General features: G+C 71.5%; 50 protein-coding genes, 2 tRNA genes and 1 pseudogene (2 of these 53 running past the window's edge). 29 read left to right on the top strand and 24 right to left on the bottom strand.

From position 1 onward, the window contains the following. The 4 genes in view from AB0J40_RS26495 to AB0J40_RS26480 are tightly spaced (each overlapping or abutting the next) and all read left to right on the top strand, a layout consistent with a single transcriptional unit that may run on beyond the window. Positions 1 to 769: the 3' portion of a Gfo/Idh/MocA family oxidoreductase gene (locus tag AB0J40_RS26495; RefSeq protein ID WP_364457501.1), read on the top strand. It extends 287 nt beyond the left edge of the window; only the last 769 of its 1056 coding nucleotides appear in the window; its start codon lies off the left edge, out of view; its stop codon occupies positions 767 to 769. Then, positions 766 to 1686, top strand: coding sequence for a PmoA family protein (locus AB0J40_RS26490; RefSeq protein ID WP_364457499.1), 921 nt, complete (start codon positions 766 to 768; stop codon positions 1684 to 1686). Before AB0J40_RS26495 ends, AB0J40_RS26490 begins: the two co-directional genes overlap by 4 nt. Next, on the top strand, positions 1683 to 2399 hold the full coding sequence (locus AB0J40_RS26485; RefSeq protein ID WP_364457497.1) for a cupin: 717 nt from the start codon (positions 1683 to 1685) through the stop codon (positions 2397 to 2399). Before AB0J40_RS26490 ends, AB0J40_RS26485 begins: the two co-directional genes overlap by 4 nt. After that, positions 2396 to 3538 (top strand): Gfo/Idh/MocA family oxidoreductase, encoded by a 1143-nt coding sequence (locus AB0J40_RS26480; RefSeq protein WP_364457495.1) that lies wholly within the window; start codon positions 2396 to 2398, stop codon positions 3536 to 3538. The genes AB0J40_RS26485 and AB0J40_RS26480 overlap by 4 nt, the downstream gene beginning before the upstream one ends. Position 3539: 1 nt before the next feature. Here AB0J40_RS26480 and AB0J40_RS26475 read toward each other — a convergent pair whose 3' ends face one another. After that, a complete protein-coding gene (locus AB0J40_RS26475) occupies positions 3540 to 4745 on the bottom strand; it encodes a PQQ-dependent sugar dehydrogenase (RefSeq protein WP_364457493.1) in 1206 nt (401 codons plus the stop codon). 65 nt (positions 4746 to 4810) lie between these two features. Here AB0J40_RS26475 and AB0J40_RS26470 point away from each other — a divergent pair, with 65 nt between their 5' ends. Then, positions 4811 to 5719, top strand: a complete 909-nt coding sequence (locus AB0J40_RS26470) for an NAD(P)-dependent oxidoreductase (protein WP_364457491.1) — start codon at positions 4811 to 4813, stop codon at positions 5717 to 5719. Between the two features lie 37 nt (positions 5720 to 5756). Continuing rightward, positions 5757 to 6332 carry a DoxX family membrane protein gene (locus tag AB0J40_RS26465; protein ID WP_364457489.1) on the top strand — a complete coding sequence of 192 codons (576 nt, stop codon included), beginning with the start codon at positions 5757 to 5759 and terminating at the stop codon, positions 6330 to 6332. Positions 6333 to 6638: 306 nt separating this feature from the next. On the opposite strand, the gene ilvD is transcribed toward AB0J40_RS26465, so the two are convergent. Both ilvD and AB0J40_RS26455 read right to left on the bottom strand, forming a co-directional pair. Then, a complete protein-coding gene (ilvD, locus tag AB0J40_RS26460; RefSeq protein ID WP_364457487.1) occupies positions 6639 to 8483 on the bottom strand; it encodes a dihydroxy-acid dehydratase in 1845 nt (614 codons plus the stop codon). Positions 8484 to 8530: 47 nt separating this feature from the next. Continuing rightward, entirely contained in the window at positions 8531 to 8980 is a 450-nt protein-coding gene (locus tag AB0J40_RS26455; RefSeq protein ID WP_364457485.1) for a PH domain-containing protein, read from the bottom strand. Positions 8981 to 9315: 335 nt separating this feature from the next. On the opposite strand from AB0J40_RS26455, the gene AB0J40_RS26450 reads away from it, so the two are divergent. From AB0J40_RS26450 to AB0J40_RS26435, 4 genes are all read left to right on the top strand, one after another. Then, a complete protein-coding gene (locus AB0J40_RS26450; RefSeq protein ID WP_364457483.1) occupies positions 9316 to 11208 on the top strand; it encodes an acetolactate synthase large subunit in 1893 nt (630 codons plus the stop codon). Between the two features lies 1 nt (position 11209). Next, complete coding sequence (gene ilvN / locus AB0J40_RS26445; RefSeq protein WP_003080760.1) at positions 11210 to 11716, top strand: acetolactate synthase small subunit; 507 nt, start codon at positions 11210 to 11212, stop codon at positions 11714 to 11716. Between the two features lie 35 nt (positions 11717 to 11751). After that, positions 11752 to 12765 carry a ketol-acid reductoisomerase gene (gene ilvC, locus AB0J40_RS26440; protein WP_191309919.1) on the top strand — a complete coding sequence of 338 codons (1014 nt, stop codon included), beginning with the start codon at positions 11752 to 11754 and terminating at the stop codon, positions 12763 to 12765. Positions 12766 to 12849: 84 nt separating this feature from the next. Then, positions 12850 to 13128, top strand: coding sequence for a DUF397 domain-containing protein (locus AB0J40_RS26435; RefSeq protein ID WP_086670329.1), 279 nt, complete (start codon positions 12850 to 12852; stop codon positions 13126 to 13128). Here AB0J40_RS26435 and AB0J40_RS26430 read toward each other — a convergent pair. The 4 genes from AB0J40_RS26430 to AB0J40_RS26415 form a co-directional block, all read right to left on the bottom strand. Further along, positions 13125 to 14006 carry a nuclear transport factor 2 family protein gene (locus tag AB0J40_RS26430; RefSeq protein WP_364457481.1) on the bottom strand — a complete coding sequence of 294 codons (882 nt, stop codon included), beginning with the start codon at positions 14004 to 14006 and terminating at the stop codon, positions 13125 to 13127. The genes AB0J40_RS26435 and AB0J40_RS26430 overlap by 4 nt on opposite strands. 70 nt (positions 14007 to 14076) lie before the next feature. After that, positions 14077 to 15384, bottom strand: coding sequence for an ankyrin repeat domain-containing protein (locus AB0J40_RS26425; RefSeq protein WP_364457479.1), 1308 nt, complete (start codon positions 15382 to 15384; stop codon positions 14077 to 14079). A 149-nt stretch (positions 15385 to 15533) separates the two neighbouring features. Next, a complete protein-coding gene (locus AB0J40_RS26420; protein WP_364457477.1) occupies positions 15534 to 16346 on the bottom strand; it encodes a TIGR03620 family F420-dependent LLM class oxidoreductase in 813 nt (270 codons plus the stop codon). Next, positions 16343 to 17242, bottom strand: coding sequence for a TIGR03620 family F420-dependent LLM class oxidoreductase (locus AB0J40_RS26415; RefSeq protein WP_364457475.1), 900 nt, complete (start codon positions 17240 to 17242; stop codon positions 16343 to 16345). Before AB0J40_RS26415 ends, AB0J40_RS26420 begins: the two co-directional genes overlap by 4 nt. 87 nt (positions 17243 to 17329) lie before the next feature. Between AB0J40_RS26415 and AB0J40_RS26410 the strand changes: the two genes are divergently transcribed. The 6 genes from AB0J40_RS26410 to AB0J40_RS26385 all read left to right on the top strand — a co-directional run bounded on the left by AB0J40_RS26410 (position 17330) and on the right by AB0J40_RS26385 (position 27140). After that, positions 17330 to 17893, top strand: coding sequence for a helix-turn-helix domain-containing protein (locus AB0J40_RS26410; protein WP_364457473.1), 564 nt, complete (start codon positions 17330 to 17332; stop codon positions 17891 to 17893). A gap of 125 nt (positions 17894 to 18018) precedes the next feature. After that, positions 18019 to 19617, top strand: coding sequence for a phosphoglycerate dehydrogenase (serA, locus tag AB0J40_RS26405; protein WP_364457471.1), 1599 nt, complete (start codon positions 18019 to 18021; stop codon positions 19615 to 19617). A 229-nt stretch (positions 19618 to 19846) separates the two neighbouring features. Further along, positions 19847 to 23209, top strand: a complete 3363-nt coding sequence (locus tag AB0J40_RS26400) for a S8 family serine peptidase (RefSeq protein ID WP_364457469.1) — start codon at positions 19847 to 19849, stop codon at positions 23207 to 23209. Positions 23210 to 23438: 229 nt separating this feature from the next. Then, positions 23439 to 24479, top strand: coding sequence for a 3-isopropylmalate dehydrogenase (locus tag AB0J40_RS26395; RefSeq protein ID WP_364457467.1), 1041 nt, complete (start codon positions 23439 to 23441; stop codon positions 24477 to 24479). 254 nt (positions 24480 to 24733) lie between these two features. After that, complete coding sequence (gene cimA / locus AB0J40_RS26390; RefSeq protein WP_364457465.1) at positions 24734 to 26365, top strand: citramalate synthase; 1632 nt, start codon at positions 24734 to 24736, stop codon at positions 26363 to 26365. A gap of 4 nt (positions 26366 to 26369) precedes the next feature. Next, positions 26370 to 27140 (top strand): fumarylacetoacetate hydrolase family protein, encoded by a 771-nt coding sequence (locus AB0J40_RS26385; RefSeq protein WP_364457463.1) that lies wholly within the window; start codon positions 26370 to 26372, stop codon positions 27138 to 27140. Here the strand turns inward: AB0J40_RS26385 and AB0J40_RS26380 are convergent. Beyond that, the gene (locus AB0J40_RS26380) at positions 27137 to 28387 is read right to left on the bottom strand and encodes an FAD-dependent oxidoreductase (RefSeq protein WP_364457462.1); all 1251 of its coding nucleotides are present in this window, start codon (positions 28385 to 28387) and stop codon (positions 27137 to 27139) included. The genes AB0J40_RS26385 and AB0J40_RS26380 overlap by 4 nt on opposite strands. A gap of 95 nt (positions 28388 to 28482) precedes the next feature. Here AB0J40_RS26380 and gltX point away from each other — a divergent pair, with 95 nt between their 5' ends. The 6 genes from gltX to AB0J40_RS26350 all read left to right on the top strand — a co-directional run bounded on the left by gltX (position 28483) and on the right by AB0J40_RS26350 (position 32421). Continuing rightward, complete coding sequence (gene gltX / locus AB0J40_RS26375) at positions 28483 to 29961, top strand: glutamate--tRNA ligase (protein WP_364457460.1); 1479 nt, start codon at positions 28483 to 28485, stop codon at positions 29959 to 29961. A 202-nt stretch (positions 29962 to 30163) separates the two neighbouring features. Beyond that, entirely contained in the window at positions 30164 to 30898 is a 735-nt protein-coding gene (locus AB0J40_RS26370) for an HAD family hydrolase (protein WP_364457810.1), read from the top strand. A 50-nt stretch (positions 30899 to 30948) separates the two neighbouring features. Then, positions 30949 to 31020: transfer RNA gene (locus AB0J40_RS26365), tRNA-Gln, on the top strand. Between the two features lie 102 nt (positions 31021 to 31122). Further along, positions 31123 to 31198, top strand: a tRNA-Glu gene (locus AB0J40_RS26360). Positions 31199 to 31470: 272 nt separating this feature from the next. After that, complete coding sequence (locus AB0J40_RS26355; RefSeq protein ID WP_364457458.1) at positions 31471 to 31962, top strand: MarR family transcriptional regulator; 492 nt, start codon at positions 31471 to 31473, stop codon at positions 31960 to 31962. Between the two features lie 87 nt (positions 31963 to 32049). Further along, positions 32050 to 32421, top strand: a complete 372-nt coding sequence (locus AB0J40_RS26350; RefSeq protein ID WP_364457456.1) for an STAS domain-containing protein — start codon at positions 32050 to 32052, stop codon at positions 32419 to 32421. Positions 32422 to 32448: 27 nt separating this feature from the next. On the opposite strand, the gene AB0J40_RS26345 is transcribed toward AB0J40_RS26350, so the two are convergent. The 7 genes from AB0J40_RS26345 to AB0J40_RS26315 form a co-directional block, all read right to left on the bottom strand. After that, a complete protein-coding gene (locus AB0J40_RS26345; protein ID WP_364457455.1) occupies positions 32449 to 33294 on the bottom strand; it encodes a hypothetical protein in 846 nt (281 codons plus the stop codon). Between the two features lie 162 nt (positions 33295 to 33456). Continuing rightward, the gene (locus tag AB0J40_RS26340; protein WP_364457453.1) at positions 33457 to 35040 is read right to left on the bottom strand and encodes an ABC transporter substrate-binding protein; all 1584 of its coding nucleotides are present in this window, start codon (positions 35038 to 35040) and stop codon (positions 33457 to 33459) included. Positions 35041 to 35064: 24 nt separating this feature from the next. Continuing rightward, positions 35065 to 36966, bottom strand: a complete 1902-nt coding sequence (locus AB0J40_RS26335; protein ID WP_364457451.1) for a hypothetical protein — start codon at positions 36964 to 36966, stop codon at positions 35065 to 35067. A gap of 252 nt (positions 36967 to 37218) precedes the next feature. Further along, positions 37219 to 38022: a tryptophan synthase subunit alpha gene (trpA, locus tag AB0J40_RS26330; RefSeq protein WP_364457450.1), complete on the bottom strand. Its 804-nt coding sequence runs from the start codon at positions 38020 to 38022 to the stop codon at positions 37219 to 37221. After that, entirely contained in the window at positions 38019 to 39242 is a 1224-nt protein-coding gene (gene trpB / locus AB0J40_RS26325; RefSeq protein ID WP_364457448.1) for a tryptophan synthase subunit beta, read from the bottom strand. Before trpB ends, trpA begins: the two co-directional genes overlap by 4 nt. 90 nt (positions 39243 to 39332) lie before the next feature. Further along, positions 39333 to 39497 (bottom strand): hypothetical protein, encoded by a 165-nt coding sequence (locus AB0J40_RS26320; protein WP_364457446.1) that lies wholly within the window; start codon positions 39495 to 39497, stop codon positions 39333 to 39335. A 49-nt stretch (positions 39498 to 39546) separates the two neighbouring features. Then, positions 39547 to 40146, bottom strand: coding sequence for a TetR/AcrR family transcriptional regulator (locus tag AB0J40_RS26315; RefSeq protein WP_364457444.1), 600 nt, complete (start codon positions 40144 to 40146; stop codon positions 39547 to 39549). Positions 40147 to 40212: 66 nt separating this feature from the next. Between AB0J40_RS26315 and AB0J40_RS26310 the strand changes: the two genes are divergently transcribed. Continuing rightward, on the top strand, positions 40213 to 41232 hold the full coding sequence (locus tag AB0J40_RS26310) for an alcohol dehydrogenase catalytic domain-containing protein (protein WP_364457442.1): 1020 nt from the start codon (positions 40213 to 40215) through the stop codon (positions 41230 to 41232). On the opposite strand, the gene AB0J40_RS26305 is transcribed toward AB0J40_RS26310, so the two are convergent. The 3 genes from AB0J40_RS26305 to AB0J40_RS26295 form a co-directional block, all read right to left on the bottom strand. After that, complete coding sequence (locus AB0J40_RS26305; protein ID WP_364457440.1) at positions 41166 to 41840, bottom strand: hypothetical protein; 675 nt, start codon at positions 41838 to 41840, stop codon at positions 41166 to 41168. The two genes, AB0J40_RS26310 and AB0J40_RS26305, sit on opposite strands and share 67 nt — an antisense overlap. A 298-nt stretch (positions 41841 to 42138) precedes the next feature. Then, a complete protein-coding gene (locus AB0J40_RS26300; protein WP_364457439.1) occupies positions 42139 to 42489 on the bottom strand; it encodes a hypothetical protein in 351 nt (116 codons plus the stop codon). A gap of 1 nt (position 42490) precedes the next feature. Continuing rightward, positions 42491 to 42994, bottom strand: a complete 504-nt coding sequence (locus tag AB0J40_RS26295; protein ID WP_364457437.1) for a helix-turn-helix domain-containing protein — start codon at positions 42992 to 42994, stop codon at positions 42491 to 42493. Positions 42995 to 43343: 349 nt separating this feature from the next. Between AB0J40_RS26295 and AB0J40_RS26290 the strand changes: the two genes are divergently transcribed. Next, complete coding sequence (locus tag AB0J40_RS26290; RefSeq protein ID WP_364457435.1) at positions 43344 to 44000, top strand: HU family DNA-binding protein; 657 nt, start codon at positions 43344 to 43346, stop codon at positions 43998 to 44000. Between the two features lie 423 nt (positions 44001 to 44423). Next, entirely contained in the window at positions 44424 to 45020 is a 597-nt protein-coding gene (locus tag AB0J40_RS26285) for a hypothetical protein (protein WP_364457433.1), read from the top strand. Positions 45021 to 45145: 125 nt separating this feature from the next. On the opposite strand, the gene AB0J40_RS26280 is transcribed toward AB0J40_RS26285, so the two are convergent. From AB0J40_RS26280 to AB0J40_RS26260, 5 genes and pseudogenes are all read right to left on the bottom strand, one after another. Continuing rightward, positions 45146 to 45556, bottom strand: a complete 411-nt coding sequence (locus tag AB0J40_RS26280; protein WP_364457431.1) for an Lsr2 family protein — start codon at positions 45554 to 45556, stop codon at positions 45146 to 45148. Between the two features lie 175 nt (positions 45557 to 45731). Continuing rightward, the gene (locus tag AB0J40_RS26275; protein WP_364457429.1) at positions 45732 to 45920 is read right to left on the bottom strand and encodes a hypothetical protein; all 189 of its coding nucleotides are present in this window, start codon (positions 45918 to 45920) and stop codon (positions 45732 to 45734) included. A 348-nt stretch (positions 45921 to 46268) separates the two neighbouring features. Next, entirely contained in the window at positions 46269 to 46928 is a 660-nt protein-coding gene (locus AB0J40_RS26270) for an HU family DNA-binding protein (RefSeq protein WP_364457427.1), read from the bottom strand. 368 nt (positions 46929 to 47296) lie between these two features. Further along, positions 47297 to 47911, bottom strand: a complete 615-nt coding sequence (locus AB0J40_RS26265) for a hypothetical protein (RefSeq protein WP_364457425.1) — start codon at positions 47909 to 47911, stop codon at positions 47297 to 47299. Further along, positions 47912 to 48381: pseudogene (locus AB0J40_RS26260) on the bottom strand (sigma-70 family RNA polymerase sigma factor). A gap of 861 nt (positions 48382 to 49242) precedes the next feature. On the opposite strand from AB0J40_RS26260, the gene AB0J40_RS26255 reads away from it, so the two are divergent. The 4 genes from AB0J40_RS26255 to AB0J40_RS26240 are packed head-to-tail and all read left to right on the top strand — an operon-like array spanning position 49243 to position 56558. Further along, entirely contained in the window at positions 49243 to 50985 is a 1743-nt protein-coding gene (locus tag AB0J40_RS26255; RefSeq protein ID WP_364457423.1) for an ATP-binding protein, read from the top strand. Between the two features lie 35 nt (positions 50986 to 51020). Then, positions 51021 to 52181 carry an exonuclease SbcCD subunit D gene (locus AB0J40_RS26250; protein WP_364457421.1) on the top strand — a complete coding sequence of 387 codons (1161 nt, stop codon included), beginning with the start codon at positions 51021 to 51023 and terminating at the stop codon, positions 52179 to 52181. Position 52182: 1 nt separating this feature from the next. Next, a complete protein-coding gene (locus tag AB0J40_RS26245) occupies positions 52183 to 55584 on the top strand; it encodes an SMC family ATPase (RefSeq protein WP_364457419.1) in 3402 nt (1133 codons plus the stop codon). Continuing rightward, on the top strand, positions 55581 to 56558 hold the full coding sequence (locus tag AB0J40_RS26240) for a hypothetical protein (protein WP_364457417.1): 978 nt from the start codon (positions 55581 to 55583) through the stop codon (positions 56556 to 56558). Before AB0J40_RS26245 ends, AB0J40_RS26240 begins: the two co-directional genes overlap by 4 nt. A 118-nt stretch (positions 56559 to 56676) precedes the next feature. Here the strand turns inward: AB0J40_RS26240 and AB0J40_RS26235 are convergent, their stop codons facing one another. After that, positions 56677 to 56766, bottom strand: the 3' portion of a protein-coding gene (locus AB0J40_RS26235; RefSeq protein ID WP_364457415.1) for a hypothetical protein. It continues 387 nt past the right edge of the window; the window shows 90 of its 477 coding nt (coding positions 388-477); its start codon lies off the right edge, out of view; its stop codon occupies positions 56677 to 56679.

Raw genomic sequence — 56766 nt, 5'->3', positions numbered from 1 at the left:
GTGCCGTTCGCTCGCCGAATACGACGACCTGACCGCCGCCGAACGGGACGGGGGTCCGTACGTCTCCTTCGTCTACCAGCAGCGGTCCGGCTCTGCCGTCGCTCACTTCCGGGATCTGCTCGGCAAGGGGCAACTCGGCCGTCCTCTTGTCGCGCATTGCCAAACCACCTGGTACCGCGACCACGCCTACTACGCGGTCCCCTGGCGGGGGCGGTGGGCGACCGAAGGCGGCGGGCCCGCCATGGGCCACGGCATCCACCAGATGGACCTGCTGCTCCACCTCCTGGCGGGCGACGCGGACGAGTGGGCCGAAGTCCAGGCCATGACCGCGCGGCTCGTGCACGACGTCGAGACCGAGGACGTCTCCACCGCGCTCGTCCGGTTCGGGTCCGGAGCGCTGGCGACCGTCGTCAACAGCGTCCTCTCGCCCGACGAAGTGAGCCGGATCCGGATCGACTGCGAACACGCCACCGTCGAGCTCACGCACCTCTACGGCCACGTTGCCGAAGACTGGCGATACACCCTCGCACCGCAGGCCGGGCCGATCGAGACCGAACCACCAGAGGACATCGGCAGCTCGCACGCCGCCGCGCTGGCGCCCGTCCTCGACGCCTGCCGGGCCGGGCAGCGGCCTCCCTGCAGCGGCGCCGACGGGCGGCGGGTGCTCGAGTTCGTCGCCGCTCTCTACAAGGCCGCCGCCACCGGGCGGACCGTTCGGCGGGGCGAAATCGGCCCCGGCGATCCCTTCTACGCGGGGATGGCCGGATGAGCGCGGACATCACCGTCACGCACCGGCACGGCGACCGCGTGGTCGTCGAGGCCGGCGGGGTGCCGCTCATGTCCTATGTGTACAAGCCCGACCCCGTCGCCTACGAGTCGCGCAAGCCCTACACCCACCCGCTGCGAACCTTGCGCGGCCGGCGGGTGAGCGGGTACCGGCCCGCCGACCACCGGTGGCACAAGGGGCTGCAGATGACGTCGAGCCACCTCTCCGGCCAGAACTTCTGGGGTGGCCACACCTACGTTCCCGGCCGCTGGTACCAGGAGCTGCCGGACCGCATCGGCTCGATGCGGCACGACGGGTTCGCCGGCTTCACCGTCGGCGGCGACCGGCTCACCCTCGCCGAACGGCTCACCTGGGTGACCCACCGCGGCGACGAATGGGCGCGCGAGCGGCGTGACATCGCCGTCCACTCCGTCGAACCCGGCGAGGGCGCCTGGGCCATCGACTGGGGCATCGAACTGACCAACGTCCGCGACGCGCCGCTCGTGTTCGGCAGCCCGACCACCGCCGGCCGGGAGCGGGCCGGGTACACCGGGCTGCACTGGCGGGGCCCGCGCGACTTCAGCGGCGGCCGGGTCCTCGGGCCCGGCGGCCTCGGCGGCGACGACATGATGGGCGCGCAGGCACCGTGGCTCGCCTTCGTCGGCGAGCACGACGACGTCGACGCCCACTCGACGCTCGTCTTCGCGCATTCGCCGGAAAACGACCACGCCATTCACGAGTCGCACTGGTTCGTCCGGTCCCGGGACACGCCCATGGTGGCCTTCTCGTGGGCCTTCTTCGAAGAGTTCTCCTTGCCGCCGGGGGAGAGCTTCACGTACCGCTACCGGGTCGTCGTCGCCGATGGAGCGTGGGACCGCGACCGGGTGACCGACTACCTCGACAGGCACGGATGGTCATGAACGAATTCGCGCTTCCAGGCGGAATCGGTGTTTCGCACTTACGCGCCTACGAGTGGGAAGCCGAAGATGGCGTCCTCGGTGGGAGCCCACACGTCCACCTCGCTTGCACCGAGGCCTATGTCGTCACGGCCGGGCGTGGCGCCGTCCAGACGTTGAGCACCGGCGGCTACGCGGAGACGCCGCTGGAAGCCGGCGTCATCGCGTGGTTCGCGCCCGGGGCCGTCCACCGGATGGTTCAGGGTGGTGGCCTGCGCGTCACCGTTCTCATGCAGAACAGCGGCCTGCCCGAGGCCGGCGACGCCGTCTTCACGTTCCCGCCCGACGTGCTCGCCGACCCGGCTGCCTACGCCGAGGCCGCCGCGTTGCCGGAAACCGACGCCGCCGCCAGAAGGCGCCGCGACCTGGCGGTGCGCGGCTACCTGCCGCTGCGCGAGGCGCTGCTGGCCGGCGATCCGGAGCCGCTGCGGGCGTTCCACCGGGCGGCCGTCGCGCTCGTGTCGCCGAAAATCGGAGACTGGGTACCGCGCTGGCAGGCCGGGGCCCTGAAGGCCGCCGAACTGACCGGCGCGCACCTCAAGGCCCTCGCCGACGGCGACGGGAGCCACCTCGAGCAGTCGGGTGTCCGGGTCGCGACGCCGTCGAACCCGGACGGTTTCGGCATGTGCGGGCGTCGCGCGGAATACGACATCGACCAGGAAGGCCGTCAGCGATGAACCAGAAGAGCATCGGCGTGCTGCTCAACGGGGTCACCGGCCGGATGGGCTACCGGCAGCACCTGCTCCGGTCCGTGCTGGCCATCCGTGAGCAGGGCGGCGTCGAGCTGCCGGACGGCACCCGCGTCCAGCTCGAGCCGATCCTCGCCGGCCGGAACGCGGCGAAACTCCGGGAACTCGCCGAACGGCACGGCTTGACCGCGTGGACTACCGACGTCGAATCGGCACTGGGGGACGTCGGGATCTACTTCGACGCGCAGCTGACGTCGGCGCGCGAGCCGTCGGTGCGGGCGGCGATCGCCGCGGGCAAGCACGTCTACGCCGAGAAGCCCCTGGCCGAGACGCTGCCGGCGGCGCTGGAGCTGGCCGGCCTCGCGCGCGACGCCGGGATCTGTCACGGAGTCGTCCACGACAAGCTGTTCCTGCCCGGCCTGCGGAAGCTGCGGCGGCTGGTCGACGGCGGGTTCTTCGGCCGCGTCCTGTCGGTGCGCGGCGAGTTCGGCTACTGGGTCTTCGAGGGCGACTGGCAGGAGGCGCAGCGCCCGAGCTGGAACTACCGCGCCGAGGACGGCGGCGGGATCGTGCTCGACATGTTCTGCCACTGGAACTACGTCCTCGAGAACCTCTTCGGCCGCGTCGAGGCCGTGACGGCGAAGGCGGTCACGCACATCCCGCGCCGGTGGGACGAAAAGGGCGACGCGTACGCGGCGACGGCCGACGACGCCGCGTACGGCATCTTCGAACTCGAGTCGGGGGCCATCGCGCAGATCAACTCGTCGTGGTCGACGCGGGTGTTCCGCGACGAACTGGTCGAGTTCCAGGTCGACGGCACCGAGGGCAGCGCCGTGGCCGGGTTGCGGCGATGCCGCGTCCAGCACCGCTCGGCGACGCCGAAGCCCGTCTGGAACCCGGACCTGCCGGCCACCGAACCCTTCCGCGACCAGTGGCAGGAGGTGCCGGACAACGGCGAGTTCGACAACGGCTTCAAGGCCCAGTGGGAGGAGTTCGTCCGGGACGTGGTCGCCGGACGGCAACACCGCTACGACTTCTTCTCGGCCGCGCGTGGGCTGCAGCTCGCCGAGGCCGGGCTGACGTCGTCGGCGGAAGGGCGCCGCGTGGAGCTCAAGCCGCTGACGTAGCTCAGTCCTTGCTGTTGCCGCCGCCGGACATCGCCGGGGTGATCAGCACGACGCGGTCGTCGCTCGACACCGGCGTGCCGCCGTCCTTGTTGACCGTGCCGGCCACCGCGAGCTGCGGGTTGATCATGCTCATCCCGGCGAGCCGCCCGAACGTCTGGGGCGGCTTGCCGGACTTGCCGTCCAGGACGACCAGGGGCCGCCCGGTGACGGCGCCGTCCTTCGACACCGGCAGGTCCTGCAGGTTGCCGGCCGTGGCGGCGGCGACCGCGACGTACCCGGTCGCGTCGACGAAATCCGCGCAACCCGCGGCCCCCGGCTTTTCCGGCCACGTCCACGCCGGCGTCGTCAGCGGCTGCCCGGCCTGCACGCGGTAGAGGACGTCCTTGTCGGCGAGCCGGTCGGTGGCCCAGACGCGGCCGCCGTCGGCGGACGCGCACAGCCCGCCCGGCGCGTGCAGCCCGGCCGCCACGACCAGGGAGCCGTTCGGGTTGCCCGCCGCCGCCTTGCCGGACGTGTCGATCCGCAGCACCTTCCCGGCGAGCGAGTTCGGGTCCGCGGCCGCGTTCGGGTTGCCGCCGTCGCCGGTCGCGACGAGCAGCGCGCCGCGGTTGTCGGCGCTGATCGTGCCGCGGTTGCCGGTCGCGCCCTTCGGGATGCCGATGAGCACCGGCTTCGCCGCCTGCCCCTTGGCGAAGCGCACCACGCGGTTGTCGGTGGCCGTGGTCACATAAGCGAACACGAGCTGGTCCTCGACGTACGACGGCGACAGCGCGAGGCCGGTCAGGCCGCCGTCGCCGGTCGCCTGGACGTCGAGCTTCGCGAAGTCCGTGGCGTCCTTGCCCGCGGTCGCGAGCAGTACGCGGCCGCTCTTGCGCTCGCCGGCCAGCGCGCTCGGGGTGGAGCCGTCGCCCGGCAGGCCGGCGACCGCCGCGACGGTGTCCAGGCAGGTCGCGATGACCGCCGGGTCGAAGTCCTTGCAGCCCTGCGGCGGCGGGACGGGCGTGGCCGACTGGCCGGGACGCGCCTGCTTGCCGTCGCCGGAGTCCGCGCCCGGGCCCTGGACCTCGGGCGGCGACTCGGGGCTGGGCACGGGCGCCGGGCTGAACGTCTGGCCCGCCGCGGTGTCGTCGAACCGCGCGCACCCGGCGGGCAGCAGGACGCCGCAGGCCAGGATCGCCAGCAGGGCCGACCGGTACCGAGTGCGCATGATCCCCCAGCCTAGGGGCCGCCGCGTGAACCATGGGTGAGTACTCCTGGATTACGTTGGGGATCATGACGCTGACCGTGCTGGTCCCCGACGACGAGGGCATGTCCGTGCTCGCCGAGGTGCCGCGGGTCCTGCCCGTGCGCCACCAGTGGGGCGAACCGGTGCCCCCGGAAGCCGCGAAGGCCGAGGTGCTGATCCCGGGCAAGCACCCGCCGGGCGAGGAACTGTGGCGCACGCTGCCGAACCTGAAGCTGATCCAGCTGCTGTCCGCCGGCGCCGAAGACTGGGTCGGCAAGGTGCCCGACGGCGTCCTGCTCTCGACGTGCCGGGGCGCGCACGGCGGGAGCACCGCCGAGTGGGTCGTCGCGGCGCTGCTGTCGATCTACCGGAAGCTGGACGTCTTCGCCGCGGCGCACCGCGAGGGCCGGTGGGACCGGCAGAGCACCGACACCCTGCAGGGCAAGCGCGTGCTCGTCATCGGCGCCGGCGACCTCGGGCAGCACCTGCGGCGCCGGCTCGAGCCGTTCGACGCGCGGTGCACGATGGTCGCGATGACCGCGCGGGAAGGCGTGCACGGCGTGAAGGAGCTGCCGTCACTGCTCGGGCTGCACGACGTCGTCGTACTGATGGTGCCGCTGACCTCGCGGACGCGGGGGATGGTCGACGCGGCGTTCCTCGCCGAAATGCGTGATGGCGCGGTTCTGGTCAACGTGGCCCGCGGCGCCGTCGTCGTCACCGACGCCCTGGTCGCCGAACTGACCACGGGACGGTTGCGCGCCGCGCTCGACGTCACCGACCCGGAGCCGCCGCCTCCCGGGCACCCGCTGTGGACCGCGCCGGGACTGCTGCTGACGCCGCACGTCGGCGGGGCGGTGCGTGGGGTGCGGGGGCGGTCGTACGCCGTCGCGGCGGCCGAGATCGCGCGGTACGCCGGGGGAGAGCTGCCGGACAACCTGGTCCACGGCGAGTACTGAGCTCGCCAGGCCGCCGCCGATCCCCTACCCTTCGCGCGTGAGCAGTGGAGACGACTATTCGCAGCAGCCCACCAGCCTCCTGTCGGGCGTCGAGGACGACGGCGCCGACGACACCCCACGCCAGGGCGGACTGGGCCTCGGCCTGCTGATCCTGCGCGTGGCGCTCGGCGCGACCATGGGCGCGCACGGCCTGCAGCACCTGTTCGGCCTGTTCGGCGGGCCGGGCATCGGCGGGTTCGCGCGGATGCTGGAGACGTTCGGGTACCACAAGCAGACGACGCTGCTGTCGTGGATCACCGGGATCGTCGAGCTGGGCGGCGGGGTGCTGGTGGTCGTCGGGCTGTTCACCCCGCTGGCCGCGGCGGGGCTGCTCGGCGTCGCGGCGAACGCGGTGTACGCGAAGGTCCACGGCGGGTTCTTCGAGGGGCAGGGGCAGGGCTTCGAGCTCGAGCTGCTGCTGGGGCTGACGGCGCTGAGCCTGCTGTTCACCGGGGCCGGGCCGATTTCGCTGGAGCGGAACACGCCGTGGCGGAAGCGGCCGTTGCCGCTGGGATTGGTTTCGCTGCTGCTGGCCGCCGCGGCGGCCGTGGTGGTCATCGTTTTGACCCGGTAGGGCTGGGGACAACCCGGGCGTCGCGGCCGGGGTTGTGGATGACTCCGATGCGGGGGCCGGGAATTGTCGGTGGTCGCCCGTAGCTTTGAAACCGGGGGTCCCCCTCGCGGGTTGGGGACAACTCGGCCGTGGGGACCGGGGTTGTGGACAACTCCGCTGCGGGCGCCCGGAACTGTCGGTGGCTGTCGGTAGCGTTGAAGTCGGGGGTCCCCCTCGCGGCTGGGGCGGAAGGCCGGGGACCGACCGGGGTGGTGGAACGCCGAAGGCCGCCCCGGGAGCGGGGCGGCCTTCGCGGGAGAATGAGACCTACTTGTTCACGTCGCGGACCGCGCCCGTGTCCGCCGACGTCGCCATCCGGGCGTACGCGCGCAGCGCCGCCGTCACCGGGCGCTGGCGCTCCTTCGGCTGCCACGGCCGCTCCGACGCCTCCATCTTCGACCGGCGCTCCGCCAGCACCTCCGCGTCCACCAGCAGCTCGAGCCGGCGCTCGTGGACGTCCAGCAGGATCCGGTCGCCGTTCTCCACCAGGCCGATCAAGCCGCCCGCCGCTGCCTCCGGGGAGATGTGGCCCACCGAAATGCCCGAGGAGCCGCCCGAAAAGCGGCCGTCGGTGATCAGGGCGCACTTCTTGCCGAGGCCCGAGCCCTTGAGGAACGCCGTCGGGTGCAGCATTTCCTGCATGCCCGGGCCGCCCGCGGGACCCTCGTAGCGGATCACCAGCACCTCGCCCGGCTGGATCTCCTTCTTGAGGATCGCCGACACCGCCTCCTCCTGGCTCTCCAGCACCCGCGCCGGGCCCTCGAAGTGCCACAGGTCCTCGTCGATGCCCGCGGCCTTGATCACCGCGCCGTTCTCCGCCAGGTTGCCGCGGAGGATCGCCAGGCCGCCGTCCTTCGTGTACGCGTGCTCGACGTCGCGGATGCAGCCGCCCGCCGCGTCCGTGTCCAGCGAGGACCAGCGGTTCGACGTCGAGAACGCCTGCGTCGTGCGGACCCCGCCCGGCGCCGCGTGGAACAGCTCCAAAGCCTCGGGAGAAGGCGAAGCAGCGCGGATGTCCCAGGTCGAAAGCCAGGAATCGAGGTCGCGCGAGTGCACCGACCAGACGTCGGTGTTCAGCAGGCCGCCGCGGTACAGCTCGCCCAGGATCGCCGGGATTCCGCCCGCCCGGTGGACGTCCTCCATGTGGTAGTCCGAGTTCGGCGCCACCTTCGACAGGCACGGCACGCGGCGGCCGATCGCGTCGATGTCGGCGATCGTGAAGTCGACCTCGCCCTCCTGCGCGGCGGCGAGGATGTGCAGCACCGTGTTCGTCGAGCCGCCCATCGCCATGTCGAGGGCCATCGCGTTCTCGAACGCCGCCTTCGACGCGATCGAGCGCGGCAGGACCGAGTCGTCGTCGTTTTCGTACCAGCGGCGGCACAGCTCGACGACCGTGCGGCCGGCCTCCTCGAACAGCGCGCGACGCGCCGAGTGCGTCGCCAGCGTCGAGCCGTTGCCCGGCAGCGAAAGACCCAGCGCCTCGGTCAGGCAGTTCATCGAGTTCGCGGTGAACATGCCGGAGCACGACCCGCACGTCGGGCACGCGGAACGCTCGACGACCGCCAGCCCGTCCTCGTCGACCTCGGTGCTCGCCGAGGCCGCGATCGCGGTGATCAGGTCGGTCGGGGCCTGCGCGACGCCGCCGACGACGACCGCCTTGCCGGCCTCCATCGGGCCGCCCGACACGAACACCACCGGGATGTTGAGCCGCATCGCCGCGTTGAGCATGCCCGGGGTGATCTTGTCGCAGTTGGAGATGCACACCAGCGCGTCGGCCTGGTGCGCGTTGACCATGTACTCGACCGAGTCGGCGATGATCTCGCGCGAGGGCAGCGAGTAGAGCATGCCGGAGTGGCCCATGGCGATGCCGTCGTCGACGGCGATGGTGTGGAACTCGCGCGCGACGCCGCCCGCTTCCTTGACCGCGTCCGCGACGATCTCGCCGAGGTCCTTCAGGTGCACGTGGCCGGGCACGAACTGCGTGTAGGAGTTGGCGATCGCGACGATCGGCTTGCCGAAGTCGCTGTCGGTCATGCCCGTGGCGCGCCAGAGCGAGCGCGCGCCCGCCGCGTTGCGGCCGTGGGTGGTGGTCCGGGAACGGAGAGGCGGCACAGGAACTCCCAGGTCAAAGGGTCGCCGGCGAAACTGGTAGAACCAATTTACTCCGCGGGCGAGGCCTTCGGTTCGCCGGGCTTGATGTCCTCGGCGTCCAAAAGGCCGCTCGGGTCGGCGACGAGACCTTCGCTGACCAGCGAAAGCACCGGCAGGTGCCGGGTCCGCACGGTGGGCAGCGGCACCTTCGTGTCGTCCTGCAGCACCGCCTGCACCCGCGACTTCTTGGTGATCGCCAGGCCCTTCAGCGCCGACCACGGGACGTCGCGGTGGCCGAACATCGTGCGGGTCGCCAGCCCTTCGCGGGTCGCGATCGTGCGCGTCCGGATCACGAACACCGCCAGCGCGATCGGGAAGATGTAGAGCCACTGCAAGTACGGGATGTCCCCGAGCGCGACCGGCGTCACGCAGATCGTCAGGAGGGCGATCGCCATGAACGACGTGCGGGGGATGCGGAAGACGGCCTTCCGGCCTTCGTCCTGCTCTTTTTCGGCCACCCCGAAATGGTGCACCGCGGCGCGGACCGGCCCGGACCCGGGTCGCGCGGGTGTGACCCACGTCCACGATGCGGACACGTCATCCCGCAGAGTTGACACCCGAGAGACCTTCGGACTAGCGTCAGCGTCGTGACACCGCTGACCGGCCTCGTACTTCCCAAGCGCGTCGACGCTTAGGGAAGACTTTCCGCTGCGTCGACGCGCGAACCCTCGTGCGACCTTACGGTCGGCGAGGGTTTTTTGTTGCCCTAGGGAAGAGATTCCCCGCCCCACCGCACCGATAGAGCTCAAAAAAGACCCGAACGAGTGACACCGAGACCCACGAGGCAGAACCGATGACCAGTGCCACGTCGCGCAGCGACGCGAAACCCGGGCCGACGCCCGGAACGCCCGGAGCACGTCCGAAGCCGGCGCCACCGGCGGGAACCCCGGTGCGCGTCACCGGCGCGCAGTCCCTCGTGCGCTCGCTCGAGGCGGTCGGCGCCGAGGTGGTCTTCGGCATTCCGGGCGGCACCATCCTGCCCGCCTACGACCCGCTGCTGGACTCGACGAAGGTCCGCCACGTCCTGGTCCGCCACGAGCAGGGCGCGGGCCACGCCGCCACCGGTTACGCGCAGGCGACCGGCAAGGTCGGCGTCTGCATGGCGACGTCCGGCCCGGGCGCGACCAACCTGGTCACGCCGCTGGCCGACGCGAACATGGACTCCGTCCCGGTCGTCGCCATCACCGGGCAGCAGTCCCGCTCGCTGATCGGCACCGACGCGTTCCAGGAAGCCGACATCTGCGGCATCACCATGCCGATCACCAAGCACAACTTCCTCGTCACCGACCCCGCGGACATCCCGCGGACGATCGCCGAGGCGTTCCACCTGGCGGCCACGGGCCGGCCGGGCCCGGTCCTGGTGGACATCCCCAAGGACGTGCTGCAGGAGATGACCTCGTTCTCCTGGCCGACGGAGCTGCGGCTGCCGGGCTACCGCCCCACGCTGCGCCCGCACGGCAAGCAGGTCCGCGAAGCCGCGAAGCTCATCGCGAAGTCGCGCCGCCCGGTGCTGTACGTCGGCGGCGGCGTCATCAAGGCGGAAGCGCACGAGCAGCTGAAGCAGCTCGCCGAGCTGACCGGCATCCCGGTCGTCACGACGCTGATGGCGCGCGGCGCGTTCCCCGACTCGCACCCGCAGCACCTCGGCATGCCGGGCATGCATGGCTCGGTCGCCGCGGTCGCGTCGATGCAGCGCGCCGACCTGCTGGTCGCGCTCGGCGCCCGGTTCGACGACCGGGTCACCGGCCAGCTGTCGTCGTTCGCGCCGGACGCCGCGATCGTGCACGCCGACATCGACCCGGCCGAGATCTCCAAGAACCGCAAGGCCGACGTGCCGATCGTGGGCGACTGCAAGGAGATCATCGGCGAGCTGATCGCCGCCGTCACCACGGAGTTCGAGCACGGCGGCAAGCCCGACCTCGCCGACTGGTGGACGCTGCTGGACGACTGGCGCAAGACCTACCCGGCCGGCTACGAGTGGCCCGACGACGGATCGCTGTCGCCGCAGTACGTCATCGAGCGGATCGGCGAGCTCGTCGGCCCGGACGCCGTCTACGCCGCCGGTGTCGGCCAGCACCAGATGTGGGCCGCGCAGTTCGTCAAGTACGAGAACCCGCGCACCTGGATCAACTCCGGTGGTCTCGGCACCATGGGCTTCGCCGTGCCGGCTGCGATGGGCGCGCAGTTCGGCGTCCCGGACAAGCAGGTCTGGGCGATCGACGGCGACGGCTGCTTCCAGATGACCAACCAGGAGCTGGCCACCTGCGCCATCGAGGGCGCGCCGATCAAGGTCGCCGTCATCAACAACGGCAACCTGGGCATGGTCCGGCAGTGGCAGAACCTCTTCTACTCGGAGCGGTACTCCAACACCGACCTCGGCACGCACAAGCACCGCATCCCGGACTTCGTCCTGCTGGCCGAGGCGCTGGGCTGCGCCGGCCTGCGGTGCGAGACGAAGGAAGACGTCGACGCCACCATCCGCCGCGCGATGGAGATCAACGACCGCCCCGTCGTGATCGACTTCGTCGTGGGGAAGGATGCCCAGGTGTGGCCGATGGTCGCCGCGGGCACCGGCAACGACGAGATCATGGCGGTCCGGGGCATCCGGCCGCTGTTCGACGACGACGAGGTTTCGGTCGAGACGACCGAGGCCGCCGCGGAAGCCGCCGGGGAAGGTGAGCGCTGAGATGAGCGTCCACACGCTGAGTGTGCTGGTCGAGAACAAGCCGGGTGTGCTCGCGCGCGTCTCGGGCCTGTTCTCCCGCCGCGGGTTCAACATCGAGTCCCTCGCCGTCGGGCCCACGGAAAACCCCGAGGTGTCCCGCATGACGATCGTGGTCGCCGTGGAAGAGCTACCGCTCGAACAGGTGACGAAGCAGCTCAACAAGCTGGTCAACGTGATCAAGATCGTCGAGCTGGAGCAGTCGACCGCCGTGCAGCGTGAACTGCTGCTGGTGAAGGTTCGCGCCGACAACACCGTGCGCAGCCAGGTCCTCGAAACCGTCCAGCTCTTCCGTGCGAAGGTGGTGGACGTGTCCCCGGAGGCGCTCACCGTCGAGGCGACCGGGACGTCGGACAAGATCGGTGCCCTGCTGCGGATGCTGGAGCCCTATGGCATCCGCGAGCTGGTCCAGTCCGGCATGGTCGCGGTCGGGCGCGGCGCCCGTTCGATCACCGCAACCTCGCCCCGCTAGAAACTTTGTAAGTCAGGAAAGGAAGCAGTACCCCCATGGCAGTGGAAATCTTCTACGACGACGACGCCGACCTCTCGATCATCCAGGGGCGCAAGGTCGCTGTCATCGGCTACGGCAGCCAGGGCCACGCCCACTCGCTGAGCCTGCGCGACTCCGGCGTCGACGTCCGCATCGGCCTGCCCGAGGGGTCCAAGTCGCGGGCGAAGGCCGAGGAGCAGGGCCTGCGCGTGCTCACCCCGGCCGAGGCGTCGGCCGAGGCCGACCTGATCATGATCCTGGCGCCGGACACCAAGCAGCGCTTCATCTACGAGCAGGACATCGCCCCCAACCTCAAGGACGGCGACGCCCTCTTCTTCGGGCACGGCTTCAACATCCGCTACGACCTGATCAAGCCGCCGGCCAACGTCGACGTCGCCATGGTCGCCCCGAAGGGCCCGGGCCACCTGGTCCGCCGCCAGTTCGTCGACGGCAAGGGCGTCCCGGCGCTCATCGCCGTGGAGCAGGACGCCTCCGGCAACGCCCAGGCGCTCGCCCTCTCCTACGCGGCCGCCATCGGTGGCGCCCGCGCCGGCGTCATCAAGACGACGTTCACCGAGGAGACCGAGACCGACCTCTTCGGCGAGCAGGCCGTGCTCTGCGGTGGCGCGTCCGCGCTGGTGCAGACCGGTTTCGAGGTGCTCACCGAGGCCGGCTACGCCCCGGAGATCGCCTACTTCGAGGTGCTGCACGAGCTGAAGCTGATCGTCGACCTCATGTACGAGGGCGGCATCGCGCGCCAGCGCTACTCGATCTCCGACACCGCCGAGTACGGCGACCTGACCCGCGGCCCGCGCGTCATCTCGCCGGCGGTCAAGGAAGAGATGAAGAAGATCCTCGGCGAGATCCAGGACGGCACGTTCGCCCGCGAGTGGGTCGCCGAGGACGAGGCCGGCCGGCCGAACTTCACCAAGCTCGAGGAGCAGGGCAACCAGCACCCGATCGAGGCGACCGGCAAGAAGCTGCGCGACCTGATGTCGTGGGTGGACCGGCCGATCACCGAGACCGCCTGACGCTTTTCCGGTAAATCCGAAGGGGACGCCCGCACCGGGCGTCCCCTTCGGTGCGTTCGGTGGTCGTTTCGCTACGCTTGCGACATGAGTGAGCAGCCGGTCGACGACAAGGCGCACATCCGGCACCACCTCGACTTCACGAAGGCGGAGTGGATCCGGGCCGAGCCGGAGGGCGTCACCCTCGACGACTGCGTCGAGTACGCCTTCATCGAGCACACCGACGGCGTCACCTACACCGCCATGCGGCAGTCGGCGAAGCCGGACGGCGTCATCCTCGTCTTCACGCCGTCGGAGTGGGACGCGTTCGTCAAGGGCGTCCGCGACGGCGAGTTCGACCTGCCCGAGGACCTCGCGGAGGCCTAGAGCTTTGCGGCCAGCTCGGGGATCCGGCCGAGATCGCCGGCGATGCCGAGGTGGTCGCCGTAGTCGCGGGACTCGACGACCAGGCCGTCGCGGATCCGCATGGCGAAGATGTTGGCGATCCGGACCGGGCGGCCGCCGTACTCGCCCTGGTAGGCGAACTCGGCGATCAGCACCTCGGGGTCGACGCCCTCGTAGGTGACCAGGTCGGTCGCTTCGAGGTCGACGCCCATCGCAGCGGCCTGCTTGAAGTGCGCCCGCAGCTCCTCGCGCGTTCGCACCACGGCCGAGCCCGGCTGGAACGGGTGCGTCACATGCGTTTCCTCGGCATACAGCTCCGCCAGCTCCTCGCCGCGCTTGTCCGAGACGCCGTAGACGAGCCGCTCGAACACCCCGCGCCGGCTCTCCGGGTCGCTCGACGTCCGTGGACCGATCGGCGGCAACTCGCGCGGCGGTGCCTGCTCGTACGCCTTCGCCAGCTGGCCGACGCCGTCACGGATCGCGGCGAGGCGCAGGTAGTCGTGGTAGTCGCGCGAGTGGACGATCAAGCCGTCGCGGACGCGCAGCACCTGGATGTTGGCCGTCTGCGTGGTCTTGCCGGTCTCGACCGACTCGGCGTCGTAGTCGTATTCGGCGACGATGACCTCGGGGTCGGTCGTCTCGTGGACGACGACGTTCCTGCGCGTGAGCCGCAGCGCGCCGGCGAGCACGCCGGTGAACCGCTCGTGGACGGCGGCCCGGCCGGTGAGGCGCGTCGGCCGCGGCACGGCCTGCGGGTGCTCGACGACGGTGTCTTCGGCGTAGAGCGCGGAGAGGTCGGCGAAGCGTCCTTCGCTGATGCCGTCGGACAACGCGGTGAAGACGTCGCGAGGTGTGGTCATGGGTCCTCCCAGTGGGCAAAACGGAGTCTGTAGTCCGTCTCGAACGATACGGACTACAGACTCCGGTTGTCTACCGGAGCAGCTCTCGTGCCGCCGGCTGCCCGCACACCTCCGCCCACGTCTCGGGCGTGCCGTGGAAGATCGCGTCCCGGGCACCGACGTCCGCGCCGGTTTCGACGAGGACGCGGATGACGTCGAGGTGCCCGGACTGCGCGGCGAGGTGCAGGGCGGTGACGCCCTCGCCGTGGCGCGGGCCGCCGAACGTGCCCGCGTGGTTCACGTCGGCGCCGAGATCCAGGAGCGCCCGGACGGCGGCGAGCCGGCCCTGCGCCGCCGCCCACGCCAGCGCCGTGCCGCGGTAGACGTCGGCGTTCACGTCGGCGCCCCGCGCGACCAGGAGCCGCAGTGCTTCGACGCGGTCGTTGCGGGCGGCCCAGGAAAGGGCTTCGTTCGTGACTTCGGCGGGGTCGTCCGTCGGCTGCCAGGCCGGAAAACCGCTGTGGGGACGGTAAAAACCGCGGTGTGCGCCGGGGTCGCCGGACTTCAGGAGTTCGTCGATGAAGGCCGTGTCGCCGAGCCCGGCCGCGACACGCAGGTTGCCCGGCGCCCGGCTGTGCTTCGCGAGCGTCTCGGCGGCCTCGCGGTGTCCCCAGAACAGGGCGACGACCAGGGGAGTGCCGCCGTCCCCGCGCGCCGGGACGTCGACCGGGGCGCCGCGCTCGAGCAAAAGGTCGAGCAGGTGCGGCAGGTTGCTGTAGGCGGCCTGGTGCAGGGGCGTCCAGCCGTGGACGTTGCCGCGCGCCGGGTCGGCGCCGTGGTCGAGCAGGAGCTGGCTGAGCCGTTCGTCGCCCGTCGCGCCGGCCATGCCGAGCAGGTCGTTGCCGTTGGTGCCGCGGGTGGTGACGAGCCAGGGGAACTCCACTAGGAGTTTCCCGAGGCCGTCGAGGTCCCTCGCTTCGACCGCCCGGTACGCGCGGGCGAACGGCTCGCCACTGTCCACAAGGGACTTGACGTGCGCGCGGAGTGCTTTCCAGGAACCGAATCCGTGTTCGCGCGCCACGACCGCGCGGGCGCCGTCGCGGGTGAGGGGCTGCTGCCAACGGTCGAACGGTTCGCGCGCGCCGGGCGTTTCGTCCTCGGCCGAAGCGAGCAGGCCGAGCGCGCGCTCGGCGTAGTACCCGACGTCCTGGTGGTACGGGTGCTGCGGGGCTTCGCCGGGCCCGGTGACGCGCCGGACGTACGCCTGCAGTTTCGGCCAGCTCGGGAAACCGTGGGCCCGGGCGATCCGGAACTGCGCTTCGGAGAGCTTGACGCCTTCGGCGCGCGCGAGTTCTTTCGCGCGCTTGCGGAGTTGTTCGAGGTTGAGTCCACCGGGCACGGTCGTGCCTCCTTTCCTCGTCGCCCGTGGTCCGCCGGCACCGGGCAGGAAAGAAGGTGCGTAGCTGGTGGTGCGGTGCTGCGGGGGTGGGCTCGGCCCTTTCCGCGGACGGGACGCGGCCCCTGCCGCGCCCCGCCAGCCTACCCCGGTCAGGGGAGGAGATCGGCCAGTCTGCGGTAGGACTTCTCCGTGCGGGCCAGGACCTGGACGCAGACGTGGTCGGCGCCCGCGTCGAGGTGGGCCCGGATCCGGTCGGCCGCCTGCTCGCCGGTGGCGACGACGGCGTCGACCAGGCGGTCGCTGCCGCCGTCGGCGAGGTCGTCGTCGGTGAAGCCGAGCCGGCGCAGGTTCGCCTGGTGGTGCGGGGCCTGCCGGACGTAGAGGTCCACGTGCTCCCGGGCCGCGTCCCGGGCGGCCGGGTCGAGCACCACCGCCTGCTCGACGGCGAGGTACTTGCCCGGGCCGAGCCGCTCGCGCGCCAGCGCCGTGTGCTCCGGCGGGACGAAGTACGGGTGGGCACCGTCGGCGCGTTCGGCCGCGAGGCCCAGCATTTTCGGTCCCAGCGCCGCGAGCACCCGCCGTGGGCGGGGTGACGGCTGCGGCAGGCCCGGCAGCTCGGCCGCGTCCATGCCGTCGAGGTACTCGCGCAACGCCGTCAGCGGCCGCGCGCCCGGCCGATGCCCGCCCAGCCCGGCGATGAACCGGCCAGGGTAAGCCTCGCCCAGTGCCCGGATGGCGCCTTCGGCCGCGAGCGGCGACCGCTGGTCGAACCGCGCGACCCCGGTGGCGACGGTCAGCTTCGACGTCGCCGCGAGCAGCAGCGCCGCCTGGGTGAACGCCTCCCGGCCGCCGAACTCGCCGAACCAGATGGCGGCGAAGCCGAGTTCCTCCACCTCGGCGGCCGTTTCGCGCAGCTCGGTGACCGGGGCGCCGTCGAAGAACCGCCAGATTCCCACGCTCATCGGAGCACCGCCGGCGCCAGCTCGAGCAGGGCGTCCACAGTGGACTCGAACGTCGCCGCCGACGGCGTCAGCAGCACGTGGTCGGCTCCCGCGTCGAGGAGTTCGCCGAGGCGTTTCGCGATCGTCGCCGCGTCGCCCCACACGACGAGGTCGTCGACGAACCGGTCGCTCGGCCCGGCGATGTCGGCTTCGGTGTAGCCGAGCCGTTTCCAGCCCGCGAGGTAGACGGTGACGGAGTACTCGCGCGACTGCGCCACCCGGCGCCGCACGCTCTCGCGGGCGTCCTCGCGGCTGCCGAGCAGCACGGTCTGCTGGGGGATCAGCAGCTTGTCCGGCCCGAGGATTTCCCGCGCGTACGGCGTGTGCGAGACGGGCTGGGCGAACGGGTGCGCGCCGTCCGCGCTCTCGCGCGACAGTTCCAGCATCTTCGGCCCGACCGCGGCCAGCACGCGCGGAAACACCACCGGCGAGGGGCTTTCGGCCGCCGCAGTGTCCATTTCGGACAGGTAGTCCCGCATCCGGTCGAGCGGCCGGTAGTCCTCGCCGAGCTTCGCCGCCTGGACGGCGTGCCCGACGCCGACGCCGAGCACGAACCGGCCGGGGTGGGTCTGGGCGAGCGTCGCCCCGCCCTTGTACGCCGTCGTTCCGCGCCGCAGCCAGGTGTTCGCGATGCCGGTGCCGAGCACGACGTCCGGCACCGTGGCCAGGAGGTCGCCGAAGTGGGCGAACACTTCGCGGGTGCCGGGTCCCTCGCCGCTCCACACCGAGCCGTAGCCGGCTTCGGCGAGCCGCCGGGTCGCCGCGCGTTCGACGTCCGGCGGTGGTTGCAGGGGCGCGCTCGGCAGCCAGGCACCGATCGCGCCGAGCCGGGCCCGCGTGTCTTCGACCAGGGTCATCCTCGTTCCCTCCAGTAATGTGAGGCTGCCTCCGCTTAATATACGGAGGCTGCCTCCGATTGGCTACCCGGTAGGGTCGGAAGGGCGATGACCGAAGTCAAGCCGATGCGCGCGGACGCCCGCCGCAACTACGAGCGCCTCCTCGAAGAGGCGCAGCGCGCCTTCGCCGAGCACGGCGTCGAGGCGTCGCTGGAAGACATCGCGCGCCGCGCCGGGGTCGGCATCGGCACGCTCTACCGGCACTTCCCGACGCGCGACGCCCTGCTCGAGACGCTGCTGCGCGCCCGGTTCGACGCCCGTGCCGAGCGGGCGCGCGAGCTGCTCACCGACCCGGAGCCGCTGACCGCGCTGCAGACCTGGCTCGCCGAGCTGGGTGACGCCACCGGCACGTTCCGGGGCCTGGTGGAGCTGACCGCCGACGCGCTCAACGACGAATCGTCCCGGTTGTACGCGTCGTGCCACGCGATGCGCGAGGCCGGTTCCCACCTGGTGGAACGCGCGAAGCGGGCCGGCGAACTGCGCCGGGACGTCACGACGGACGAGCTCCTTCTGTTGCTGCACGCGGCATCCTGGGCGGGCGGGCACCTGCCCGGCCCGGGGGGCATGCAGCGCCTCCTGGCTCTTGTTTTCGAGGGATTACGAGTGAGTTAACACCGTGGGAAGCCAGGGGGCCGTCCTGCGGGTTAAACTCCCGCTCGACCGGGGCACAACGGCGTGCTGAGACCGTCTGTCGACACAGAGCGTCCTGGAAATGACCAGATAGTGGGAGCCGCATCGTGAGCAAGCCCAATAAGCCCGTCGTCCTCATCGCGGAGAAGCTCGCCCCCTCCGTGCTGAGCGTCTTCGGTGACGAGGTGGAGGTCCGGCACGTCGACGGCACGGACCGGTCCGCGCTGCTCGAGGCGGTGAAGAGCGCCGACGCGCTGCTGGTGCGCTCCGCCACCAAGGTCGACGCCGAGGTGCTCGGTGCCACGACGCAGCTGAAGGTCGTCGCCCGCGCCGGCGTCGGCCTGGACAACGTCGAGGTGCCCGCCGCCACCGAGCGCGGGGTCCTGGTCGTCAACGCGCCGACGTCGAACATCGTCTCCGCCGCCGAGCACGCCGTCGCGCTGCTGCTGGCGGTCGCGCGCCGCGTCCCGGCCGCCGACCAGAGCCTGCGCGGCGGCGAGTGGAAGCGCAGCTCGTTCTCCGGCGTGGAACTGCAGGGCAAGACGATCGGCGTCGTCGGGCTCGGCAAGATCGGCCAGCTGTTCGCCCAGCGCCTGGCCGCGTTCGACACCAAGATCATCGCCTACGACCCCTACGTCTCGGCCGCGCGCGCCGGCCAGCTCGGCATCGAGCTCGTCACCCTCGACGAGCTGCTGTCGCGGGCCGACGCGATTTCCATCCACCTGCCGAAGACCCCGGAGACCAAGGGGCTCATCGACGCCGAGGCGCTGAAGAAGACCAAGCCGGGCGTCATCATCGTCAACGCCGCCCGCGGCGGCCTGATCGTCGAGCAGGACCTGGCCGACGCGCTGCGCTCGGGCCACGTCGGCGGCGCCGGCATCGACGTCTTCGTGACCGAGCCGACCACGTCCAGCCCGCTGTTCGAGCTGGACAACGTCGTCGTGACCCCGCACCTGGGCGCGTCCACGGCCGAGGCGCAGGACCGCGCGGGCACGGACGTCGCCCGCTCGGTGCTGCTGGCCCTGCGCGGCGACTTCGTGCCGGACGCGGTGAACGTCACCGGCGGCGGCGCGGTCGGCGAGCACGTCCGCCCGTACCTGTCGCTGACCCAGAAGCTCGGCCAGCTGCTCACCGCGCTGAACCCGAAGGCGCCGACGTCGGTGACCGTGCAGGTCAAGGGCGAGATCTCGAACGAGGACACCGGCGTACTGCAGCTGGCGGCGCTGCGCGGGGTGTTCACCGGCGTGGTCGAGGACCAGGTCACGTTCGTCAACGCGCCGCAGCTGGCGGAGAAGCTGGGCGTGCAGGTCGAGCTGGAAACCGAGTCGGAGAGCCCGAAGTTCCGCAGCCTGGTCACGGTGCGCGCGGTGCACGCGGACGGCCAGGTGCTGACGGTGTCCGGTTCGGTCAGCGGCAAGGACGAGGTCGAGAAGCTGGTCGAGGTCAACGGCCGCGGCTTCGACCTGCGTGCCGAGGGCACCGTCCTGCTGGTCGAGTACGGCGACCGCCCGGGCGTGATGGGCCGCGTCGGCACGCTGCTCGGCGAGGCGGGCATCAACATCGAGGCCGCGCAGATCAGCCAGACCACCGACGGCTCCGACGCGGTGATGCTGCTGCGCGTCGACCGCCACATCGACGCGCACCTGCTGGAGCCGATCGGCGCCTCGGTCGGGGCGCACACGATCCGTGCGGTCGACTTCAACTGACGTAACACTTCGAAGGCCCCTCGTCACCCGACGGGGGGCCTTCGTGTGCAATCACATTCACGTAACGGAGTCCTTTGCCTACGTAAGTAGGTGATTTGGGGCATTAAGTTCTCCCCGCGAGGTTGAACCACGCGTCGTCGAGGGCACGGCGCTGCGCCGCGCTTCACCGTCGGGGGTGTCAGGAGCGGCAGGCAGGTTCGGGTCCAGACCTCGAGTAAGGGGCCGACTCATGAGCAGATCCCGCTTACCCGCGCGCGCCACCACGGCGTTCTTCGCCGTGGTCCTGGCCGCCGCGCTGGGGGCGCCCGCCGCGTCCGCACAGGACGCACCGCTGGCCGACGGTGTCGCGCCGGCGAAGGTCGACGCCGGGAAGCTGCAGGGCAAGGTTTCGCCGCGGCTGGGCGCCGCGCAGGGACGCGTCACCGCGTTTGTCGAGCTGGCCAAGAAGCCGGCCGTCGACGCGTTCACGTCCGCGCAGCCCCAGGGCAAGGAGGCCGCCAAGCGCGCCGCCCGGGTCGCGAAGGACGACACTGCGGCCGCGGTGAACTCGGTGCTGGGCCAGCTGCGCTCGGCCGACGCCAAGCCGCAGGTCGTCACCCAGACCGCCAACGCCGTCCCCGGCGTGGTCGTCACGGCCGACGCCGCGAAGCTGCGGGACGTCGCCAAGCGCGCGGACGTCGTTTCGGTGCGCACGGTCGTGCCGAAGACGCGCACCAACGCCAGTGCCGAGCAGCTGACCAACACGCTCGCCGCGTGGCAGCAGACCGGGAAGTTCGGCGACGGCGTCCGCGTCGGCGTCATCGACGACGGCATCGACTACACCCACGCCGACTTCGGCGGCCCGGGCACCAAGGCCGCGTACAACGGCGTCGACCGCACCAAGCCGACCCCGCTCTTCCCGAGCGCCAAGGTCGTCGGCGGCACCGACCTCGTCGGCGACGACTACGACGCCGCGACGCCCGGCAAGACCACCCCGGCGCCGGACCCGAACCCGCTCGCCTGCGGTGAGCACGGCACGCACGTCGCCGGCACCATCGGCGGCTTCGGCGTCACCGCGGACGGCAAGACCTTCAAGGGCGACTACAAGAAGCTGGACGCCAAGAAGGTCGACGCGATGCAGATCGGCCCGGGCACCGCGCCGAAGTCGCTCCTCTACGCCATCAAGGTGTTCGGCTGCACGGGCTCGACGAACGTCACCTCGCAGGCGCTCGACTGGGCCCTCGACCCGGACGGCGACGGCGACTTCACCGACCACCTCGACATCGTCAACCTCTCGCTCGGCTCGGACTTCGGCGCGCCGGACGACCCGGACTCGCTGTTCGTGCGCAAGCTCGCCGCCAACAACGTGCTCCCGGTGATCTCCGCGGGCAACGGCGGCGACATCAACGACATCGCCGGCTCCCCGGGCAACACCCCCGAGGCGCTCACCGTCGCCAGCACCCGCGACGCGGGCATCCTGCGCGACGCCGCCGAGGTCAAGGCGCCGACGACCGCGGCGGGTCAGAAGACCGGGCAGTACAGCCAGAACTACACCGGTTACGACACGCTCGACCTGACCGCGCCGGTCGTCGCGCTGTCCGCGTCGAACGCCGCGGGCTGCGCGCCGTACTCCGCCGCGGACAAGGCGAAGGCCGCCGGCAAGTTGGTCTTCCTGGAGTGGGACGACAACGACTCGACCCGCGCCTGCGGTTCGGCCGCGCGCGCCAACAACGCACAGGCCGCCGGGGCGAAGGGCGCACTGCTTTCGTCCACTTTGGAGCACTTCAGCGCGGGCATCGCGGGCAACGCGGCGATCCCGATGTTCCAGTTCACCGGTTCGGCGACCAAGACGCTGCGCGCGGCGCTGACCGCGGGCACGCTGCAGGTCCGGCTCTACGGCGCCGGGCGCGCCTCGATCCAGACCTACGACAAGACGATCGTGGACACCCCGAGCTCGTTCACCTCGCGCGGCACCCGCGGCCCGGCCGTCAAGCCGGACGTCGCCGCCCCCGGCGACACGATCACCTCGGCGTTCCGCGGCAGCGGCAACGGCCGGACCGTGCTGAGCGGCACGTCCATGGCGGCGCCGCACACCGCGGGCATCACGGCGCTGGTCCGCCAGTCCCACCCGGACTGGTCGGTCGAGGAGGTCAAGGCGTCGGTCATCGACACCGCCGGCCACGACGTCACCGACGGCGCGGGCCACACCTACGCGCCGCAGCGCGTCGGCAGCGGCCGGATCGACGCCAAGGCGGCGCTGGACAACCAGGTGCTCGCCTACGTCGTCGACGACCCGGGTGCGGTGAGCGTCAGCTTCGGCACGGTCGAGGCTCCCGGGCCGGTGACGCTGTCGAAGACGATCAAGCTCGTCAACAAGGGTGTCACGCCGGCCGAGTACTCGGTGGCCTACCAGGCGGTCAACGCGCTGCCGGGCGTCGAGTACACAGTGGACAAGCAGACGGTGAAGCTGACCCCGCGCGGCACCGCCAAGGTCAAGGTGACGCTGAAGATCACCGACCCCAAGGCGCTGCGCAAGGTCATGGACCCGACCATGCAGGCCACCCAGGCCGGCCTCGCGCGGCAGTTCGTCGCCGACGCCTCCGGCCGGGTCGCCTTCACGCCGGTGAGCGGCGCGAAGGTGCCGCTGCGGGTTTCGGTCTACGCCGCGCCGAAGCCGGTGTCGACGATTTCGACGCCGCAGTCGGTGAAGTTCGCCCCCGACGCCACGCAGGCCGTGCTCAACCTGACCGGCAAGGGCGTCGACCAGGGGACCGGCGCGCAGCGGTACCGCTCGCTGATCAGCGTGCTCGAGCTGCAGGCGGAGTCCCCGCAGCTGCCCGAGTGCGACGCGGACGTGGTCACCGACTGCACGGTGAACAAGACGGCCAAGGGCGGCGACCTCCGCTACATCGGCGCGGCCTCCACCGCGCCGCTGGCGAAGGAGCAGGGCGAGCCGGAGAACGCGATCGTCGCGTTCGGTCTCTCCACCTGGGGCGACTGGGCGAACATCGGCAGCAACACCTCGCCGTTCGTCGACATCGACACCACCGGGGACGGGACGCCGGACTTCGAGACCTACGTGACCAAGGCGACGTCCACGGACGTGCTGCTGGCCGTCACGGTCGCGCTGACCCCGGGCTTCCCGCAGGTGGACGTCCAGGCCGTCAACGGGCAGCTCGGCGACGTGGACACGAACGTGTTCGACACGAACGTGGTCACGCTGCCGGTTTCCCTGGCCGCGCTGGGCATCGACGCGACCGCCGACAGCCACCGCATCTCCTACACGGTGGGCGTGAGCGGTTTCTACGTCGCGCCGGGCACGACGAACGGGCTGATCGACTACGTCGGCACGCCGCTTTCGTTCGACGCGCTCGCGCCGGGCTATTCGGTGCAGGGTGGCGGCGACGCCGCGCTGGGCTACGTCGCGAAGCCGGGGACGGCGCTGGTCGTCAACCGCAACGCGGCTTCGGTCGCGGCCGACAAGGCGCTCGGGCTGCTCGCCATCGAGCACCACAACGCCGCGGGCAACCGGGCGAACGTGGTCAAGGTGGATTCCGCCCAGGGCGCCCGGCCGGGGAACGACCGTCAGCCGATCGGGGCCGGCCATCGCTAGGTCGTGACAAGATCGATCCATGCAGCATCAGGGGCGTCTCCGGTGGGTATCCACCGGGGGCGCCCCTGCCCGTATTCACCCGATTGGGTGTCTCACCCTGCGGGAGGATGCGGCATAAGGGTGGTGCGGCTACGGCCGTTTGTCTACGGCCGGTAACCTTCCGGCTGCTGGCGTTTTGTTGCGGTGGGCCATCGGTGCGGCCGGTGGTCCGGTCGACGGAGGTGTGTGGATGCGGCTCGCGGTGATCCCAGGAGACGGGATCGGGCCCGAGGTGGTCTCCGAGGCGCTGAAGGTGCTCGGCGAGGTAGTACCGACGGCGGAGATCACGAACTACGACCTCGGCGCCGCGCGGTGGCACGCGACCGGTGAGCTGCTCCCGGAGTCGGTGCTCGGCGAGTTGCGCCAGCACGACGCGATCCTGCTGGGCGCGGTCGGCGACCCGACGGTGCCGAGCGGCATCCTCGAGCGCGGTCTGCTGCTGCGCCTGCGGTTCGAGATGGACCACCACGTCAACCTGCGCCCGGCGCGGCTGTACCCGGGGGTCCGGGGCCCGCTCGCCGACGCCGGCGACGTCGACATGGTCGTCGTGCGCGAAGGGACCGAAGGCCCGTACGCGGGCACTGGTGGTCTGCTGCGCAAGGACACCGAGCACGAGATCGCGACGGAGGTCAGCGTCAACACGGCGTTCGGCATCCGCCGCGTGGTCGCGGACGCGTTCAACCGCGCCGAGGCCCGGCCCCGCAAGCACCTGACGCTGGTGCACAAGACCAACGTGCTCGAGTACGCGGGTTCGCTGTGGTCGCGGATCGTCGAAGAGGTCTCGCTGGAACACCCCGAGGTGACGGTCGCGTACTCCCACGTGGACGCGGCGACGATCCACCTGGTGACGGACCCGTCCCGGTTCGACGTGATCGTCACGGACAACCTGTTCGGCGACATCATCACGGACCTGGCGGCCGCGGTGACCGGCGGGATCGGGCTCGCGGCGAGCGGGAACCTGGACATCACGCGCCGGAACCCGAGCATGTTCGAGCCGGTGCACGGTTCGGCGCCGGACATCGCCGGGCAGGGGCTGGCCGACCCGACGGCCGCGGTGTTGTCGGTTTCGCTGCTGCTGGACCACCTGGGGCAGAAGGAGGCCGCTCGGCGGATCGAGGCTTCGGTGGCGTTCGATCTGGCGACGCGGGACCAGGCTTCGCCGGGGGCCACGCAGGCTATCGGGGACCGGCTGGCCGCGCTGGTTTCGTCGAACGTGCGGACGGCGGGCTGAGGTTTTTGTTCGAAAGAGCCCTGCGTCTTCGTGACGCGGGGCTCTTTCGTGCGCCGGGTGTTCCCGGATGGTGGGAGCTTGACCCAGGTTGTGGACTTCTCCCGAACCCCTGTGGCATGATGCGACCATGACCAGCTTCGCCATCATTATCGACGAGCGCGCCGGACGATAGCTCCACAAGAGCCCCCGGCGCGCAACCTCTCGCACCCATGCGGGAGGTTTTTTTGTTGCCACGAAACGATTGGGAGAACACCGTGACCCGCCAGGAGCCCGCCGATACCCCGCTCGGCGATGCCTTCCACCTCTACGACACCACCCTGCGCGACGGTGCGCAGCGAGAGGGCATCTCCTACTCCGTCCAGGACAAGCTCGCCGTCGCGCGGCTGCTGGACGAACTCGGCGTCGGGTTCATCGAAGGCGGCTGGCCCGGTGCGCTCCCCAAGGACACGGAATTCTTCGCCCGCGCCGCGAAAGGCGAACTCAAGCTCAACCACGCGGCCCTCGTCGCCTTCGGGGCCACGCGCAAGGCCGGCACCACCGCCGACGCCGATCCGCAGGTGCGGGCCCTGCTCGACAGCGAAGCCCCCGTCGTCACCCTCGTCGCGAAGTCCGATCTGCGGCACATCGAACGCGCCCTGCGCGTCGACGTCGACGAGGCCTGCGCCATGGTCGAGGACACCGTCGCATTCCTCGTCAAGGAAGGCCGGCGCGTTTTCCTCGACGCCGAGCACTTCTTCGACGGCTACGCCTTCTCGCCCGAGACATCGCTCAGGGTGCTCGACGCCGCCGCCCACGCGGGTGCCGACGTCCTCGTGCTCTGCGACACCAACGGCGGCCAGCTTCCGCTCGGCCTCGCCGAGACAGTGAAGACCATCAAGGAAAAAACCGGGTTCCGCCTCGGAATCCACTGTCAGGACGACACTTCCTGCGCCGTGGCGAACTCCGTCGCCGCGGTGCAGGCCGGCGCGACGCACGTCCAGTGCACCGCCAACGGTTACGGCGAACGGGCCGGCAACGCCGACCTCTTCGCCGTGACAGGGAACCTCGTGACCAAGCTCGGCATGGACGTCCTCCCGACCGGAGGCGCGGCCGAGCTCACCCGGGTCTCCCATGCCCTTGCCGAAATCGCCAACCTCGCCCCCTACACCCACCAGGCTTACGTAGGGGCGTCGGCCTTCGCCCACAAGGCGGGACTGCACGCGAGCGCGATCAAGGTGGATCCGTTGCTGTACAACCACATCGATCCGTCTTCTGTCGGCAACGACATGCGGGTACTGGTCACGGAGATGGCCGGCAGGGCCAGCCTCGAGCTCAAGGGACGTGAGCTCGGGGTCGACCTTGCCGGCCGGCCCGAGGCGCTGACGAGCGCCATCACCAAGGTCAAGCGCCTCGAATCCGAAGGCTGGTCCTTCGAGGCGGCCGACGCCTCCCTAGAGCTGCTGCTGCGCGCCGAGGCGGACGAGCCCGCCGAGGCGCCGTTCGAGCTCGAGTCCTACCGCGTGGTCCTCGACCACCGGGCCGACGCCGAGGTCGTGGCCGAAGCCACGGTCAAGGTGCATGTCGGCGGCCAGCGCGTCATCGCCACCGCCGAAGGCATCGGCCCGGTGCACGCCCTCGACGCCGCCCTGCGGAAGGCGCTCTCCCCGCACCTGTCCTGGTTGGACAGTGTGGAGCTCGCCGACTACAAGGTCCGCATCCTCCAGGGCCACCCGGGCACCGACGCCGTGACGCGCGTGCTGGTCGAGAGCACCGACGGCGAACGCGAGTGGACCACCGTCGGCGTGCACGGCAACATCGTCGAGGCCAGCTGGCTGGCCCTCTGCGACGCGCTCGTCCACAAGAGCACCACCGTGGCCCCGGTCACGGAAACAGCGGACGTAGACTGACCCCGTGCGCCTAGCCCGTATTGCTCATCCCGGTGGTGTCGCGTTCGCTTCGGTCGAAGGGGACGGTGACGACGCCCAGGTCCTGGAAATCGCCGAGCACCCGTTCGGCCAGCCCAACTTCACCGGCAAGCGGTGGCCACTGGCCGATGTCCGGCTGCTCGCGCCGATCCTGCCGTCCAAGGTGATCGCCGTCGGCCGCAACTACGCCAAGCACGCGGCCGAGTTCGGCAACGAGGTGCCCGCCGCCCCGATGCTGTTCCTCAAGCCGTCCACCACGGTCGTCGGCCCGAACGCGCCGATCCGCCGTCCCTCGAACGTGGGCCGCGTCGACTTCGAGGGCGAGCTGGCCATCGTCATCGGCCAGCCGGTGAAGAACGTGCCGGCCGCCCGCGCCGCGAGCGCGATCCTCGGCTACACGATCGCCAACGACGTCAGCGCCCGCGACCTGCAGAAGTCCGACGGCCAGTGGGGCCGCGCCAAGGGCTTCGACACGTTCTGCCCGCTCGGCCCGTGGATCGAGACGTCGCTCGACGCGTCCGATCTCTCGCTCAAGGCCGAGGTCGACGGCGAGCTGAAGCAGGACGGGCGCACGTCCGACCTCGTCCACAAGATCCCCGAGCTGGTCGAGTTCGTCTCCGGCGTGATGACGCTGCTGCCCGGCGACGTCATCCTGACCGGCACCCCCGAGGGCGTCGGCCCGATCGAGGGTGGCCAGAGCGTCTCGATCACCATCGAAGGCATCGGCACCCTGACCAACCCGGTCGAGAACGTCTAACCCCTGGCGACCGGCTCCATCGGCCGCCGGGCGAACGCCGGAGCGTGCTCCGGCCGCAGCCCCAGGCCGAGGAGCCGGGCCGGGAGGTACGACAGCCGCGGGAACCGCGCGAACGCCTTGATCATCGGCAGCGGCGGGCCGTTGCGCCTGCCCGCCATCACGGCGCGCACGACGCCGCGGTGCAGCAGCCGCTGCAACCCCTGCACCAGCAGCGTCGGCGCCAGCCGCCGCGCGCGCACCTTCGCCAGCTCGGCCTGCGTGGGACGGCCCCGGCGCAGCGGCTCGGCCAGCAGCGTCGCCGCCGCGACCGCGTCCTGCACCGCCAGGTTGATGCCGACGCCGCCGATCGGCGACATCGCGTGCGCCGCGTCGCCGATGCACAGCAACCCCTCGACGTGCCACTTGCGCAGCAGGTTCAGCCGCACGTCGAGGAACTTGACGTCGTCCATCGTCTCGAGTTCGTGCACGCGGTCGGCGAACTCGGGGCAGATCTGCGTCACGTTCTCGCGGAACGCCTCGATGCCCTGCTCGCGGAGGTCCTCGCCCTTCGGCGCGAGGTAGGCGACCTGGTAGAAGTCCGGCCGGGGGAGCGGCACCGCGAACCGGCGGTCCCGCATCTTCGGCAGCAGCATGCCGCCCTGCTCGCCTTCGCCGCGCGAGAGCCGGAACCACCAGACGTCGAACGGGCAGTCGTACTCGCGCGGCACCAGGCCGGCTTCACGACGGGCCAGCGACCACCGGCCGTCGGCGGCGATCACCAGGTCCGCCCGGATTTCGCCGGTCTCGCCCGCCGTCGTGCGGTAGGTGACGCCCGCGACCCGGCCGTGCTCGCGGACCAGGCCGGTGCACTCGGTCTCCATCCGCTGGACGAACGTCGGCTCCTTGCGGGCGCTTTCGGCCAGCAGGTCGAGGAAGTCCCACTGCGGCACCATCGCGATGTACGGGTGGGGGACCTTCAGCCGGGTGAAGTCGGCCAGCTTCATCAGCTCGCCGTCCTCCTTCGGGAAGCCGGCCGCGGTCAGCTCGCTGTGCGGCAGCGCGTCGAACTTCTCACCGAGGCCCAGCTCGTCGAGCAGCGTCAGCGTCGACGGGTGGACCGTGTCCCCGCGGAAGTCGCGCAGGAAGTCGGCGTGCTTCTCCAGCACCGTCACCTCGACGCCGGCCCGCGCCAGCAGGAGCCCCGCGACCATCCCGGCCGGCCCGCCACCGATGACGACGCAGCCCGTGCGCTCGGTCATCTCGACCATCTCCCCATCTATTCATCGCCTGTTGAATAAATCGAGGATGCCCCCGACCGGTCCCCGGCGTCAAGCGTTGTGGCGACGGATACGCTGATCGGGCTATGAGTGAGACATCGGTGGTTCGCGCGCGCTTCTGTCCTTCGCCGACCGGCACCCCGCACGTCGGGCTGATCCGCACGGCGCTGTTCAACTGGGCCTTCGCCCGGCACAACCAGGGCCAGCTGGTGTTCCGGATCGAAGACACCGACGCCGCGCGCGACTCGCAGGAGTCCTACGAGCAGCTCCTCGACGGGCTGCGCTGGCTCGGTATCGACTGGGACGAGGGTCCCGAGGTCGGCGGCCCGTACGGGCCCTACCGCCAGAGCGAGCGGCGCGCGGTCTACGCCGACGTCGCCGCGAAGCTCCTCGAAGCGGGGGAGCTGTACGAGGCGTTCTCGACCAACGAGGAGGTCGAGGCCCGGCGCAAGGCGGCCGGCCTGGACCCGAAGCTGGGCTACGACAACTTCGACCGCGACCTCACCGCCGAGCGGATCGCCGCCTACCGCGCCGAGGGCCGCGCGCCGGTGCTGCGCCTGCGCATGCCCGACACCGACCTCGGCTGGACCGACCTGGTGCGCGGCGACATCACGTTCCCGGCGGGCACGATCCCGGACCCGGTGCTCGTGCGCGCCAACGGCGAGCCGCTGTACACGCTGACCAACCCGGTCGACGACGCGCTGATGAAGATCACGCACGTCCTGCGCGGCGAGGACCTGCTGCCCTCGACGCCCCGCCAGCTGGCGCTCTACGCGGCGCTGGAGCGCATCGGCGTCGCGGAGTTCACGCCGCGGTTCGGCCACCTGCCCTACGTCATGGGCGAGGGCAACAAGAAACTGTCCAAACGCGACCCTTCGTCGAACCTCTTCAACTACCGCGACCGCGGCTTCATCCGCGAGGGCCTGCTCAACTACCTGGCCCTGCTCGGCTGGTCGATCGCCGACGACCGCGACGTCTTCAGCGTCGAGGAGATGATCGCCGCCTTCGACGTCACCAAGGTCAGCGCCAACCCGGCGCGCTTCGACCTCAAGAAGGCCGAAGCGATCAACGGCACCCACGTGCGGGCGCTGCCCGCGGCCGAGTTCGTTTCCCGTGTCACGCCGTACCTCGTCACCGCGGGTGTCCTTCCGGAACCGCCGAGCGAGCAGCAGCTGGCCCGGCTGAACGCAATCGCGCCGCTGGTGCAGGAACGCGTCACGGTGCTTTCGGACGCGGCGCCCATGGTGCGTTTCCTGTTCACCGAGGAGGACGCTTTCGCGCCGGAAGAAGACGCGGCGGCGAAGAACCTCGGCGAAGCCGCGCAGCCGGTGCTCGCCGCGGCGGTCAAGGCCCTCGAAGCGCTGCCGTCGTGGGAGGCCGCGGCCATCGAGGAGGCGCTCAAAGACGCCCTTGTGGACGGTCTGGGTCTCAAGCCCCGCAAGGCTTTCGCGCCGGTTCGCGTCGCCGTGACCGGACGGACGGTTTCTCCCCCGCTGTACGAATCGATGGAACTGCTCGGCCGCGACGTCTCGCTGGGACGTCTTCGTCGCGCATTGGTCGGATAACCAATAGAAGACGGCTCGCCAACTGGGAGTAGAGCCGGTGCGCCGGAACAGGGCATCGGCAATCACCTCTTTGGCAGCGTCGCGAACGCGGCGGTTGCCCTAGCCTCACTGGGTGGATTTCGCCCTGGCACCCCGGACCCCGTCGCGAACCGCCCCCACCGAGGCGGCGCCCGAGCCCTGGGCGCCGCCTCGGCTGCGTCTGGTGTGCCTCGACATCGACGACACCCTGATCGACTGCACGGCCGCGATCCGCCGCAGCCTCCACATCCTGACCGGCCGGGGCGACCTGTGGCCGTTGTGGGACCTGATCACCGAAGAGCACGTCGCCCTCGTCGTCGCCGGCGAACTCGACTACGCGACGATGCACCAGCGGCGCACCGACTGCTTCCTCGCCGAGATCGGCATCCTCGCCGACGCCGAGCAGGTGAGCTCGTTCGAGCGGCGCCGAAGAGAGCTGCTCGACCATTCGTGGCAGCTCTTCGGCGACGTCCTCGACTGCCTGGAGTGGCTGCGCGCGGCCGGCCTGATGCTGGCGGCCGTGACGAACGCCTCAGGGGGCCACCAGCGCAAGAAGATCGCCGACCTGGGGCTGGCGCCGTTCTTCGACCACGTGGCCATCGCCGGCGAGCTGGGCGTGGCCAAACCCGATCCGGTGATGTTCCACACGGTCTGCCTCGGCCTGGACTGCGCGCCCGCGCAGGCGGTCCACGTCGGGGACAAACTGGACACGGACGCGATCGGCGCCCGCGACGCGGGTCTCGGGGCGGTCTGGCTCGACCGCGACGGCGTCGGCGAGCGCGCCCCCGAGGGCGTCCACCGCGTCAGGGGGCTGGGCGAGCTGCCTGAGCTGCTGGTTTCGGAGTACGCGACGATCGGCGTCCCCGCCCAGCGGGTGAGTGGGACCCCCGCTTTCACGGTGCCGAACGGCGTGCTCTAGTATTTCTCCTCGTGCGGTGCTGAACCGGCCAGGCCGGAACGGTACCTCACTGGGGTATGGTGTAATTGGCAGCACGACTGGTTCTGGTCCAGTTAGTCTAGGTTCGAGTCCTGGTACCCCAGCTGCGGAGAGTGACCCCCCTGCGGAGCGAGAAAACGGCTCTGGTAAGTTCTCTCCAGCAAGAAAAACTGAAAAGCCCTTGGGAAACCAAGGAAAGATCCTAAGCCCCCGTCGTCTAGCGGCCTAGGACGCCGGCCTCTCACGCCGGTAGCGTGGGTTCGAATCCCATCGGGGGTACCAGCAGCTGCCACTCAAGTCCGTCTGACCCAGGTCAGGCGGACTTTTTGGTGTGCCGGGCGACCTGACGTCGGAGATCCTTTTCGCGGCTTCGCGCCGTGACGGGTTCGAGCTGCCCGGCATGAGGGGCCCATCCCTGGCCGCGCGGCTACCGTACGACCACTGTTGACGTGGACAACTGTCCTAAAAGGATCGCGTGGTCGGTCCCGATGATCGTTCGATGCGGCGACCCCGCACGGTAGGCTGCGGTGACGGCTCGACCGAGGGATGCCACCGTGAACGCCGTGAACAGATCGCGCGGGACGCGTGCTGCCGACCAGGTGGCCGCGGCTGTGGCCGACACCGCCGAACTGCTCGAGATCCTGTTCGAGCGCGCCCGTGATGCCTCCCCGCGGCCGCTCTCGGTGTCCCAGGTGCGTGCGGTCGTCGCGCTCGATCGCCATGAAGGACTGAACCTGCGGACCCTGGCGGAACTGCTGGGATCCACCCCGCCGCTGGCCAGCCGGCTGTGCGACCGGCTCGAAGCCGTCGGGTTCGTCGAGCGGCTGCCGCACTCCCGCAACCGCCGTGAGCTGGTGCTGCGCCTGTCCGACCGTGGCCGGGCCTACCTGCAGGATCTGCGTGCGCGTCGCCGCGAAAGCCTGCACGGCGTCCTTGCCGTGTTGAGTGCCGAAGAACGAGACGCTCTCGCGCGAGGGCTCCGGGCGTTCCAGGCGGCGGCAAATCGAGATCTCGCCGAGGGTGACATCGGCGCGGCGGGACAGTAGGGTAATTGTTGTCATACGACAACTGAGCTGCCGGTCTCAGCTGCTCCGAGTCGTTCTTCGCTCATGGTTTCCTCTGGAGCGCAGCTCATGGAACCTGCATCCCCGCCGGTCCTCGCCGTCGCCGTGCGGTCGCTCGGCGACATCGCGGTGGTCGATGTGGAAGGGGACGTGGACCACGTCGTGCGCACCATGCTGCGGGAGGTCATGGCCGCGGCGCTGGCTCGGCGACCCCGGGCGCTGGTGGTCGACCTGGCCCGGGTGCGGTTCTTCGGTTCGGTCGGCCTGTCCGCGCTGGCGTGGCTGCACCACGCGGCGGCGGGCGCGGGGATCGAGGTGACGCTGGTGGCGACCCAGCGCAGCGTGCTGCTGCCGCTGGCGATCACCCGCGTCGACGACCTGTTCGCCATCCACGCCAGCGTGGCGGACGCTGTCGGGCACGTCGGTCCGCCACCGGGGTGAAAGCCGGAATCGGCCGCTGTGCCGCGCTCACGGCGTGACGTCGAAGCGGTCGACCAGCATGTAGGTACCGCTGCGCTTGACGGCCCGGATGGTGTGGTTCCCCGGCGGCAGCCCACACGTGCTGAACACGGCTTGCTGGGCGTGCCGGACCTCGCTCGTGGTGTCGACGGTCCGCTGGAAGACGTCGTCGACGTAGACGTCCATCCGGCCTTCGTCGGAGAACGTCTCGCTGAACAGGGCGATGCCGGTCCCGGTGAAGGAGTAGCCGGCCCAGCTGCCGTTCGCCTTCGTGTAGTGCACGTCGGCGTGGAAGTCGCCGAACTCGCGGTGGCTGCTCACGTCCCACGAGCCGCGGTAGACGACGCCGTCCGCGTCGTCGTTGAGCGCCGACGTCTCGGCGGTCGGGCAGTGCCGGGCCTCCGTGACGACCGGCGGCGGCGCGACGCTCGGCCGGGTCGTCGACGGGGTTGTCGTGGCCGGCTTCGTGGGCGACGTCGTGGCCGGCCGGACCGGAACCGTGCTGGTGGCCGACAACCGCGGGGCGACGGCCGGCTCGAGCGGAACCGACGACAACGCCGCGTTACGCGGCGCCGGGCGGGACATCGTCGCCGGCAGGACGATGCCGGCCACCACCGCGAGGCCCGCGACCACGATCGCCGCCCAGCGGATCCGCGCACCGGCGCGCAGTTGTGCGGAGGCCGCTTCCTGGGCTCGGCGTTCCAGCCGCGCGCGATGCTCGTCCGGGTCGGAGTCCGCGTTCCCCAGCGCTCCCGGGGGCCCGGCTGTCCGCATCGGACGGGCGCTCGCCCGGGCCTTGCGCAGAAGGTCCTCGACCGTCAGCCGCTGCGCTCTTCGCCGACCGGCACGCGCCATTCCGGAACCTCCCGATCGCCGCGACATTGGAGCACTCCGGCTCGTGGTGCGAGATCTTAGAAATCCGGTCCCGGCTTGTAAACCTGGCAACAGAAAGCGCTTCGTTACCGTTTCGAGGCAACCCGATCGCCGTTCCGTCCGTAGGGGACTTTCCCCGGCCGGTCAGCAGTTCGGCGGCGTGCCCGGCCGGACGACCACACTCGGGGTCCGGGCCTGCTGGTCGCCGTCGGCCGGGCGCGGTGGGCACACCCGGACCACTGGCGGGCCCGCGTCGGCGCGGTTGCCGCTGTTGTCGAACGTGATGGGGCCGCCCGCGCCCGCCACGGCCTGGCCGCTCGAGGAGAACCCGCTGATCGCGGTGTTGACCTGGCTGCGCTGGACCGGTTTCGCCGACGGGAGCGTCCGCAACGCCGCCGAAATCGTGGTCACGGCGTCGTAGCCGTTGACCGCCCAACCGTCGTCGAGATGAGCCACCTCGAACCCGGCGCCGGTGAACGCTGTTTCGAGGTCCCGGAATCCGGGGTTGTCGCCGCGGGAGCGGTCGGCGCCGGACACGAGCGTCGAGATCAGCCGGATCCGGCCGTCGGTGAAGCTCTGCGAGCGCAGCGCCCGGAGCCGGAGGTCCTCCAGCATCGCGTTGTCCTCGGGCGAGCGGACCCGGAGGCCGTCGGACGTGCTGACCACGGTGACCGACGTGGCCGCGCACCGGCCGCCGAGGAGGGCTTCGTCGAGGCTGAAGAGGAACCGGGCCAGGTCGCTGCCGCGGGCGATGTAAAGCACTTCGACGTCCTTTGCCGTTCCGCAGACCCGCTGGGCGGTCAGCGGGACCGTGCTCGCTTCGTCGGCGTCGAACTTGACCTCGGTGATCTTGCCGCCGAAGCGGCGCTGCATCATCGGCAGCGCGGTGCACGGGTACGGGTCGGAGCCGCCGGTGGGCACCATGATGAAGTCCGGCCGGCCGGGCAGCACCGTGGCGAGCTGCTCGATCTGCACGGCGTTGCGGTAGGCGACGCGGTAGAAGTAGTCCTTCCCGACACCGCGGGGATAGGTGATGTCGGGGTCGCACGCGCGGAAGTCGGGCTGGTCGTCGCGGGATCCGGTCTGGTCGAACCCCTCGGCGGTGATCAGGTCGGAGACCATCGGGACCTTCGCCGCGGCCAGCAGGTCCGCCACCTCGGCAGACCGCTGCTGGCTCAGCCCGAGCCCCGCGACGGCCACGACGTCGGGGTCGTCCGCGAGCTCGCGGGCCACCTCGACGGCTTCGTTGTCCGGCCCGTAGGCGCCGACGTTGGCGACCACCAGCCGCATCGGGTGCAGGCACCCGGTGTCGTTGGCGTGCCGCTGCCCGGCGGCCATCCCTTCGAGCTCGTGCAGCGCGCGCCCGCCGGCGTTGCGGTCGGTCAGGGTCAGCAGCACGCCGACGGTCACCGGGGTGCCCTGGGGGTCACACTTGTCCGCGGCGGCGGCGTTCTGCTGCTCGATCACGTGCAGCGCGGCGGTGAAGCGGTCGAGGCCGAAGTCGTACGAGCCGTCGCTGAGCCCGACGCACTCGCCGCCCGCCGACCAGGCGGAGCGGTCGAACCAGCCGCAGGTGAACGCCCGCTGCAGCGGTTGCTGGAAGACCAGGCCGCCGGCCACGAGGATCGCGACGACGAGCGCCGCGGACAGCCGCCACCAGTCCGTCCAGCGGTGCGGGAAGTCCCGGTTCGGATCGGGCAAGACCACCCAGCGGTAGCGCGAGGACACGATCGGGGTCCTTTCGGGACGGGGTCAGTACCAGCTGCTGTCCGCCGAGTAGCGGTCGGCCCGGTCGAGGAACGGCTGCTTGTCCGCCACGCCCTCGGTTTCGGCGAGCCGCAGGAAGCCGTGCCAGGCGAGCTTCCGCAGGGCCGCGATGTCCTCCGGCCGCGTCACGCACGGGTCCCGCTCCAGCGCGGGCACGATGCCGAGCAGGGCGTCGGTGTGCCCGGCCGGGGTCGGGGGCCTGCCGAGGCCCTTGATCTCCGCCAGGTCGGTCACCCGCGGGTCGGGCGTGGCCACCACGGTGTCGAACAGCTCCAGCCATTCCGCGGACGGCAGTTCGGGCAGCAGGGCGGCCAGCTCGTCCGCGACCTTCGCGCGGCCGCCGAGCATCCGCTCGTGGTGCCAGCGCCCGGCCCGGTCGTCCGGGTGGGTTTTTCCCCGCAGCAGCCGGAAAACGCCTTCCCAGCCGGTCTGCGCGTCCGGGCGCTCGGCCAGTGCCCGCAGGCCGAGGTAGCGGGCCAGCGGGTGGAGCCGGCGTTCGCCGCCGGCGGGAGCGGCCCACAACGTCGGCGACGTGTAGAGCGGCGAGCCGAGGTCGAAAGGCGGTGGCAGCAGGGGAACGAGCGTGCCGGCCTCCTGCCACGTCCGGGCGGCCGACAGCGTGATCAGTGCCTCGACCGACGCGTCGTCCGGTGTCCGCTGCGGGTCGAGCCCGCGGACGAAGATCCGCAGCAGGTGCCGGTCGGCGCGAACGTTCTCGTCGGGCTCCTCGCTGTCGAGGAGCGCGCCCAGGTCGTCCAGCAACCGCGGGTTCTCGCCCAGCCGGCGCAGCACGAACTCGGTCGCGGCGGCGTGGCCGTGGGTGAGCCGGCCGGCCACGCTCCCGGTGCGTTCCGACGTCGCCCAGTCGTGGCTCCGGGCCAGCTGGACGACCTCCGCGGGGCTCAGGTCGGCCACCGCGACCCGCACGCGTGGCCCGTCCGCCGGACCGGTTCCCGGCCACGGCACGGCGCCGGTCGCGGCCGGCCCGGCGCTGGTCGTGACCACGGTCAGCGGATCGGGCAGCCGGTTCTCCGGCGTCGGCCGGCTGTCGGCGATCGCCCGGCGGACGCGCAGCAGCGAGCGGACGAACGTCATCGCCGCCGGGACGTCGCCGTCGTCGAGCAGCAGGAGCATCTGCGGCGGCCGCCCCCGGACGCGGGCGTGGCTGCGGCGCAGGTCCGCGAGGAACGCGGCGACCAGGACGTCGTCGACGCCGCGCCGGACCACCGGGTCCGTGCTCTTCGCCCGGGCGCTGAGCTGGATCAGCGTCTCCTCGGCGTTGTTCGCGAAGTCCTGGTCCTGGTGGGCGAACCAGTCCACGGCGTCGCCCCAGGAAAACCGCAGCAGGCCGCGCCCGCGGTACAGGCGGTTCAGCGCGCTCTCGGCGGCTTCGGCCGCCAGCCGGGGAACCAGGTCCGGCAGCCCGGGGATCTGGACGTGCACGAGGGCGAACGAATCGTGCGCCAGCGCTTTGAGGAATCCGTCGAGCGCGGGTTTCCGCTTGTAGTCGTTGAGCCGTTCGCGCAGCCGCGTCCGCTGGTCACCGGCGGGGAGCCCGGCGAAATTCGCGCTGATGGCGAGTTGCGCGATCAGCGAACGGGGAAACGACACCGAATACCCGGGGACGCCGACGCCCAGCCCGAGCATGCTGGAGGTCAGCAGGGGGCGCAGCGACGTCCGGTCGCCGTCCGGCAGCAGTGGCTGGACCAGCACGGAAGCCGTGCGGTCCCGCCAGGTCCGCAGTGCTTCCGCGAGGATCGCGGTGCGCCCGGAACCCCCGCAGCCCGTGAGGACCACGACCGGCCGCGGATCGGCCGAGGCATTCTCGCCACGCGGTCCGGTCAGGTCGCCGATCAGCTCCAGGACCGACGTCCGGCCCACGAACATGAGTCCCCCTTGACGCCATTCGCTCTTCGCCGCTCCCCTGCGAAGAGGAGCACTTTATCGTTTCCGAGCCGGGCGGAGAACAGAAATGGCCGCAAGCGGCCGAAGGCCAGCCGAATGCCGGAGCGGTGACCTGAATGCCGCAGCGTTCCGGCACGCGGAGTAGTCAAACCCGCCGAACGGCGCCGCCGACGTCCTTTGTGGACCAGGTCGGCGGCGGCCGGGCCCGCGGCACCGCGAGCCCGGCCACCCCGCTCAGACAGCGCGAGCGCGCACCCCGGACGCGAGCCGGCCGGTGAGCCGCTCGAGTGCCGCCGTGTCCCCTGCGCGGTCCAGCAGGGTTTCCACCAGCGCCGATCCGACGATCACGCCGTCCGCGAACCCGGCGACCTCCGCCGCCTGGTCCGCGTCCGACACGCCCATGCCGACGCACACCGGCAGCCCGGTGTGCGAGCGCAGCCGTCGCACCAGCGCCGCGGCGGCCCGGTCGACCGACTCGCGCGTTCCGGTGACGCCCAGCAACGCGGACGCGTAGACGAACCCCGTGCCGGCCGCCGCGGTCTCCGCCAGCTGCTCGTCCGTGCTGCTCGGCGCGACCACGAACACCGTGGCCAGCCCGTGCTCGTCCGCCTGCCGCCGCCACTGCGCCGATTCGGCCACCGGCAGGTCGGGCAGCACGCAACCCGCGCCGCCCGCGTCCGCCAGTTCGCGCGCGAAGCGCTCGACGCCGTAGCGGGACACCGGGTTCCAGTACGACATCACCAGCACCGGCTTGCCCGTGGCCGCGTGCACTTCGCGGACCGTGCGCAGGACGCCGGCGATCCGGACCCCGCCGCGCAGCGCGATGTCGTCGGCGGTCTGGATGACCGGGCCGTCCAGCACCGGGTCGCTGTGCGGCAGGCCCACTTCGACGATGTCCGCGCCGGCGTCGAGGGTCGCCCGCAGAGCCGCGATCCCGCCGTCGACCGTGGGGAAACCGGCCGGCAGGTAGGCGATGAGCGCGGCCCGTCCGTCCTGCTCGGCCCGGGCGAGCGTCTCGTCCAGCAACCGCCGGCTCATCGCGCACTCTCCAGTCCGAAGTGGACGGATGCCGTGTCCATGTCCTTGTCGCCGCGGCCCGACAGGTTCACCAGCAGCAGGGCGTCCGGGCCGAGCTCGGCACCGACCCGCAGCGCCCCGGCGAGCGCGTGCGCGCTTTCGATCGCCGGGACGATCCCCTCGGTCGAGGCGAGCAGCCGGAACGCCGCCATGGCCTCGTCGTCGGTGACCGGGCGGTAGGCGGCGCGGCCGGAGTCGTGCAGGTGCGCGTGTTCCGGGCCGACGCCGGGGTAGTCGAGCCCGGCCGAGATCGACCAGGCTTCCCGGATCTGGCCTTCGTCGTCCTGCAGGACGTAGGAGCGGGAGCCGTGCAGGACACCGGGTTCGCCCGCCGAGAGCGACGCCGCGTGCTCCCCGCTCGCCACGCCGTGCCCGGCGGCTTCGCAGCCGATCAGCCGCACGCCGGGGTCGTCGAGGAACGCGTGGAACAGCCCGATCGCGTTCGATCCGCCGCCGACGCAGGCGATCGCGGCGTCGGGCAGCCGTCCGGTCCGCTCCAGGAGCTGACGGCGGGCTTCGACGCCGATGACGCGCTGGAAGTCGCGGATCATGGCGGGGAACGGGTGCGGCCCGGCGACCGTGCCGAACAGGTAGTGCGTGTCGCCGACGTGGGCGACCCAGTCGCGGAACGTCTCGTTGATGGCGTCCTTGAGGGTGCGGGAGCCCGACGTCACCGGCACGACCCGCGCGCCGAGCAGCTCCATCCGCGTCACGTTCACCGCTTGGCGGCGCATGTCCGTCTCTCCCATGTAGACGGTGCAGGCGAGGCCGGTCAGCGCGCACGCGGTGGCGGTCGCGACGCCGTGCGAGCCCGCGCCGGTCTCGGCGATGACGCGGGTCTTGCCCATCCGCCGCGCCAGCAACGCCTGGCCGAGCGCGTTGTTGACCTTGTGCGAGCCGGTGTGGTTGAGGTCTTCGCGCTTGAGGAAGATCCGCGCGCCCCCGGCGTGCGCGGCGAAACGCGGCACCTCGGTGAGGGCGCTCGGCCGCCCGACGTAGTGGGCGAGCAGGTCCTCGAACCGGGCGACGAAGACGGGATCCGCTTTCGCCCGTTCGTATTCGGCCGCGACCTGGTCGACGGCCGCGACGAGCGCCTGCGGGACGAACTGGCCGCCGAAGGCACCGAAGTACCCCCGGGCATCGGGAAGGCCGCCCGGCGCGGCCGGGAAGAAGAAGTCCATTGTGGATGTGCTCCTGACCCGGGACGTCCCGGGTGGTTCGTGGCTGGTCGGGGATCACCGGAGCGCACGAACGCGCGGGCTCACCGAGTTTCAGTGAGCCTTCGCGACGCGCGGCAAGCGGTGCCATCGCATCCCGTCGACCTGGCCCGCCTCGGAGCCGATCGCGTACCGCACCCGGCGTCCGCGCACGCGCCGCGCGGGCGCCTGGCAGCCACGCGGCCGGCGGCCACGGGCGAAACGGACGGTCAGGGGCACGAACGCAGCTTAGCCCGCCCGAGCGCGGTTCCGGCAAGCGTGGGCCGCGTCACGAGCCACCTCGCAGGGGCTGGTCCGCGGTGAGCGCCGAGCGGATGGCGCGCTCGACGATGTCTTCGAGAGCCGCCGGAATCTCCCGGCCGGCGCTCAAGTAGCGGCGGACGGCGGCGTAGGGGAGGTCGACGACGACGAGCAGGATCTCCGCCGTCCCGCGCCCGGTCGCCGCCTTGAGGTCGGTCACCAGGCGGCGGATGTGCCGGTCCCAGCGGGCTTGGTCGGCCTCGCGCAGGTCGCGGCTTTCCCGGGGCCACGCCGCGGGTTCGAAGGAGCCGAGGCCGGTCAGCAGTACCCGGGCGTCGGCCGGGTGGTCGCGGCACCACGTCACGGTCCGGCGCCCGAGCGCGACCGCGGCGGCCACCGGCTCGTCGCCGAAGAGCGGGTACAGCTCGGCGTGGAAGCTCTGCACCGCGCGGTTCCAGAGGGCGGCCAGCAGGGCCGCGCGGGTGGGGAACCGGTGGTAGACGGAGCCGCTGGACACCGCGGCTTCGCGGATCACGCCGGCGACGGTGATCGCGTCGGCGCTGCCCGTGGCGAGCAGCCGGGCGGCCGCGTCGAGGATCGTCGACGTGTCGTGCACGAGCCGTGGCATGGGTTGACGATAACCGAACGCGCCTTCTAGAGTCCGCTCTCTAGAGAGCGTCGTCTAAGGAGTGCCATGAAGAGCCTCGTCGTCACCGGTCCCGGCGGCCTGGAATGGCAGGACCGGCCGGCGCCCGGCCTTTCCGCGCCCGGGGACGCGCTGGTGCGGCCGATCGCCTCGTCCGCCTGCGACCTCGACCGCCGGCTCGTGGTGTCGCCGGCGCCGTTCGAGCCGCCGTTCGCCCTCGGCCACGAAGCGGTCGGCGAGATCGTCGACCTCGACGGCGACGATGCACCACTGCACGTCGGCCAGCGGGTGGTCATCCCGTGGCACATCAGCTGTGGCACGTGCGAGAACTGCCGGCGCGCACTGCCGGGTGCCTGCGCTTCGGTGCCGCGCCTGGCGTCCTACGGCACGAGCGCCGGCGGGCTCTGGGGCGGGTTGTTCGACGACCTGGTCCGGGTTCCGTGGGCCCGGTACAACCTGACGCCGTTGCCCGGGAGCGTCGACCCGTTCCTGGCCGCCTCGGCCGCCGACAACCTCACCGACGCCTTCCAAGCCGTCCGGCCGACCCTCGACGCCCGGCCCGGCGCCGAAGTGCTCGTGGTCGGCGGAACGGCGAGCCTCGGGCTGTTGACCGTCCTGAGCGCCGTCGCGCTGGGCGCCGGGAGCGTCACCTACTTCGACGTCGACGAAGGACGCCGCGCCAAGGCCGCCGCCGCGGGAGCGACCGTCGTCGCGGCCGAGGCGTACCCCGACCGGCTCGACGGCACCTTCGACCTGGTCGTGGACGCCTCCGCCGCGAGCGCGGGCTTCCGGTGCGCCCTGCTGTCCACCCGCCCGGGCGGCACGTGCGTCATCCGGTCCGTCTACTTCGGAGAGCCGCGGCTGCCGTACTTCTCGTTGTACGGCACGGGGATCACCATCGTCGTCGGACCGCCGCACGCCGGTCCGCACGTCCCGGACGTGCTGAAGCTCCTCGACGGCGGAACCCTGGATCCCGCGCCGATCCTGGCCGGCCCGTTCGGCTACGACGACGCCGTCGGGGTGCTGCTGGACCCACCGGCGGGGAAACCGGTCTTCACGCGCCCGTAGACGAACCGGTGCACGGCGTCGAGCGCGGCCGGGGCGGGGGTGTCCGGGTGAGCGGCGTCGTGCAGCGGGTGGTCCACGCCGGGCAGCGGTACCCGGCCCGGGCCGCCCGCGTGCGCGCGGCGCAGGGCGGCGGTCAAGGCGTCCGTTGTGGCGCAAGGGACCTGGGCGTCGCTCGTGCCGCAGGTCAGCAGCACCCTGGTTCCCGGGCGCAGAGCCGCGGCCGCGGCCGGCGGGTAGACGGCGTCGTCGCTCTCCACGAACCGGCCGTTCGGCCCCTGGAAGGCCACGAAAAGCCGGGCGACGGCGGGCGGCAGGCCGGTGGTGTCGACCGGCCGGTGTTCGCGCAGTGAAGTGACGGCGGCGTCGATCGCCGCGTCGATGATGCGCTGCTGCTCCGGGGTGAACTGGCCCTGCCGGGCCGCCTCGGCGGTCTCGGCGTGCAGTTGCAGCGCGACCAGGTCCAGCAGGCGGATCGCCTGCGGCTGCAGCAGTGCCAGGCCGGCCGGGCGCGGGTGGACGGTGCCGCCGAGCAGCAGCGCCGTCATCGCTCCCTCGCTGTGCCCGACGACCAGCAGCGCGCGCGAGTCGGCTTCCGGTTGATCCCGCAACAACTCGTAGGCGGCCTTCGCCTGACGGACGAACGCGGGGTAGTCGAGTGTTTCGGGGTGGTCGCGGTAGGCGCCGAGGCCGGTGCGACCGGTGCCGTACTTGCCGAACCGCAGCGTGGCGACCCGGTCGCCGCCGAGCGCGGCGGCCGGTTGCGCCAGGGTGTCGGGAGCCGCGTGCGGTGGTTGGTTGCCGTCGCGGTCGGCACGGTGGGCGGGAACGTGCAGGGTGCCGCCCCGGCCGGGGTGGCGGAAACGACCGCCAGCGACGCCACGACCGTGGCCAGGTGGGAGAACATCTTCACCGCAGGGCGTTCTCGACCAGCGTGACGGTCTCGCGCGGGTTGTCGACTTGGAGGACCAGACGGGCGTAGCGCTCGTCGTCGAGTTCGATCACGACGGCCTTCGACGGATCCTTGACGTCCCAGAAGACCTTTTCGCCGTCGAGGTGGAACGTGCCCGCCGTGATCACCCCGGGTACGTGGGCGCCCGGCGCGCGGATCCCCTTGGGGTCGGCGGCGATGCCGGGGTCCGCGGTCGCGCCGCGGACGTTGGCCAGCGGGATGGTCAGGCTGCTCTTGAAGGCCCAGAGCTTGTCGAGACCCTCGATCACGACGACGAGGTCGTCGCCGTCGATGTGGACCAGTGCCATGTCATTTTCCTTGTCGGTCGAAGCGTTGGGTGAGCGCGGCGCCGACCCCGTCGGGGTTGCCGCGCAGGACGATGCCCAGTGCGGCGGCCGTGAGGCCGGCGGCCAGGGCGGTGGGGATGTGGAGCGCGTCGGCGATCGCCTGGTCGATCCCGGCCAGCGCCGCGGCCACTTCGGCGGCCACCTCTTCGTCCGCCGGTGCCCGGTCGACCACCGCGAGCAGCAGCAGCCCGAGATCGGCCGCGGTGACGAGCCTCAGCACGGTCGCGGCATCCGGTGCCGCGGCAAGCGCTTCGGCCAACGGGCGGACGTCGTCACCGAGGTGGCGACGCAGCGCGGCCAGGTAGAGACCGCGCTTGCTGCCGAAGGTCTTGTACAAGCTGTTGCGGTGCACGCCGAGGTGGGTGACGAGGTCGTCGACGGACACGCCGTCGTACGCGCGGCCACCGAACAACCCCACGGCGGCGCGCACCACCTCGTCCTCGTCGAACGTCCGTTGCCTGCCCATGTCCTGACCGTAGCGTTTTGAGGAACGATCAGTCAAGAACGATCGTTCCTCAAAATTTTCCCACCGCTTGGGGCGTTGTTGCCTTGCGGCATGGGGGTTTCCCGCGGTCCGGAGTCGAACAACTGATCGACCGCCGACCGTGTCCTATATGGACTCATCCGGTGAACTCGCAGGTCAGGGGACATCTTCTGGCGGCTGTGCCGTCGAGCCGCGCCGCGGGTGGGCAGACTTCTTAGGCGACACAACGGAGTTCATGGTCACCCCTGTTTGGATTTTGTGCCGTCCTGGTAATACTCTGTGTGACGTCGGCCGATGGGCCTGACGGCTAGTTCCACTATGGAGGACTGGAATGACGAACAAGGCCCAGCTGATCGAGGCGCTGTCGGAGCGTCTGGGCGACGACAAGAAGGTGGCTGCGCAGGCCGTTGACGGTCTGGTGGACATCATCATCCGGACGGTCAACAAGGGCGAGAAGGTCAACATCACCGGCTTCGGCGTGTTCGAGAAGCGCGCTCGCGCCGCTCGTACCGCGCGCAACCCGCGTACCGGTGAGGCCGTGAAGGTCAAGAAGACCAACGTTCCCGCCTTCCGCGCCGGCACGACGTTCAAGGACGTCATCTCCGGGTCGAAGAAGCTCCCGAAGGCCACCCCGGTCAAGCGCGCCACCGCGACCGCGACCCGCGCGACGGCCACGAAGACCGCGGCCGCCGCGCCCGCCAAGGCGACGACGACGCGCACCACGCGGACCGCGGCGGCGAAGCCGGCCGCCACGCGTTCGACGACGACCACGCGGACCCGCGCCACCGCGGCGAAGCCGGCCAAGGCGACCGCGACCAAGGCGACCGCCACGAAGGCGGCCCCGAAGACCACGGCGGCCAAGGCCACCACGGCGAAGGCGACCACCACGCGGGCGAAGGCCGCCGCCAAGCCGGCCGCCGCCGCCGCGAAGAAGCCGGCCGCCGCCAAGGCCCCGGCCAAGCGCACGTCGGCCGCCAAGAAGAAGTAACTCCCGCTTCACCTCGAAGGGCCCCGCACCATCCCGGTGCGGGGCCCTTCGGCGTTCCCGCCTTCGCCGTAACGGCTTGAACCGCCCGGACGACTCCCGAGAGCCGGTAGTGTTGATTCGTGCGGAGGTGGCGACATGAGGATCGTCTCCAGCCCCTTGCCCTCGCTGGTCTGGATCTCCTTGCCGATCGGCATCGCCGTGCTGTTCCTCGCCCTTCTCCTGTCCTGACCGCCCCCGGCGTACGAAAGGAGTCCGCGATGTCCCCCGCACCGGATCACGACAAGGGCAGCGAGCGGAGGCGTATGAACGCGATGAGTGCGCCCCTTTCGCCGGCGAGGAAGGCCAGTGTCCTGCCTTCGCTGCTCATCGTCTGCATACTGCTCATCGGCGTCGTCGCGTTGCTGATCGGGTTGTTCACCTGACATGTCGAAGTTCGACCGGATCCGCCTGTGGGCGATTCCTGTCCTGCTCGTCGCGGTGGTCCTGCTCGGCCTCGCGTACCTGACCAAGCTCGGGCTGATCAACCCGAGCCGGCTGGGGGCGGGCAAAGACACCCTCGCCGCGGTCGGCAGCATCTGCACCACGGTGACCGTGGTGGTGACCGGGGTCTTGGCCTACTACCGGTTCTTCCGGGGCCGCACGTTCACCCTGCGGCTCGAGCTGGACAGCGAAGTGACGATGGTCGACGGCCCGCACGAAGCATCTCTCGGCCTGCTGACGGTCTCCGTGAAGAACATCGGCAACAGCACCGTCTGGGCTCCCGAAGTCACCGCGAAGCTCAAGTACCGCTATCTCGACGGCCGGATCGTCGAGAGCGAGGTGGCGCGCTGGGAGGACGACATCGTCCGCGCGGGCCGCCGTCGCAAGGTGACGGCCATCGATCCCGGCGAATGCTCCACCTTCTCCGCCGAGATCTTCGTCGACCGGGACGTCTGGGCCGTGACCCACCACGTCGGCGTCGCCTGTGCGGGGCACCAGTGGTCGAGGGTGCGCATCCAGCGGGGGCCGTCGCAGCGGTGACGAGCGCGGGCCGTCATCCGCCTCAGCGGGCGGGTATGGCCTCCGTTGGCGGCGAGGACGGGTCGTCCTTGCCGCCAACGGGCCGCGCGTCTCGATCTCTCCCCAGTGATCTCGCGGCCACCGCCTTACTTCTTGGCGGCGGCGACCTTCTTGCGCGGGGCGCGCTTGCGCGGCGCCGCCGGGGTCTCGGCCTCGGCCACCTGGGCCTGCTCGTAGGCCGCGATCACCTCGGACGACAGGCGGCCGCGCTCGGAGACCTCGTAGCCGTTCGCGTTCGCCCAGGCGCGGATCTGCTGGTTGCGCTCGCGGTCGGTGGTGCTCGTCGTGGTCGACTGCCCGGTGGCGACGCGCACCTTGCGGCCGCCGATGCGCCGGCCGGCCGCGATGTAACGGGCGAGTTCGTCGCGGAGGGCGGCGGCGTTGTCGTCCGAAAGGTCGATTTCGTAGGTGACGCCGTCGAGGCCGAACTGAACGGTCTGGGCAGCGGTGCTGCCGTCGATGTCGTCCAGGATCTCGACGAGGACTTTCTGGGCCACGGGAATGCTCCTCAAGCTGGATGTGCGTCCGGGGAACGTGACGTGTGACAAGTTGCACAATGACCGACGTTCTCAGGTGGAGTGTATCCACCCGGGGATCGGTACGGCAATTTCCCGGGGACTTCCCGTGATTCGGCGGTCCTGAATGGACGGGCAGCGGGCCGCTTCCGCGGTACTAGTTGCCGGACGGCGTCGTGCCCTGCTCGCCGTGGTGGTAGGGCGGGTCCGTCTCGAGGGCCTCGTCGGCCTTCTCTTCGACGGGATCCGCCAGCTCGGCTTTCGCGGCGGCCTCTTTGGCCTCTTCGATGTGCCGCCGCGAGCGGGCGAGGTCTTCGGGGTTGTCGTGGTTCTCGTTCGCCGCCATCACAACTCCTTGCCGGGGGCAATTCCGTGATGTGGGGTTACCCGTCCGGCGGGACGGCAACCGTCGGCGTGCCAGATCGATTCTTTCGGGGCTATTGCGAAAGCGGGCGGGGAATCGCGCGCCGGGCACTGCTGGGGCTTCGTGCGGTCCAGTCGGCGCTGCGGTCGCCTGGGCGGCGAGACGGCGTGCGGGTGGTGAAATTCTTCCGCTCCCCGCCCGCTGTGTGGTGATCGGGTGCCCGGGACCGGTTCCGCCTTTGCCGCCGCAGGCCGTTGAACGCTGTTTTCCCCGGAACGCCGAAGGGCCCCGCACCAGCCGGCGCGGGGCCCTTCCGGGGTGAAGCGGGAGTTACTTCTTCTTGGCGGCGGACGTGCGCTTGGCCGGGGCCTTGGCGGCCGTGGTCTTCTTCGCGGCGGCGGCGGTCTTGGTCGCGGCCGGCTTGGCGGCGGCCTTCGCCCGCGTGGTCGTCGCCTTCGCGGTGGTGGCCTTGGCCGCGGTGGTCTTCGCCGCGGTCTTCGGGGCCGCCTTGGTGGCGGTGGCCTTGGCGGCCGGCTTCGCCGCGGTGGCGCGGGTCCGGGTGGTCGTCGAACGCGTGGTGGCCGGCTTGGCGGCAGCGGCGCGCGTGGTGCGGGTGGTGGTGGCCTTGGCCGGGGTGGCGGCCTTGGTGGCGGTCGCCCGGGTCGTCGTCGCCGCGGTGGCGCGCTTGACCGGCGTGGCCTTCGGCAGCTTCTTGGTGCCGGAGATGACGTCCTTGAAGGTGGTGCCGGCGCGGAAGGCGGGCACGTTGGTCTTCTTGACGCGCACGGCCTCGCCGGTGCGCGGGTTCCGGGCGGTGCGGGCGGCGCGGGCGCGCTTCTCGAACACCCCGAAGCCGGTGATGTTGACCTTTTCGCCCTTGTTGACCGTCCGGATGATGATGTCGACGAGACCGTCAACGGCCTGCGAAGCCACCTTCTTGTCGCCCAGACGCTCCGACAGCGCCTCGATCAGCTGGGCCTTGTTCGTCATTCCAGTCCTCCATAGTGGAACTACTAGTCACGGCCCATCTCGGCCGACACTGCACACGGTATTACCAATACCGCACAAAATCCAACCGGGGGTCGAAATATTTCCTTGCGAGGGCGCTGGTTCCGCCTCCCGAGGGACGTCCGTGAGACAGGACCCGGAATGGAAACCGGACTTCGACCATGGCCCTGAGCAGGCAAAACATGGTACCGGTGCCGTCCACTGTGGTCGTCCATATAGGACCCGGGGCCCTTCGGGCGACTTTTTGCGCGACACGCCGGTACGGGGGCCTCCCGGCGTGTGGTTGGGGCCACGCCGAGCCCGATCCCGCGCAGCGGCGGGGGTTCCCGGACCCGCCGGCGACCCCCGGATCAGGCTTGCCCGGGCACCGCCGGGGATCCCGGGAGAGTCAGCCAGCCGATCGCGCGGGTCTCCTTGACGGCGACTTCGACGGGGCGGAACGCGGCCGCGTCGACCGACGGTGTCTGCCGGACGACTTCGTCGTGGAACCAGGCGGAAGTGATCACGGCGAGCGGCCCCGGTGAGGTCAGCAAGGCGGCCTTCACCTGCGCCGCTTCCAGCAGCCGGAAGGCATGGTTGATCGAAGGGGCCGTAACCCCGAACTCGTCGTGGACGACCTCTCCGGCGTGCAGGGCCATCCGCAGCCGCAGCTGTTCCTCGGCCCGGTGCCGGGCGTTGTGGTGCTGCAGCCTGCGAACCAGCGCGCGTGGCAGGGAGGCCGCGATGGGCCCTTTGGGTGTTCCGGGCGGCACCAGGACCAGGACGCCGTCACCGCAGTCGACGTGCCGGCAGTCCTTCCAGGGCAGGCCCGAGTCGGCGAAAGCCCGCCGCAGGGCCTGATACAGCGCGTGCCGCACGACCAGCCGGTGGCCGCTGGTCCGGCGAGCGTCCCCGTACCCGGAGACGTCGACCACCACGATCGACCGGTGAACCGCCTGGCGGAGCCCGGGTTCGCGCCTGCCCACTCAGATCACCTCCGCCGCTGTCAGGACCTTCCTCAACCGCGCGAGGGCGCGGTGCTGGGCAACACGAACGGCCCCGGGAGTGGACCCCACGGCGTCGGCGACTTCTTCGGCGGACAGGCCGACGACCACACGCAGCACCACGATCTCCCGCTGTTTGTCCGGCAGCACCCGCAACAACTGGGACATCCGCTCAGCCAGCTCTCGCGGTGAGCGTCGGCCACCTTGTGCTGGGCGATCCCGTAGACGAACGCCAGGAACGGGCGGCCTTGGTCGCGGTACGAAGGCAACGCCGTGAGCACCGCCAGGCACACTTCCTGCGCGACGTCGTCCGCGGAGGCGAACGACCGCTCCCGCCTGCCGACCCGGGCGCGGCAGTACCGCACCACCAAGGGCCGGATGGCCGCGAGCAGCCGCTCCACTGCCTGAGGATCCCCTTCGACCGCGGCGGCGATCGGCGGTCCGTCGAGGATGGTGATCGAGCCGGCGGACGTCCCGACGGTGACCGGCACCGCGACCGGGTGCAGGGCAACGGCCTGCCGCACCACCCTCCGCCGGAAGGGTTCCGTGCGTGCCTCGTTGTCCAGGTCAGGGGCGAAGAGGCTGTCGAGGTAGTCGTCCGCGACGGCCAGGCGCCGGGTGAGCTCGTCGTCGTGTCGCGGGCTGATCATCGGTCCCTCGCTTCGAGTTTCGACAGCAACCGCCTGCGGCCCCGGGACACCCTCTGCTTGGCCGCGGCAACCGAGATGCCGCGTCTCCACTGCCTCGAAGTGCAGGTCGGGTGAACCCCACGTCGTCTGGCACAAGCGGTCGTCGGGCTGGTGGACATCCGTGCCGTCGAACCGCTGCTGGTGGCGCCGCGCGCTCAGCACCATCTGCCGCACCGTCCGGTAGAGCCATGCGCGCTCGTTCCGGACCGGATCCTGACCGGGGTGCTTCAGGGGGCGCACGACCAGTTCGGCGACCGCGTCGTCCGCGAACGCCTGTGCGTCCAGGACCGAGGTGCCCAGCTTCACAGCGAACTTGGCGAGATCGACGTAATAGAGCTTGCGGAGACTCATCGCTCGCTCCGCCAACGCACGGTCCGATTCACGAGGGCCGTCCGCCACGCCGGATCCGGATGTTCGGGCGCCGGTGGGGCGTCACGCTCATGTCCGTAAGTGACGGAAAAGGCCTGCGGTGACAAAAGATCTTCCCCGTAGGGTGAACTCACTCGTTCGGCCCAGCGTGACGTCTCGGGTACCCAGCACGCACAACGCCGTGTTGGGCGCGGGACTGTCGGTCCGGCGGGCTAGTCTGCCGCGGGAGGAAGACCCGGGCGGACAGGGAGAACCGTGGACCAGGAGACGCTCACCACCGTGGTCGGCCGGGTGGCCGGGACCGAGGACTCGACGCCACTGCAGTTCCACGTGGCCATCGATCCGGAGGCCTACCTGCAGCTCGATGACGTCGTCGTCACCCGCAGGCAGCTCCCGGGCCTCGGCGAAGTCACCTCCTACGGCGTCGTCACGCAGGTGAGCGCGCGGCACGAAGGTGCCAGCTTCGGCAGTGACGTCTTCCTGATCTCCGACGGCGTCCTGCCCGCGCAGGTGCAGGAGATCGCCGAGATCGCCACCACCCGCGTCGAGCCCGAGTGCTACGTGCCGCCGCGGCCGGGCAGCCAGGTCGAGCGCGCCGTGGGGGAGGATCGCGCTCAGGCGCTGTACTTCGACAACATGACCCGCCAGGTGGCGGTCGGCCTCGGCCGGGACGGCGAACCCGTCTACCTCAACATGGACTTCCTCGACGGCACCCGCGGCGCGCACGTCAGCATCTCCGGCGTCTCGGGCGTCGCCACCAAGACGTCGTTCGCGTTGTTCCTGCTGCACTCGATCTTCCGCGGCGGCGCCCTGCCGAACGCCCACAACGCCAAGGCCCTCGTCTTCTCCGTCAAGGGCGAGGACCTGCTGTTCCTCGACACCCCCAACATCCACCTCGACGAGAAGCTCAGGGACGAATACCTCAAGCTGGGCCTGCCCGCCGAGCCTTTCGCCTCGGTCGGCTTCTACGCGCCGCCGACGCCGTCGGACACCACCGGGAAGCCTTACGTCACCGGGCGCACCTCCGGGGTCGGCGCCTTCTGGTGGACCATCGCGGAGTTCTGCGCGAACGACCTGCTGCCGTACGTCTTCGCCGACGCCGAGGACGAGCGCAACCAGTACACGATGGTCATCCACCAGGTCGCGAACCGCCTGCGGCTGGACAGCACCCCCGCGGGCAAGGACGGCGCCGCGAACGTCGACGGCGTTCTCTGCCGCACCTACGCCGAGCTCATCGACGTCATCTGCGAGCGCGTCACCGACGAGGAAACCCGCGCGAGCTGGGCGGGTGCCGTCACCGGCGCCGGCACGGTCAACGCCTTCATCCGCCGCCTGCGCTCCAGCCAGCGCGCGCTCAACGGCCTCATCCGCGGCGATCTCGCCGATCACCCCGCCCGCAAGCTGTCCACGGAGAACCAGCAGGTGACCGTCGTGGACATCCACAACCTCGTCGAGCGCGCGCAGCGGTTCGTCGTCGGTGTCACGCTCGCCGCGGAGACCGCGCGCAAGGAAGCCGCCGGCCCGGGCGGGCTGCTGTTCACCATGCTGGACGAGCTCAACAAGTACGCCCCGCGCGAAGGCAGCAGCCCCATCAAGGAAGTGCTGCTCGACATCGCCGAGCGCGGCCGCTCCCTCGGCGTCATCCTGATCGGCGCGCAGCAGACCGCTTCCGAGGTCGAGCGCCGGATCGTCAGCAACAGCTCGGTGCGGATCGTCGGCCGCCTCGACGCCGCCGAGGCCTCGCGCCCCGAGTACGGCTTTCTCCCGGCCAGCCAGCGGGTCCGCGCGACGCTGGCGACACCGGGCACGATGTTCGTGAGCCAGCCGGAGATCCCGGTGCCGATCGCGGTCGGCTTCCCGTTCCCGGCCTGGGCCACGCGGCTTTCCGAGGCCGGGCAGATCCCGTCGACGACCCGGTCGTCGAAGAAGTCCGATCCCTTCGCCGGCCTGCCGACGCGCGGCAGCGACCCGTTCGGCGACGACCCGCCGCCGTTCTGAGCCCGCCGCCCGACACCCCAACGGAAGGACCGAGTGTGAAGTTCCTGCACACCTCCGACTGGCACGTCGGCAAGACCCTCAAGGGGCGCAACCGCCTGGACGAGCAGCGTGCGGTGCTCGGCGAAATCGTCCGGATCGCGCGGGACGAGCAGTTCGACGCCGTCCTCGTCGCGGGTGACCTCTACGAGACGTCGGCGCCGTCCGCGGCCGCGCAGGAGCTCGTGGTGCGGGCCCTGATGGCGCTGCGCGAAACCGGTGCCGAGGTCGTCGCGATCGCCGGGAACCACGACCACGCCGCGACGTTCGAGGCGTACCGGCCGCTGCTGAAGGCGGCGGGCATCCAGCTCACGGGCGATCCGCGCCCGGTCCACGACGGCGGCGTCTTCTCGTTCGACGCCCGGTCGACCGGTGAGCGCGTCAACATCGCCGTGCTGCCGTTCCTTTCCCAGCGCTACGCGGTCCGCGCCGCCGAGCTGCTCACCGGGACCCCGGCGGACAACGTCGGCCAGTACGACCAGCGCGTGCGCGACATCCTGGAGCACCTCAAGACCGGGTTCTCCGCCGGCGCGGTCAACCTCGTCATGGCGCACCTGACGGTGACCGGCGGGACGATGGGCGGGGGCGAGCGCGCGGCGCAGTCCATCTTCGAGTACCACGTGCCGGCCACGGCGTTCGGCGCCGACCCGCACTACGTCGCGCTCGGCCACCTGCACCGGCGCCAGTCCCTGCCCGCCGCCTGCCCGGTGCACTACAGCGGTTCGCCGTTCGCCGTCGACTTCGGCGAGCAGGACAACAAGAGCGTGGTCCTGGCCGTCGAGGTCACGCCGACGACGCCGGCGAAGATCACCGAAATCCCGATGACCAAGGGGCGCCGGCTGCGGACCGTCCACGGCACGGTGGCGGAGCTGACCGGCCGCAAAGAGGAGTTCGGCGAGGACTACCTCCGCGTCTACGTCCGCGAAGCGACCAGGGCCGGCCTGCGCGAGGAGATCCAGGAAGCCCTGCCGAACGCCCTGGAGATCCGCATCGACCCGGAGTTCGCCGCACCCGTGACGACGGCGGGCGGCGACCGCGCGGTCGCGGACCGTTCGCCGGGGGAGCTGTTCGCGTCCTACTGCGAGGAACGGACGATCGAGGACAAGCGGGTCCAGTCGCTCTTCGCGCGGCTGCACGACGAAGAGACGAGCGGGGTGTGACATGCGGCCTGTGCTGCTGGAGATGACCGGCTTCGCGTCGTTTCGCGACAAGACCGAAGTCAGCTTCGAGGACACGGACTACTTCGCGCTCGTCGGGCCGACCGGCGCCGGCAAGAGCACGGTCATCGACGCGCTCACCTTCGCCCTCTACGGTTCCGTCGCCCGCTGGGACCACGAAGGGCTCGTCGCGCCCGCCCTCGCGCCGACGGCGAACCGCGCGACCGTGCGGCTGGTGTTCGACGCCGGCGGCGCGCGCTACCACGTCGTGCGCGAAGTCCGGCGCAGCGGCGGGAAGAAACCCACGGTCAGCGTCAAGAACGTGCGCCTGGAACGGCTCGTCGACCCGACCGCGCTCGGCGGGCCGGAGGACGACGCCGACCCGGTCGCCGCGGACTCCGAGGTCACCCCGGCCGTCGAGCGGCTGCTCGGGTTGACGTTCAAGCACTTCTGCACCTGCGTGGCGCTGCCCCAGGGCGACTTCGCCGAGTTCCTGCACGCGAAGGCCGCCGACCGGCAGAAGATCCTCATCAAGCTGCTGGGCCTGGAGGTCTACGAGCGGATCGGGCGCCGCGCCGGCGTGACGGCCGAGCAGCAGAAGCAGCGCGCCGCCGTCCTCACCGAGCAGCTCGGCAGCTACGCCGACGCCACCGAGGAAGCCGTCGGAGAGCTGGCCGCGCGGATGACGGCGCTCGCGGACCTGGACGCGCGCGTGTCCGCGGCCCTGCCGGGGCTCACCGACGCGACCCGCGCGCACGACGAAGCCCGGCAAAGCGTCGCGACGCTGACGAAGGAACTGGGCGTCCTCGACGCGCTGGAACGCCCCGAAGGCGTCGAAGACCTCGAAACCCGGCGGCGCGCCGCGGCGGACGCGGCGAGCACGGCGCGAACCGGGCTGGAGACGGCCGAAACGGCGGACGAGGCGGCCCGTGCCGCGCTCGCGGCGGCTCCTGCCCGCGCCGAGCTGGAACGGATCCGCGCCGCCCGCACGGAGCTCGCCGAAGCCGAAAAGGCGCTCCCGGACCTGGAAGAAGCCGCGAAAACGGCGGCGGCGGCGAAGACGGCCGCCGCCGCGGCGGTGACGGAGGCCGTGGCGGCGGTCGACGTCGCGCGCCAGACGCGGGACACGACCGCGCGGGCGGCCGAGAACGCGGCCGCCGAAGCGGCGCGCGCCCGGCAGGACCGCGACCGGCTGGCCGGGCTGCGACCGCCGGAAGATCTCGGTGACCTGGCGAAGGAAGCCGCGCGGGTGGCGAAGCGCACGGCGGACGCCGACGCCCGCCTGCGCACCGCCGAGACCGCCGACGCCGAAGCGCGCGCGGCGCTGGCCGCGCAGCCGGACGTGGCGCCGCTCGCGGCGGCCCGCTCCGACGCCCGCACGCTCTACACGGTGTGCGACGCGCAACGGAAAGCCGCGCCCGAGCAGGCCGCGCGCCGGACGGAACTCGAAGCGGCGCGAACCGCCTTCGCCCGCGCCGACGCCGAAGTCGCCGCGGCGAAGACGGCGGTGACCGAAGCCGAACGGGCCGGGCAGGCGCTGACGCTGCGGGCCGGGCTCGCCGTCGGGCACCCGTGCCCGGTCTGCGAGCAGGAAGTCGCGACGCTGCCTGACGCCGGCGGCCACGCCCACCTGGCCGAAGCGGGGGAGCGCCTCGAGCGCGCCGAACGCGAACGTGCCGCCGCCGAGTCCGCGCTGCGCAAGCTGGAGCGCGCGGTGGACCGCGACGCCGACTCGGCCGCGTCGGCGGCCGCGCAGGCGGAAGAACTGCGGGCGGTGCTGGCCGACGTCGACGGCCCACCCGAGTCGCCGGTACTGCGGCGGCCGGTCGAGACGTCCTTTTCCGAGCAGGACTACGCGGACCTCGTCACGGCCGTGCGCGAGCGGGGAGAGTGGCTGTCGGCGACGATCGACGGCCGCGCCCGGGTCGCCGAGGCCGCACACGCCGCCGACCAGGAACTGGCGGCGGCCCGCGCCGACCGCACGGCGGCGCAGAAGGAGGCCGACGCCGTCGAGAAGTCCTTCGCGGCGGCCAGGGAAGCACTGCGGGCGGCGCGCGACCCGCTGGTGGAGCTGGGCGCGCCCGCGGTCGACGACGGCGACGTCCCGGCGGGCTGGCAGCGGCTCACCGCGTGGGCGGCGGCCACCCTGGAAGCCCGGCGGACGGCGCTGGCCGCGCTGGAAGCAGCCGCCGAAGCCGCGGGCAAGGAAGCCGTCGTCGCGGCCGACGACCTCGCCTCCGCCGAGCGGACCGCCGAGCAACGCCGGAAACGAGCGGGAGAAGCGGCGCTGGCCGAGCAGTCGGCGAGCACCGCGCTCACGACCACCCGGCGCCGGCACGGCGAGCTGACCGAGAGCGTGGCGGGCGCGCCCTCCGCCGAGGTCGTCACCGAGCAGCTCGCGAAGGTCGCCGAACTCGAAGCGGCCGCGAAGAAAGCGGACGCGGACCTGCGGACCGCCCGCGCGGCCGCCAAGCAGGCCGCCGAGGCTCAGGCACGCATCGCTTCGCAGGTCGACGCCGAACGGCAGCGGCTGTCGCGGGCGCGCGACCCCTTGGTGAGCCTGGGCGCGCCGCCGATCGACGGCGACAGCCTGCTCGGCGCCTGGACCGCGCTCACGGACTGGGCGGCCGGGCAGGCGAAGGAGCACCGCGAGCGCCTGGCCGTCGCGACGACGGCCGAGCGCGAAGCGGCCGAAGCGTTGCGGGCGGCCGAACGCGCGGTCGTCGACGACGTCACCGCGCTGGGTGTCGCCCTGCCGGAGGGGCCGGTGCGCGACCGAGTGCCGGTCGCGCTGGCGACCGCGCGGGCGCGCGCGGAAGCCGACCACACGGAAATGAAGCGGCGCGTGGCGCACGTGGCGGGCCTGCACGGCGACATCGCCGCCGCGGAGTCCGAAGCGCAGGTCGCGCGGCTGCTCGCGGACCAGCTGCGCTCGGACAAGTTCCCGCGCTGGCTGATCGCCGGTGCGCTCGACACGCTCGTCGCCGAGGCGTCGGCGTCGCTGCTGGAGCTGTCCGGCGGCCAGTTCGAGCTGACCCACGACAAGGGCGACTTCCTGGTGGTGGACCACAACGAGGCCGACGCCCGCCGCCCGGTGAAGACGCTCTCCGGCGGCGAGACGTTCCAGGCGTCGCTCTCGCTGGCCCTCGCGCTGTCCTCGCAGCTGGGCGCGATGGCCGCGGAAGGGGCGACCAAGCTGGAGTCGATCTTCCTCGACGAGGGCTTCGGCACCCTGGACGAGGCCACCCTCGACGTCGTGGCGTCCACATTGGAGAACCTGTCCGCGACCGGCTCCCGGATGGTCGGGGTGATCACGCACGTGCCGGCGCTCGCCGAGCGGGTGCCGGTGCGGTTCCTGGTCACCCGCGACGGCTCCGGTTCGCACATCACCAGGGAGGGCGCATGACGGCGGTGGCCGGGATGCACTTCAGCGTCGACTCGTGGGACCCGGGCTACGGCAGCTCGATGGAGGCCGAGGAGCTGGCGCGATCCGGTGCCGAGGTCGAGCTCGAAGTCGAGGTGCCGACGGAGGAATGGGCCCCGATCGACCCTTCGCCGGTTTCGCCGCCGGACGCGGTGCTGTTCGTCGACGGCGTCCGCCGCATCGACGCCCGCGTCTGGATCGACGACCCGGCCGGGACGAACTCGGCGTCGATCGGGCTGTGCGCGTCCTACGCGGCCGGGGTGGTCTGCTGCTGCGACGGGCGCGCGCACGTCGTGGGGACGGACGTCCGGCGCGGGGTGTTCACGGTCGCCCCGGAAGCGGCCGACATCGTGACCCCGGCGGGGGTCTACCGGGCGTTCCGCGCCGCGGCCAAGGAGGACAAGCCGCTGGCGGTGGTGCTGTCGTCGGCGTTGCAGGAGCAGCTGGCCGAGGCCGAGCTGGACACGGCGACGGCGGCACGCGCGGCGATCGCGGGTCACGTGGGCAGCGACCTGCTCGTGGTGGACGGCCCGCTGAGCGGCCGCACGCACCTGTCGCGCGCGGTCGGGTTCATCAAGAGCCACCAGACGACGTACTTGCCGGGCGAGCTCAACGCGATGGTCGGCAGGCTGACGCCCCACCAGCGCACCCCGGTGTTCCTGATGGGGACGACGTGGGTCCGCCATTCGTGGTACCTGCGGCTGCCGTCGGCGGGCGGGCCACCGTGGTCGGGAGTGGTCCGCGTGGAGGCGGCGCCCCACCTCGGGCGCGAGGAGGTGGCGGCGCTGGCGAACTTGACGCAGGCGGTGCTGGGACGGTTCGCGTCGGTGGAGTACAAGGACTCGCGGGCGCCGCAGAACCTGTACCCGATCGCGGGGTTGGAGCGCGATCTGCGGCACCGGCTGGGGGATCAGCAGTTCGTGTATCGGGCGCTGCGGCTGGCCGCGGCCCGCTGAGACCGGCCCGGCGGGGCGATCGCCGCCCGCCGGGCCGGGCCCGCCCTCTGGGGTGGGCGGGCTCCCCGGGGCGGCTGCCTGGGGGCACGCGCCCGTCCCGGGTGTCCTTTGTGGAGGATCAGGCCGCGGAGCCGTCGCCCGTTTGCGGTGCGCCCGCCGGCTTGACCGTGACCTGCGGCTTCGCCGGCTTGGCCACCTTCGTCGTCGT

This window comes from Amycolatopsis sp. NPDC049691 (assembly GCF_040675005.1).
GTDB lineage: Bacteria > Actinomycetota > Actinomycetes > Mycobacteriales > Pseudonocardiaceae > Amycolatopsis.
This window is presented reverse-complemented; position numbering and strand designations above follow the sequence as displayed.

What these genes read in the sequence shown, in the direction of transcription:
- AB0J40_RS26490 (WP_364457499.1), top strand. Translation starts at nt 766, where the DNA reads ATGAGCGCGGACATCACCGTCACGCACCGGCACGGCGACCGCGTGGTC.
- AB0J40_RS26485 (WP_364457497.1), top strand. Translation starts at nt 1,683, where the DNA reads ATGAACGAATTCGCGCTTCCAGGCGGAATCGGTGTTTCGCACTTACGC.
- AB0J40_RS26480 (WP_364457495.1), top strand. Translation starts at nt 2,396, where the DNA reads ATGAACCAGAAGAGCATCGGCGTGCTGCTCAACGGGGTCACCGGCCGG.
- AB0J40_RS26475 (WP_364457493.1), bottom strand. Translation starts at nt 4,745, where the DNA reads ATGCGCACTCGGTACCGGTCGGCCCTGCTGGCGATCCTGGCCTGCGGC.
- AB0J40_RS26470 (WP_364457491.1), top strand. Translation starts at nt 4,811, where the DNA reads ATGACGCTGACCGTGCTGGTCCCCGACGACGAGGGCATGTCCGTGCTC.
- AB0J40_RS26450 (WP_364457483.1), top strand. Translation starts at nt 9,316, where the DNA reads ATGACCAGTGCCACGTCGCGCAGCGACGCGAAACCCGGGCCGACGCCC.
- ilvN (WP_003080760.1), top strand. Translation starts at nt 11,210, where the DNA reads ATGAGCGTCCACACGCTGAGTGTGCTGGTCGAGAACAAGCCGGGTGTG.
- ilvC (WP_191309919.1), top strand. Translation starts at nt 11,752, where the DNA reads ATGGCAGTGGAAATCTTCTACGACGACGACGCCGACCTCTCGATCATC.
- AB0J40_RS26435 (WP_086670329.1), top strand. Translation starts at nt 12,850, where the DNA reads ATGAGTGAGCAGCCGGTCGACGACAAGGCGCACATCCGGCACCACCTC.
- AB0J40_RS26430 (WP_364457481.1), bottom strand. Translation starts at nt 14,006, where the DNA reads ATGACCACACCTCGCGACGTCTTCACCGCGTTGTCCGACGGCATCAGC.
- AB0J40_RS26420 (WP_364457477.1), bottom strand. Translation starts at nt 16,346, where the DNA reads ATGAGCGTGGGAATCTGGCGGTTCTTCGACGGCGCCCCGGTCACCGAG.
- AB0J40_RS26415 (WP_364457475.1), bottom strand. Translation starts at nt 17,242, where the DNA reads ATGACCCTGGTCGAAGACACGCGGGCCCGGCTCGGCGCGATCGGTGCC.
- AB0J40_RS26410 (WP_364457473.1), top strand. Translation starts at nt 17,330, where the DNA reads ATGACCGAAGTCAAGCCGATGCGCGCGGACGCCCGCCGCAACTACGAG.
- AB0J40_RS26400 (WP_364457469.1), top strand. Translation starts at nt 19,847, where the DNA reads ATGAGCAGATCCCGCTTACCCGCGCGCGCCACCACGGCGTTCTTCGCC.
- AB0J40_RS26395 (WP_364457467.1), top strand. Translation starts at nt 23,439, where the DNA reads ATGCGGCTCGCGGTGATCCCAGGAGACGGGATCGGGCCCGAGGTGGTC.
- AB0J40_RS26380 (WP_364457462.1), bottom strand. Translation starts at nt 28,387, where the DNA reads ATGGTCGAGATGACCGAGCGCACGGGCTGCGTCGTCATCGGTGGCGGG.
- gltX (WP_364457460.1), top strand. Translation starts at nt 28,483, where the DNA reads ATGAGTGAGACATCGGTGGTTCGCGCGCGCTTCTGTCCTTCGCCGACC.
- AB0J40_RS26350 (WP_364457456.1), top strand. Translation starts at nt 32,050, where the DNA reads ATGGAACCTGCATCCCCGCCGGTCCTCGCCGTCGCCGTGCGGTCGCTC.
- AB0J40_RS26345 (WP_364457455.1), bottom strand. Translation starts at nt 33,294, where the DNA reads ATGGCGCGTGCCGGTCGGCGAAGAGCGCAGCGGCTGACGGTCGAGGAC.
- AB0J40_RS26335 (WP_364457451.1), bottom strand. Translation starts at nt 36,966, where the DNA reads ATGTTCGTGGGCCGGACGTCGGTCCTGGAGCTGATCGGCGACCTGACC.
- trpA (WP_364457450.1), bottom strand. Translation starts at nt 38,022, where the DNA reads ATGAGCCGGCGGTTGCTGGACGAGACGCTCGCCCGGGCCGAGCAGGAC.
- trpB (WP_364457448.1), bottom strand. Translation starts at nt 39,242, where the DNA reads ATGGACTTCTTCTTCCCGGCCGCGCCGGGCGGCCTTCCCGATGCCCGG.
- AB0J40_RS26315 (WP_364457444.1), bottom strand. Translation starts at nt 40,146, where the DNA reads ATGCCACGGCTCGTGCACGACACGTCGACGATCCTCGACGCGGCCGCC.
- AB0J40_RS26310 (WP_364457442.1), top strand. Translation starts at nt 40,213, where the DNA reads ATGAAGAGCCTCGTCGTCACCGGTCCCGGCGGCCTGGAATGGCAGGAC.
- AB0J40_RS26300 (WP_364457439.1), bottom strand. Translation starts at nt 42,489, where the DNA reads ATGGCACTGGTCCACATCGACGGCGACGACCTCGTCGTCGTGATCGAG.
- AB0J40_RS26295 (WP_364457437.1), bottom strand. Translation starts at nt 42,994, where the DNA reads ATGGGCAGGCAACGGACGTTCGACGAGGACGAGGTGGTGCGCGCCGCC.
- AB0J40_RS26290 (WP_364457435.1), top strand. Translation starts at nt 43,344, where the DNA reads ATGACGAACAAGGCCCAGCTGATCGAGGCGCTGTCGGAGCGTCTGGGC.
- AB0J40_RS26285 (WP_364457433.1), top strand. Translation starts at nt 44,424, where the DNA reads ATGTCGAAGTTCGACCGGATCCGCCTGTGGGCGATTCCTGTCCTGCTC.
- AB0J40_RS26275 (WP_364457429.1), bottom strand. Translation starts at nt 45,920, where the DNA reads ATGGCGGCGAACGAGAACCACGACAACCCCGAAGACCTCGCCCGCTCG.
- AB0J40_RS26270 (WP_364457427.1), bottom strand. Translation starts at nt 46,928, where the DNA reads ATGACGAACAAGGCCCAGCTGATCGAGGCGCTGTCGGAGCGTCTGGGC.
- AB0J40_RS26245 (WP_364457419.1), top strand. Translation starts at nt 52,183, where the DNA reads ATGCGGCCTGTGCTGCTGGAGATGACCGGCTTCGCGTCGTTTCGCGAC.
- AB0J40_RS26240 (WP_364457417.1), top strand. Translation starts at nt 55,581, where the DNA reads ATGACGGCGGTGGCCGGGATGCACTTCAGCGTCGACTCGTGGGACCCG.